Raw genomic sequence first — 57,671 nt, 5'->3', positions numbered from 1 at the left:
GGTATCTTGGTTGTCCTCACGGTAAACGCGAGCTACTTTTCCTTTTCTCTCCACCGCGAGCTTTGCTTCTCCACTATTTTTCAAGGTCAGCATCAATACATCGCCGACTTGTTCTTTGTTGTATGTTACAATCATGTTCTTCTCCTATTTTAATCCTGCTAAGAATGCTGTAATCTGGGCTTTAGTTTTCCGATCCCGATTGACAAACCGTCCGATTTCCTTATCCTTTTCAAGTACCACCAAACTAGGGATCCCATAAACATCCCAGACTTTCGCCAGATCCATATAGGCATCTCGGTCAATTAAGATAAAGGTAAATTCGGGATTTTCAGCCTCAATCTCCGGCAAAAAAGGCTTGAGATAACGACAATCCCCACACCAGTCGGCTGAAAAGACAAAGACTTTCTTGCCCTCTTGCTCTACATAAGAAGCAATTTCTTCTAGAGAATTTGGTGTAATCATAGTTTTTCCTCTTCGTACTGCAAAAGACCATCCTCATAGACAAAGCGGTAATGGCGCTCATCTTCAAAAATGACGCCTCCTACTAAACGCTCTTCACTAGACTCGTAGAGTTCCACATACAAGGTCGCAATCGTCCCCATAGCTTCCATTTGTTCCCGTACTTCTGCTACTAACTCTTCTTGAGTACGGAGACGCTTTTGATCTTTGGCAATTTTATAAACACCGGCCGCAAGAGCTCCTGCACTTGCTACAGCCAGACTAGACAAAATAATTTTTTTAGCTTTCATAGTGCCTATTGTAACACAAAATAAGCAGAGGGACAATGGTCTAGGCTGGATCTCCTCCTTCAGTTTTTCGAGACCGATTTCTATAATAACGCTACCATCCTTGTAGAAAAAGTGATAAAATAGCATCAGAAAGAAGGTAACCTATGACTGATTTATTTTCTAAAATCAAAGAAGTAACTGAAATCCCTGCCATCTCAGGTCATGAAGGTCCTGTACGGGATTATTTGCGCCAACAATTGACCCCTCATGTGGACGAAATCGTGACAGATGGTCTCGGTGGGATCTTTGGGGTCAAACACTCAACAGCTGCTGACGCTCCTCGTATCTTAGTAGCTGCCCACATGGACGAAGTTGGTTTTATGATTAGCGAAATCAAAGCTGACGGAACTTTCCGTGTTGTTCCAATCGGAGGTTGGAATCCGATGGTCGTCAGCGGCCAACGCTTCAAACTCTTTACACGTGATGGACGTGAATACCCTGCTATTTCCGGATCTGTTCCTCCACATTTGACACGTGGTACAGGTGGGCCAACCGTACCTGCCATTAGCGACATCGTCTTTGATGCAGGCTTTAGTTCTAAAGCAGAAGCTGAGAGCTATGGCATCCGTCCTGGAGATACCTTGGTCCCAGATAGCTCTGCAATTCTCACTGCTAATGGTAAAAACGTCATTTCTAAAGCATGGGATAACCGCTACGGCGTCTTGATGGTCAGCGAATTAGCCAAGAGTCTTTCTGGACAAGCCTTAAACAACGAACTCTATGTAGGGGCTAACGTTCAAGAAGAAGTAGGACTTCGTGGTGCCCACACCTCAACTACTAAATTTGATCCTGAAATCTTCCTTGCTGTAGACTGTTCACCAGCAGCGGATGTTTTTGGGGACCAGGGCGCGATTGGTGAAGGAACACTGCTTCGCTTCTACGATCCAGGTCACATCATGCTACCAAATATGAAAGACTTCTTACTCACAACTGCTGAGGAAGCGGGCATTAAATTCCAATACTATTGTGCCAAAGGTGGTACCGATGCAGGTGCAGCACACTTGAAGAACGGTGGAGTCCCATCAACAACCATTGGTGTCTGTGCACGTTACATCCACTCTCATCAAACCCTCTATGCCATGGATGATTTCTTGCAAGCGCAAGCCTTCTTGCAAGCATTGGTTAAGAAATTGGATCGCTCTACAGTTGATTTAATCAAACACTATTAAACAAAGCCTATCTGAAGCCCCGTAAGGGGCTTTTTTAGGAGGGAAACAAGGTTCTCTTGGAAACTTTCCACCGTGAGTAACCATTGAGCTCTTTGGCATCCACACTTCCCTATGGAAAGTATCTTAGAATATTTTATCTTCCATCGCTTTTCTGATATAATATGAAAGAATGAAATGGTAGGGAACTGAACACTCATCCTTGATTCTGTGTAGCAGGCCCTTTCCTTATATACAGGAGTTTTACATGAAAAAACAAGCTTTTAGTTCTGAAAAGTATTTGAACTTGCAACGTGACCACATTATTGAGCGGATCAATCAATTCGATGGCAAGCTCTACCTTGAATTTGGTGGTAAGATGTTAGAAGACTTCCACGCTGCTCGTGTCCTCCCTGGATACGAACCAGACAATAAGATCAAGCTGCTCCAAGAATTGCGCGACCAGGTGGAAATTGTCATTGCCATCAACGCCAACAACATTGAGCACTCAAAAGCCCGTGGAGACCTAGGAATTTCTTATGACCAAGAAGTGCTACGCTTGATCGACAAATTCAATGAATTAGGGATCTTTGTAGGATCTGTCGTGATCACCCAATATGCTGGACAAGCTGCAGCAGACGCCTTTCGCAAACAACTGTACAAGAGCGGGATCGCCTCTTATCTCCACTATCCGATCAAGGGCTATCCGACCGATATGGACCATATCATCTCTCCTGAGGGGATGGGGAAAAATGACTACATCAAGACTAGCCGCAATTTGGTCGTTGTGACAGCTCCTGGACCTGGTTCTGGTAAGCTCGCAACTTGTATGTCCAATATGTACCATGACCAATTAAATGGAATCAAATCTGGTTATGCTAAGTTTGAAACCTTCCCAGTTTGGAATCTTCCTTTGCACCATCCAGTCAACTTGGCTTATGAAGCAGCGACTGCCGATCTAGACGATGTCAATATGATCGATCCCTTCCACCTCCAAACCTACGGGGAAACAACGGTCAACTACAACCGCGATATTGAAATCTTTCCTGTCTTGAAGCGCATGTTGGAACGCATCCTAGGAACCTCACCTTATGCTTCTCCAACAGATATGGGCGTCAACATGGTTGGCTTTGCCATTGTGGACAATGACGCTGCGATTGAAGCTTCCCAACAAGAAATTATCCGTCGCTACTACCAAACCATCTTAGATGTCAAAGCAGAGCGTGTCGGTGAAGGGGCTGTGAAGAAAATTGAGCTCTTGATGAATGATTTGGGGATTACGCCAAATGATCGGAAAGTGACCGTCCTTGCCCGCCAAAAAGAAGAAGAAACAGGGGAGCCAGCCTTGGCCCTTGAATTGCCAAACGGCGAGATGGTAACCGGAAAAACGTCTGATCTCTTTGGCCCAACCGCAGCCCTCTTAATCAATGCGATTAAGAAATTAGCGCATATTGACAAAGAAACCAAATTGATTGAGCCAGAATACGTGCAACCCATCCAAGGCCTGAAGATCAATCATTTGGGTAGCCGCAACCCTCGTCTTCACTCGAACGAGATCCTCATTGCCCTTGCCATTACGGCTATGACTAATGAAGACGCTAAGCTTGCTATGCAAGAATTAGGCAAGTTGAAAGGCAGCGAAGCCCATTCAACCGTGATGCTGACAGACGAAGACAAGAACGTCCTTCGCAAGCTCGGTATCAACGTCACCATGGATCCTGTCTACCAATACGATCGCTTATATCGTAAATAAACTCAGACAAACAAAAACAATCCCTGCTCTAGGAATTGTTCAGATTGAAGACAAAGTCTTCTTAAAAAACTTTCCTTAGGTGAGTACGGACGTCAGCGAACTTCTATGAAGTTCCATGACTAATTATTGAGCCTAAGGTCTCAATAATTCCGAGTGCCTGAAACTGAGTCGTTTCAGGCACTTTTCTCACGGCGGAAAGTTTCAGAATATGATTGAATAACTATAACGAGTATAATTTTTAAAGAATTGATTAAATTTTATTAAAGATTCGTTTCTCTACGCTCTCAACAATCCCTCGAACAGGGATTGTTTTTTATTATGATGCAAAGAAGAGAGACTATTTGACAGCCTCCCATAATTGGCGAATGGGCTTTCTTTGAACAGGGTCCACAAAATGAGGAGCAATTTCATTCAAAGACTCTAGGACAAAGGCACGTTCTGCCACATAAGGATGCGGCAAGATCAAGCTAGGACTGTAACAAATGGTGTCCTCCATATAGAGCAGATCTAGATCGATCACACGTGGCCCCCACTTGATATCACGGACACGCCCCATTTCCTGCTCAATGGCAAGTAAGGTTTCTAGTAAATCCTCTGGGGTCATCCAGGTTTCAACCTCTGCCACTTGATTCAAAAAGGTGTCTTGCTCCACTCCTCCCCAAGGTTCTGTTTCAATCCTTGTGGATGTTTGAAGAAGATGAATGCCTCGACCCTTGATTTTTTCTAGCGCCGTCTCTAGTTGCAGTTGTTTATCTCCCATATTGGTACCAAGGCCAATAAAGGCTCGTTTTTTCTCTCGTTCGATTGTCACCGAACAAGTCTCGAGTGGCAAGGGAACAGGAGCCCAAGGTTTTTTCAACTCCAGACGAACTTTTTCTACAAAGGCATAGCTTTCGAAAATCTTTTGCACCAATTGAAAGGCAACCGTTTCAATCAGATCGATCTTTTCTGCCTGCATCCACTCGGTCAACTGTTCCGCCAAGATCCCATAATGGATCGAAGCTTCCAAATCACCTGTGCGGGCAGCACGGGTCATCTCATAATCCACCCATAGGTCTAGGACAAAGCGTTGTCCCAATTCTTTTTCTGCTGGAAAAACACCATGATAGGCGTATACCTCTAAGTCCTTGATCCGTAATTGATCCACTCTCTTCACCTCTTATAGCCAGCCATTAGTGGCCCATGAGTTTATAGGCTTCATTTTTCAAGTCTTTATCTGTCGCAAGCAGTCCACGTGCAGCAGTTGTCACTGTTGCAGTCCCAGGTTTACGGACACCACGCATGTTCATACACATATGCTCTGCTTCTACCCAGACAAGGGCACCTTGCGCTCCAAGATATTCCATCAAGGCATCTGCAATTTCTACCGTCAATCGTTCCTGAATCTGTGGTTTTTTAGCATAAACTTCGACCGTACGAGCCAGTTTTGAAAGCCCAGCCACACGGCCATTTGGAATGTAGGCAATGTGCACTTTTCCATAAAACGGTAAAAAGTGATGCTCACACATGGAATGGAAGAAAATATCCTTCTCAACCACCATATTGTTATCAATGATTTCAAATGATTTAGACAGGTGCTCTTCTGCCGTCTGTCCTAGTCCTGAAAAGATTTCTTGGTACATCTTTGCAATGCGGGACGGGGTTTCTTGAAGCCCTTCACGGTTCTCATCTTCACCGACTGCCTCGATGATCATTTTTACTGCTTCTTCAATTTTCTTTGTATCCATATCATCTCCTAGTTGGATTTTTCTGTTTTTAATAAATAAGGTCGTACCTGACTAAGGAAATAGAGCGATCCTGTTACAATGAGGAGCTCATCATCTCCAGTTTGCCAGTTTTGTAGAAATTCTCGCCAGTTGACTTCCTCAAGCTGATGGTTTTTTGCAGCAGCTATCATTTCATCTTGAGAATAGGCTCTTGGGTCCTCAAAGGTCGTGAGGATCAAGCGACTATTTCCCAGTTCTTGCCACTGCTTCAGCATCTCTTCCAAGGCTTTGGTCCGGATGCAGGTAAAAAGAATGGTCTTTTTTTGACTCGGGAACAGTTCTCGAAGACTTGCGATCAAAGGCGCAACGGCATGGGGGTTATGGGCCCCATCTAGCAAGATCATGGGATTTTGCGAGACCACTTCCATCCGACCAGGCCAGACAACCTGACGCAAAGCCTTATCTACCAACTCTTTTGACAAGAGTTCACGCCCTTCTCTTTCAAAAAGTACATCACAGATACTGATAGCAAGAGCTGCATTTCTAGCCTGGTGATGACCTAAGAGCGCTACTTGATAGGGAGCCTTTTCTCTTTTGGAACTGTGATAAGAAAAGGATTGGCCCGATAGGCAAGAGGCTTCTAGCTCAACTTGGTAATCTCTGTCATAGGCTGTTATCGGTGCCTGCTCTTGAATCGCAATGCCTTCAATGACTTGGCTAGCTTCTACTTCTAATTTCCCTAGAACCAGAGGAATTCCTGGCTTAATGATACCTGCCTTTTCACGGGCAATGGAAGCCAGATCTGGCCCAAGAAGGGCGACATGATCCAAGCCAATCGATGTGATCGCAGTCAGAACGGGCTGGCAGACGTTGGTACTGTCTAGTCGTCCCCCCATACCGACTTCCATAATCACATAATCCAGCTCCTCATGAGCAAAATAATCATAGGCGATCGCCGTCATCACTTCAAATTCCGTCAAACCTTGAAAGATGTCTCTTGATTCTTCAGCTTCCAAGAGCTGTTGGTAGCTATCCAGGTAGGTTTGCAGATCTTGATCGGAAATGGCTTCGCCATTAATGGTGATTTGGTCATTGTAATGGATCAGATAAGGAGAGGTAAAGACTCCAACGCGTAAACCTGCCTGTCTCAAGAGTTGGGACAAGGTAGCAATGGTAGAGCCTTTGCCATTGGTCCCCGCAATATGAATGACCCGACAGTCTAGGTGAGGATTTCCTCTCAACGCCAAGAGAGCTTCCATGCGCTCCAAGCCAAAATGTGGATCCTGCGAACGATAGGCTTCTAGCCAACGAAGATCCAACTGATGTTCTTTCTTCTTCATTTACTTGTATTGTTTCAAATTAGTATCTGCTGCCTCTTGGGCTTGGAAAATGGCTTGGCCCAGACTGGCTGCCATCTTGTGTAGGGGAATATCATGCACCCGCACCACTTCGACTCCTTGACTAGCTGCAATACTCGTCAAATGGCTCGAAGCCAGGTCCCGATTCCAAAAACCAGTCTCCGTTGCAGGATCTGTCTCAAATCCGGCTTCTTCAATAATATTGACCACAAAACGTTTGCGGGAGACCCCTAGAAAGATCGGATACCCCTTTTGGTGGATGGTTTCAAGCTCTTGTAACAAGAGCAAATTCTCGCGCTTGGTCAAACCAAAGCCGATCCCAGGATCCAGCATGATCCGTTCCGTCTGGACACCGGCTTCTTTTGCGACTGCAAGCGAGCGGTCAAAGAAGGTCCACATCACGTCTTGAATCGGTTCTTGAGCCATTGTTTGAAGCTCTGCTTCTGTAAAAGCTGGTTCGAAACCAAAAGTTGGAAAAATAGTGGAACTTGGATGATGCGGTCTTGCCATCACTGGATTAAACATGAGAACTGCGCTGGCTTCATGCTCTGCAACCACAGTAGCCATCTTAGAATCCCCAAGAAAACCAGTAATATCATTGACAATATCGGCTCCAGCTTCCAGCGCTGCCGCCGCCACCTGGGACTTCCAGGTATCCACTGAGATCAAGATATCACTTTCTTTCCGGATAGCTTTAATCACTGGAACCACGCGGTCAATCTCTTCTTGGATCTCCACATAATGACTTCCTGGTCTGGTTGATTCTCCCCCGATATCGAGGATCTGAGCCCCTTCTTGGATCAGTTTTCTCGCCTGTTGCAAGGCTGCATCCACACTCGTATACTTACCCCCATCAGAAAATGAATCCGGAGTGACATTTAAGATCCCACAAAGAAGTGTCCCTTGGCCATTCAGCCATTTTTTATCAATCATTTTCGTTCTCCATCAATTCCTTTCCAACAGCATGATTGCGAACAAAAGAGGCTAGAACAAATGTTCTAAACCTCTGAGTTCATTCTCCATACGGATTTCTCATTTTTTCTGACCTTCTATACGATGGTTCTGTAGCAAAACTCATTGGTATCTACCATTTTATCATAATTTATCACGGAAGAAAACTCTCGATACCGGTAATAGACAAAGGAGGAACACAGCTGGATAATAATAAGCCAGGGCATTCAAGGTCATATGAAGACAGATGCTATACTCGATCCGCTTGTAGCGATAAGCCACCCAAGTTAAGATCAAGGACATGCCTCCGTAAGCTACCCATTCCCCCAAGGTACTCGGTCCATGCAAGTAAGTGAAAAAGAGAGCTCCAGCTAGGTAACCGATCGGTTCTGCTCCTCGAAAGATCAAACGAGGGATGATGGCCCGACAGAGCAGCTCTTCTAGAATCGGAGCGACAAGGATCACGACCATTCCCATAGCAAGAAAAGGAGCATGAGATTGCAGTTCATTTAGAGCTGCTTGATTTGCCGTCGTACCACCTGCCTCTTGTTTCAACAAGGGATAGGCGAGCAGGTTATTAGCCATCAACAAGAGAAGAAAAAGAAAATTTCTCCCCAGAGCCGGCCAGGTAATAACCCGAACATCTAAGTTCTCCAGAGGGCTCATCTTGATGATTCTATAAAAAGCAAAGAGCACCACCACTGTAGCTAAGGCTGTAAAAACAGTAACCGACTCCGCATTCACTCCTTCTTGAAGGGAATAAACCATGGTGATGAGGGGAAATTGGGAGAGAAAGAATAAGGGCACAAAAAGCAGGAGCCAGAGAGCATTCTTACATAATGGGTGCTCTCGAACAAAAGACTGTATTTTTTTCAATGGACAACCTCTTTCTCGTATAAAATAAGAAGGTCGGGGCTTTCGCCTCCAGCCTTCTTACTTTATTTCATTTACTGATTTTTAAAACGTTCAACGTCACGCGCAATCACCAACTCTTCATCAGTTGGAATGACTAATACCTTGACACGCGAATCATCTGTAGAAATATCTCCAACAACTCCAAAGACGTTCTTTTCAGGGTCGACCTTGCAGCCAAACCAGCTGATGCCATTGATAATAGAAGAGCGAACGTTTACTGCATTTTCACCGATTCCTGCTGTAAAGATGATGGCATCTGCACCATTCAAGACAGCCAAGTATTGACCGATGTATTTTTGCAAGCGATCGATAAAGATATCGTAAGCCAATTTAGCTTTTTCATCCCCATTGTGCATCGCTGTATGAATATCACGCATATCACTAGAAGATTCTGAAACTCCAAGAAGTCCTGACTCACGGTTTAGAATGCGACTGATATCCTCAGGCGTTTTAAAATCTTCTGTATGTTCCATCAAGTAAGCAATGATCGCTGGATCAAGATCTCCTGTACGAGTTCCCATCATCACTCCACCAAGAGGGGTAAAGCCCATTGATGTATCGACAGAAATTCCCTTGTCAACTGCAGTGATCGACACACCGTTTCCGACGTGACAGGTGATCAATTTCAATTCTTCCAATGGTTTTCCAAGAAGTTTAGCAGCTTCTCCGGCTACATACTGATGGCTGGTTCCATGAGCACCGTATTTGCGGACCTTGTTCTCAGTATAATATTTGGTTGGAAGAGGATAGCGATAAGCTTTTTCCGGCATAGTTGTATGGAAAGAGGTGTCAAACACTACAACACTGGTAATATCTGGACAAATTTCTCTAAATGCTCGAATCCCATCTGCATTTGCAGGATTATGAAGAGGCGCCAACAAAGACAGCTCTTCCACTTTTTGTAGAACTTCATCATCCACTAAGGCAGAGTCTTTGAAATATTCTCCACCTGCAACAACACGATGACCAACTCCTGTAATCTCATCGTAGGATTTGATAATATCAAAACGGATCAAATCATCCAACAAAATTTTTACAGCTTGTGTATGGTTATGGATATCTAATACTTGTTTTTCAGAGCGTCCATCAAATTTAACAGTTGAAATAGAATCTTTCAAACCGATCCGTTCAATTAATCCTTTTGCAAGAACGACTTCTTCTGGCATTTGGTACAATTGCCATTTTAAACTAGAGCTTCCTGCATTAATTGAAATTGTTTTCGACATATATTCACCTCATTAAGCGTTTTCACATCCTCTATTATATCAGATATTTACTCAAATTTCACTATCCTTTAACCAGTTTTGGAAACTTTCTGTAAAATGAACCACCTGGTCTTGATCCTGGAGATCAGTAAACGGATAGACAAAGGGCTGAACAGACTCTTCTTCTTGTTTTCGTAGGACGAAAATCGTCTTAGCATAGGCTGGATTTGAAAAAAGAGACTCTGGCAAGGTCAGCATGGCAAGGAGTTGAGCCTTGTCTGTTAGCCAAGCTTTCAACAGATCACTCTGAGGGCTCGTCAAGAGGTTATTTGGAGCTAAAAAGATGGCTACTCCTTGAGGTTTCAGGTATTTCAAAGCCTGTTCCATCATGAGGTGATGGGCATAGGTATGGCCTTCGGAGCTCGCTACCTGATAGCGTTGTGCAATCGCATCATCTGGATAGTAACCAATAGGAAGATCACTAACGATCAAGTCACTTTCTTTCAACACTTGCGGACGCACCGCGTCGCCTTGTGCAAAGACAACGCTAGACTCCATCACATCTGCGATACTAGCAGATAGGTCAATCAAGAGATCATCCACTTCCAATCCTAAATAATCGTTCTTGAGACGGCTATTGTTGACAATGGTCTCAGCGAGATTTCCGGTCCCACTTCCCACTTCTAAGACATCCAGTTGGTCGCTTTTGGCCAACTGATCGATCAAAAATGTAATGATAAAACCAATCGCATCTGGGGTGAACTGGTGATTTGCTTGCAAAGGCTCTGTTTGAGCAGCTTTCATAAAAAGGAACTGGTAGGCTCTGCGCCATTCTTCCTTACTTAAACCTAGTTCTTTTAATTTTTGGCTATTATTTTTAACAATGTCTAGATCTGTCTTGCCCTCTAAATACATGGCATTTTGCTCAATCAAGGCGTCATAAAAGTTGGTCGACAATTCATTTTGAATACTTTGAGTGTTTTCCAATAGATAGGTATAGGCTTGTTCAATTTTTTCGAAATTCATGATTTCCTCCGCACCCTATCATACCAAAAATTAGTCTTTTTCGCTATTTTCTAATGGCTCCTTCGTCTCTTTTGGCGTCTCTTCAGAAGGCTTTTCGCTCCCTATCTGCTCTTTATCTTTCTGTGTCTTCTTCTTTTCTTTTTTGCTCTTTCTACTTTCTTTTTCTTCCCTTACAGGAAGAACAAACTCATAGCTTTCTCCACCCATCTTAGCCTGGGCATGAAGAAAACCAGGATCCTGCTGTAGCTGAACAACTCCAGACTTTAAGTGAATCTCTGATGCCTTCTCATCACCCTTTCCTTTTTCAAGAGCCAATTGTACCAAAGCATAGGCCCGAAGACGCTCTTGACTCGTCTTTAAGATCCGTTTTTCCGCGACCTGACGGTGGAGATAAAACTGAAGCAAAAGACTGAAAATCGCTGCCATCAAAAGGGCGTAGAGCAAGACACCAGCCTTAACTTTTTTCATTTTGCATCGCTGGTACCACATGGTAGACATACTCCCTTTCTAGACCTTCTTCAAAATTCAAACGCAAATGAATCAACTCTCCCTCCTGCCAAACCTGACTATAGTGAACACCTGAAATCATAGGCTGATAGCCCCTGCCCTTAGCATCTGTTTTTCGAATATCATCTCCTTTAGACTGGCCAATCGCAATTGGTTTTTGATCCTGAATCAAGTAGATATGGTTGTTCTCCACTTTTTCAAAATGACTCCGGTCCAATTCCACCTGCATTTGTTGCTGAAATAAGATCCATTCTTCCTGCTTTTGATGCGCTTGGTAGTCCAATTCAGCATGCAGGAGTTTAGTCAAGCCTTGAAAAACTAACACACCCCCACTGAGCACTAAGAGAGCAACTAAGGCTTCGAGCAAGGTAAAGGCCTTAACCCTTCCTTTATTCCACATGCAGTACCACCTTTCCTTGATGATAGACCGTGAGTTGATCGGCATCTTTTTCAACTTGAACCTGAATGCCATTAGCCTCCAGATGATTTTGCCCTGTCTGAAGCGCCATTTGAGCGACAGATAAGACCTCTACCTCATTGAAGTCCGCTAGTCGCTCCTTGCGCGAATGCCGGATCTCCCCTAATAATAGGGTCGTAATCATGGCAAATAAACTCAAAGCTACTAGGGATTCTATGAGAATACTAGCGGGAACGGATGCTCTTTTTAATTTTTCCATTTCCAAGCGAAAGCTGATAGGTCACCACTCCTCTCTGTGTCTGAAAGTGAACATTAGCCAGGGATGAATTGCCACCTGCTCGGTCTAAACGAATGGTTTTAGGATCTTGCAAAATGACAGAATCAGGAATTTCCACCGTCTGGTAGGGCGTTTGAATCTTCCTTGCAGTCACTTCAACATCCAATTCTGTTTGCCTTGCCAGTGCTAGCTTCTGGCTTTCTTGATAGAGGTGTTCAAACTCTGCAAAAAATACTTTTTCCTCTACCTGCTGAAAACTCGTCTTGATCGATCCTGATAAGCCCAGATAGATAAAGCTGACGATCATCAAGGTCAGAAGGGTCTCCACCAAGGTGAAGGCCTTAATCTGCAACCGCACGAGTTTCTCCACTATTTTTCGCATAATAGGCACGGTAGGATTCTGCTTGTTTGTTGGTAATATTTCCATCAGCAATCAGCTTTGCTAGAGTTGCTTGGTCATTGGTATGATTGAGCTCATACAATTCAGCCTGGCTTTCGACCACCTTGACAACGGCTGCATTACCTGTCTCTTTCACAGAGTCTTTTTGCTTGGTCAAATTCGGCACAAAGAGCAATAAGAGTACACTGATAATCAATAAGACCACCAACATTTCAATAAGTGTAAAAGCTTTTACCTTATATGTTTTTAATTTTTTCATAAATGAACCTCCATATTTTGATAAATCGGCAGCAACATGGCTGCGTATAGTAAGACAATCACAAGAGCCACAAAGACAAAGACCAAGGGTTGTATCACATTCATGGCCTTATGGACCCGACGAAAGAAGTCTTCCCATGTTTTTTCAGCGTAGATCTCTAGCTCACTTCCAAGCTTTGATTTGACCTCACCATATTCAATCATAAGTGGCAATTCTTTTTTGAAAAAAGAATATCCCCCAACCGTCTCTGAAAAGGATTGACCGCGGTCTAAAGAAAGAGCTAAGTCTCTTCCAATCTCTTGGAAAAGCTGGGATTTTTGCTCCTGCATCATGGTAAAAATCTGAGACAGCTCCAATCCTTGCCCAATCAGATTGCCCCATTCTCTGGCATAATAGGCTGTCAAATAAGCTTGAATCATGCCTTTTCCGAAAGGAAGATGGGACAAGCTTCTAAAAACTTTGATCTTGCTAGATTTTCGATAATAGAGAAAGCTGAATAAGAAGAGGGCCACAAGTCCCGCTCCTAAGGCCAAAAAGAGTTGGGGAAAGGAACTGATCAATTGCGTACCAATATTTTGTGCATCCATTTGAGGGAGCAAATAATTGCGCAGGCCTAGCATAATCAAAACTAAAAACCCAAGTAAGATAAGAGGATAAGTGCTAACTTCGATCAACTTTTTCTTGACCTTGCGCATGTTTTCTAGGTAAGCACTGATTTTCTCCAAGCTCAATATAAGATTTCCATGGAGCTCAGCGAGAGACAGCTGCGTTGTGACCGCATCTGAAAAACCGATCCCCGCCATCATCTCTGAAAAACTCCGCCCTCGAGAGAGATCTGCTCGCATCTGGGAGACCAAATGACTCTCCACTAGGTGGGAACGATCTAAAAAATCAACAATCTCAGACAGATGAAAACCACTCGAATAAAGATTCAAAAACAATTCAATGATTTGCTTTTGTTTAGTTGTAGATAATTTTTTCGGCTTGTGCCTGAGCCAGCTGGATATATCCCGATTGAGCCAAGAGATCCATTTGTTGGTTCCAGCGGCTGGCTGAGTGCTCTTGGTAGTTTTCCGTCGCAAAATCGACAACACCTCCTCCTGCAATTAATCGTTGGTAGCAAATACCTTGTAAAACAATCTTGAGCTCCTCCTCACTCACTCCAAGCTCTAAAAGCCTCTCATAAACACCTCGAACACTCTTGGCATGAATCGTAGAGAAGACTGTGACCCCTGTCAAACTAGCTCGTACGACTGCACGGGCCGTTTCCTTATCTCGGATCTCCCCAATGATGAGAAGGTCCGGCCGATGACGTAAGGAGAGTTTGATTAGGTTGTCATAGGTCATGCCAATTTGGTCATTCAGCTGGAGCTGAAGCATATTCTCTTGCTTGATCTCGACAGGATCTTCAATAGACATGACTTGCTGATCTGCAAAGCGCTCTTGCGCCAGAGCATGCATGAGAGTGGTCTTTCCCGAACCAACGGGACCCGCAAAGAGATAAAGCCCACGACCAGCCAATTTCTTCTTCAATTCAGGCAATTGATCAAACCAAAATCGTAATTCTCGTTCCTCATCATGCAAAAGCCGAATAACCAAGCTTTCATAACCACGATAATCCCCCACCGTCGACAAGCGAATCGAGACCACTCCATTCTCCAAAGGGTAATCACACGATCCTAGCTGGCTGCGCCTTTTTTCCCCCACATTCATCCCTGCCACGAACTTAAAGTGGCTGATAATAGCCATCATGTCCTCAAACGGGAAGGATTGTACAAAGCGCCTCTCGTCTCCCACCCTCATAAAAACCTGGTACTCCTCCTTACGAGGAATGAAGTAAAGATCCTGAGCTTCTTCACTTTTCCCCATGCGGATCAGTTTTTTTGCAATTTCTTGAACCATAGTTCCTCCTCTCACTTATACTATTCGAAAAAGAAGACAAAAAAAGAAGACTTTCTAGATCGCTCTAAAAAATCTTCCGAATTTCTCTTATGACAGGGTTGTCCCCTTTTTTGAATCGAGTGTATATTGACAAGAACGGTGCTTGCGACTGCCTTTTTCCTTTTCGTAGCCTGGGCGGAGCTTACTTTTAGGGATCTTATGCTCGTCTTCTAGAAGGACAATCGAATGGAAAAACTGCACATCTTCACTGCAGTCCTCACACCACTCTTGCTCCTTGGTATCCCAAAAGATCGTCATGAGGTCACTCCGACTCTTATAACTTGGAAAGTGTTCGTTTAACTCCAACCACTTCTGCTTGTAGTATTTCAAAGCCTTGTAATAGTCCTCAAATTTTCGACTACTCACAATATCTTCTTCCCAACCATCTAAAAACCACCAGGGCTCACAATCCCCATACATTTCAATTACTCGATACATAAACTCTTCCATCCTTTGTATCCTCTATTATATAGAAAACCCTTTGAGAATAAAAGTTTTCTGCTCAGAGCATGATTTTTCAGGTAGTCTTCAGGCGATTTTCACCATTATTTTTCAAAAATAGACTGCCTAATTGCTATTAGGTCCTTTTTTCAAAAAAGCCGGAACATGTAGTTCCGACTTTTTTTCTTATTCTTCTACGACTTCAGCTGTTTGAACTTCATCGACTGTTCCATCTGTTACTGGCACTTCTTCGATGATTTCAACTTCGTTAATCGCTTGTGGTTCCAAGTTACGGTAACGAGCCATTCCTGTACCTGCAGGAATAATCTTACCAATGATAACATTTTCCTTAAGTCCAAGGAGATGGTCTTTCTTACCACGGATCGCTGCGTCAGTAAGAACACGAGTGGTTTCTTGGAAGGAAGCAGCTGACAAGAAACTGTTGGTTTCAAGAGAGGCTTTGGTGATTCCCATAAGGACTGGACGAGCAGTCGCAGGAACTCCACCAGAGATAAGGACATCCTTATTAGCATCTGTAAAGTCTGTAATGTCCATAAGAGTACCCATGAGAAGGTCTGTATCTCCTGGATCCATGACACGTACTTTACGGATCATTTGACGAACCATTACCTCGATGTGTTTGTCGCCGATTTCTACCCCTTGGCTACGGTATACTTTTTGTACTTCCGCAAGAAGGTAAGTTTCAACCGACAAGACATCACGAACGGCAAGGAGACGTTTTGGTTGGATAGACCCTTCTGTCAGAGCCGCACCACGAGAGACTTGATCTCCTACTTCGACTTTCATGCGGGCAGTGTAAGGGACAACGTATTCACCCTCACCAGTTGCTCCGCTGACAAAGACTTTCTTGGTACGTGTAGAAGCATCTTCTTCGATCGCTGTGACTTCCCCTTTGACCTCAGTGATGACCGCTTCCCCTTTAGGATTGCGGGCTTCAAAGATTTCTTGGACACGAGGAAGACCCTGAGTGATATCAGTATTTGAGGCAACCCCACCCGTGTGGAAGGTACGCATGGTCAACTGTGTACCAGGTTCCCCGATAGATTGGGCAGCGATGGTTCCGACTGCTTCACCCACTTCAACCGCATCACCAGTCGCCAAGTTGATACCATAACAGTGACGGCAGACCCCATGGCGGGTGTTACATGTAAAGACAGAGCGGATAGTGACTTCTTCCACACCAGCATTGACAATTTCACGTGCTAGGTCTTCTGAAATCAAGGTATCTGGACCAACGATGACTTCACCAGTTTCAGGGTGTTTAACAGATTTCTTGGTATAACGACCTGTCAAGCGTTCTTCGAGTGGCTCGATCATTTCCTTACCATCAGTAATGGCACGGATCACAAGTCCACGGTCTGTTCCACAGTCATCTTCACGGATAATGACGTCTTGGGCAACGTCAACCAAACGACGAGTCAAGTAACCTGAGTCGGCTGTCTTAAGGGCCGTATCGGTCATCCCTTTACGGGCACCGTGAGTTGAGAAGAACATTTCGAGCACTGACAAACCTTCGCGGAAGTTTGAAAGGATTGGCAATTCCATGATCCGTCCGTTTGGAGCGGCCATCAAACCACGCATACCGGCAAGTTGCGAGAAGTTTGAGATGTTACCACGGGCTCCAGAGTCCATCATCATAACGATTGGGTTCTTCGGATCTTGGTTATCCACCAAGCGTTTTTCCAATTTCTCACGGGCTGCACGCCATTCAGCTGTAACGGCATTGTAGCGTTCGTCATCCGTGATCAAACCACGACGGAATTGTTTTGTGATTTGTTCTACACGTTTGTGAGATTCTTCAATGATTTCTGCCTTATCTTCAACGACCGGAATATCGGCAATCCCCACTGTCAAACCAGCAAGGGTTGAATGATGGTAACCTAAGTCTTTCAAGCGGTCCAAGAAAGCAGACGTTTCAGTTGTACGGAAACGTTTGAAGATTTCAGCGATGATATTTCCAAGATTTTTCTTCTTGAATGGAACGTTTAATTCCAATTTCTCAATCGCTGATTTGGCATCTTGACCAGGCTCCAAGAAGTACTTAGCTGGAACACCTTCTGTCAAGTTGACATTATTAGGCTCTTGAAGGTATGGAAGCTCTGCAGGCATGATATCGTTAAAGAGAATCTTACCAACAGTTGTCAAGAGAATCTTGTGTTGTTGTGCTTCTGTCCAAGGTTTGTTCAAGCTATCCGTCGCAATTCCGACACGTGTATGCAAGTGAACATAGCCATTGCGAAGAGCCATCACGGCTTCATCACGGTCTTTAAAGACCATTCCTTCACCTTCACGACCAGCTTCTTCCATCGTGAGGTAGTAGTTCCCCAATACCATATCCTGAGATGGGGTAACGACTGGTTTACCATCTTTAGGGTTCAAGATATGCTCAGCAGCCAACATCAAGATACGAGCTTCTGCTTGAGCTTCTTCTGAAAGCGGTACGTGGATGGCCATTTGGTCACCGTCAAAGTCGGCATTGTAGGCTTCACAGACAAGTGGGTGAAGACGAAGAGCTTTCCCGTCAATCAAGACAGGTTCAAAGGCTTGGATCCCCAAACGGTGAAGGGTCGGTGCGCGGTTCAAGAGAACTGGATGTTCTTTGATCACTTCTTCTAGGATATCCCAGATACGTTCATCTCCACGTTCGACCAAGCGTTTTGCAGCTTTGACGTTTTGCACGATGTCACGCGCAACGATTTCACGCATCACGAAAGGTTTAAAGAGCTCGATGGCCATTTCACGTGGCACACCACATTGGTACATTTTCAGAGTTGGACCAACGGCGATAACGGAACGTCCTGAGAAGTCCACCCGTTTACCGAGCAAGTTTTGACGGAAGCGTCCTTGTTTCCCTTTGAGCATGTGGCTCAATGATTTGAGTGGACGGCTACCTGGTCCTGTGATTGGACGACCACGACGACCGTTGTCGATCAAAGCGTCAACCGCTTCTTGGAGCATCCGTTTTTCGTTTTGCACGATGATACCAGGGGCATTCAACTCAAGCAAACGCGCCAAACGGTTGTTCCGGTTGATCACACGACGGTAAAGGTCATTCAAGTCAGAGGCAGCAAAACGGCCACCATCCAATTGGACCATTGGACGAAGATCTGGTGGAATAACGGGAAGGATGTTGAGGACCATCCATTCTGGCTTGTTGCCAGATTTGTAGAAGGCGTCCAAGACATCCAAACGACGAACAGCCTTCACACGTTTTTGACCAGTTGCAGTCTTCAATTCTTCTTTCAAGACAGCAATTTCAGCTTCCAGATCCACTTGTTTTAAGAGGTCTTGGATCGCTTCTGCACCCATCTTAGCTACAAAGGAACCTGGTCCGTATTCACGCAAGCGTTCACGGTATTCACGTTCTGTCATGATGGATTTGTGCTCAAGTGGAGTATCTTTTGGATCGATCACCACATAAGCTGCGAAGTAGATGACTTCTTCAAGGGCACGAGGGCTCATATCCAAGGTCAATCCCATACGAGAAGGGATTCCTTTGAAGTACCAGATGTGTGATACAGGTGCTTTCAACTCGATGTGCCCCATGCGTTCACGACGAACTTTCGCACGTGTTACTTCAACCCCACAGCGGTCACAAACAATCCCTTTGTAACGGATACGTTTGTATTTCCCACACGCACATTCCCAGTCTTTTGTAGGTCCAAAGATGACTTCATCAAAGAGACCTTCACGTTCTGGTTTCAATGTACGGTAGTTGATTGTTTCAGGTTTCTTGACCTCTCCATAAGACCATGAACGGACCTTGCTTGGAGAAGCTAGGGTGATTTGCATACTTTTAAAACGATTTACATCAACCACTATTTCTTACCTTTCCTTGTTTTCATACTTGTTTCATTTGGATACAGCCCTAGGTGGGGGGAAGAAAGGAAATTTTCTTGCCACCTCCTTGTGTCTGTATCTTGTTATCGAATCATCCTGCTAGAAGCATTGGTTGCTCACAGGACAATCATTTTTACTGATTATTTTTCTGATTCTTCGGCATCAAAGGCTGCTTTTGCTTCCTTTGCTGCTTTTTCACGTGCTTTTTCAAGGTCATCCACATGAATCACATCATCGTCTTCCCCTTCATCGAGGTCACGAAGTTCCACTTCTTGATCATCTTCGTCCAAGACACGCATGTCAAGACCAAGTGATTGCAATTCTTTGACAAGAACGCGGAAGGATTCTGGTACACCTGGTTTTGGAATTGGTTTACCTTTGGTGATCGCTTCATAAGCTTTCAAACGTCCGTTGACATCATCTGACTTATAAGTCAAGATTTCTTGAAGGACATTTGATGCACCATAAGCCTCAAGGGCCCACACTTCCATTTCCCCGAAACGTTGTCCACCAAACTGAGCTTTCCCTCCGAGTGGTTGTTGGGTAACCATTGAGTATGGTCCGACTGAACGGGCATGGAGTTTATCATCAACCATGTGGTGAAGCTTGATCATGTACATGACACCGACAGAGACACGGTTGTCAAACGGCTCACCTGTACGTCCATCGTAAAGAATCGTCTTAGCATCGCTATCCATACCAGCTTCTTTCACAGTATCCCAGAGGTCTTCTGAGCTTGCTCCGTCAAAGACTGGTGTTGCGATATGGATACCCAAGTTACGAGCTGCCATACCAAGGTGAAGTTCCATAACCTGACCGATATTCATACGTGATGGCACCCCAAGAGGGTTCAACATGATATCAACCGGTGTACCGTCTGGAAGGTAAGGCATATCTTCAACTGGAACAATACGAGACACAACCCCTTTGTTTCCGTGACGACCGGCCATCTTATCTCCGACGCGGATCTTACGTTTTTGTGCGATGTAAACACGAACCAACATGTTGACACCAGATTGTAATTCATCACCGTTTGCACGTGTAAAGATCTTAACATCGCGAACGACTCCATCTCCACCGTGAGGTACACGAAGAGAAGTATCACGCACTTCACGAGATTTATCTCCAAAGATCGCGTGAAGGAGACGTTCTTCAGCAGAAAGGTCTTTTTCACCTTTCGGTGTTACCTTACCGACAAGGATATCACCTTCTTTAACCTCAGCACCAATACGGATAATACCTGTTTCATCCAAGTCACGAAGAGCATCTTCACCGACGTTTGGAATTTCACGGGTAATTTCTTCAGGGCCTAACTTGGTATCGCGTGTTTCTGATTCGAATTCTTCCAAGTGAACAGATGTGTAAACATCTTCTTTCACCAAGCGTTCGCTCATGATAACGGCATCCTCGAAGTTATACCCTTCCCAAGTCATGTAAGCGACGATTGGGTTTTGACCAAGGGCCATTTCCCCTTTTTCCATCGATGGACCGTCAGCAATAAAGTCGCCTTTTTCAACAACATCGCCAACTTTTACAAGAGTACGTTGGTTGTAGGCTGTACCGGAGTTTGAACGACGGAATTTTTGGATGTGATATACATCAAGAGATCCATCTTCCCGACGAACTTCTACCTTGTCCGCATCTGCATAGGTAACTTTACCATCATGTTGAGCAATGACTGCAGCTCCTGAGTCATGGGCTGCTTGGTATTCCATACCAGTACCCACATAAGGGGCTTTTGGATCAATCAATGGAACAGCTTGACGTTGCATGTTGGCACCCATGAGGGCACGGTTGGAGTCATCGTTTTCCAAGAAAGGAATACATGCTGTCGCAACGGCAACTACTTGTTTTGGAGACACGTCCATGTAGTCGACTTGATCAGATGGGAACTCTTGGTTGTTACCACGGTGACGTCCCATAACGATTGGCTCAGCAAAGCCACCCTTTTCGTTCAACTTAGAGTTGGCCTGAGCGACGATGTACTCATCTTCTTCATCGGCTGTCAACCAAACGATTTCGTTGGTCACTACACCTTTTTCACGGTCTACCTTACGGTATGGTGTTTGGATGAAACCATATTTGTTCAAGTGCCCGTAAGATGACAAGTTGTTGATCAAACCGATGTTTGGTCCTTCAGGTGTTTCGATTGGACACATACGACCATAGTGGGTATAGTGCACGTCACGCACTTCATATCCGGCACGGTCACGTGTCAAACCACCAGGCCCTAAGGCAGACAAACGACGTTTGTGAGACAACTCAGAAAGTGGGTTGTGTTGGTCCATGAACTGTGACAATTGTGAAGAACCAAAGAATTCTTTAATTGCTGCAGTTACGGGACGAATGTTAATAATTTGTTGTGGTGTCAAGACATCGTTATCTTGTACAGACATCCGTTCGCGAACGTTTCGTTCCATCCGTGAAAGTCCAAGACGCACTTGGTTGGCAAGCAATTCACCAACGGCACGAATCCGACGGTTTCCAAGGTGGTCGATATCATCTACACGTCCAAGTCCTTCTGCAAGGTTCAAGAAATAGCTCATCTCTGCCAAGATATCTGCTGGAGTTACGATGCGTACTTTGTCAGATGGATTAGCATTTCCGATGATGGTAACAACACGGTCTGGATCTGTTGGAGCGACAACTTTGAATTTTTGCAATTCAACCGGTTCTGTCAAAACAGCAGCATCATTTGGAATGTAAGTGATTTTGTTCAAACCATTATCCAATTGTTCTGAGATGCTGTCGATGACATCGCGCGTCATGACAGTACCAGCTTCTACAAGGATTTCTCCTGTTTCAGCATCCACCAATGGTTCTGCAATTGTTTGGTTCAACAAGCGGTTCTTGATATTGAGTTTCTTGTTGATCTTGTAGCGACCAACAGGAGCCAAGTCATAACGACGTGGATCAAAGAAACGGGCTACCAACAAGCTACGTGAGCTTTCCGCTGTCTTTGGTTCCCCTGGACGAAGACGCTCATAGATTTCTTTGAGGGCTTCATCTGTCCGTGAATCCATTGGATTTTTGTGGATATCTTTTTCGATAGTATTGCGAACCAATTCGCTATCCCCAAAGATATCGATGATTTCATCATCTCCTGAGAATCCAAGAGCACGCACAAGCGTTGTAAATGGAATTTTACGTGTGCGGTCGATGCGCGTGTAGGCGATGTCTTTTGAGTCGGTTTCAAGCTCTAACCAAGCTCCACGGTTAGGGATAACAGTAGATCCATAACCAATCTTACCATTCTTGTCCACCTTATCATTGAAGTAGACACCTGGTGAGCGGACCAACTGAGATACGATGATCCGTTCTCCACCATTGATGATGAAAGTTCCCATTTCAGTCATGATTGGGAAATCACCAAAGAAAACTTCTTGGGTCTTGATTTCACCTGTTTCTTTGTTGACCAAACGGAAGGTCACAAAGATTGGTGCTGAGTAGCTGGCATCGTGAATGCGCGCTTCTTCAAGCGAATACTTGGGTTCGCGGATTTCATAACCCACAAATTCCAATTCCATTGTATCCGTGAAGTTTGAGATTGGAAGCACATCCTCAAATACTTCCTTCAAGCCATGATCCAAGAAATCTTTGAATGAGTCTGTCTGGATTTCAATCAAGTTTGGTAAATCAAGAACCTCTTTGATTCTTGAAAAACTACGACGGGTCCGATGTTTCCCGTATTGAACGTCATGTCCTGCCAAAGTTTTTAGCTCCTTTTTCCATACTAGGATAGCTTGGTGAAATGACTTTCACCGCCTATCCGGTTTTAACTACAATTGTGTGATTTGCATCACGTGAAGAGCTGTCTCTTCACCTCATTCGTCGCTTTTTGTAATTTTTAGAAAAATTAAATTTGTGTAACAAACTAGGGTTTTCCTGAAAAATAGGCACAAAAAGAGCAGCTAAATCGACTTATTCAAGTAAGATTTAACTGCTGTAAGCTCTTATTTGGACAATATTTCAAATAAAGCACACGACAAATTAGTTATCACTATTATACCGTTTTTTGCTCCAAAAATCAAGGCTTTCTCTAGGTTTTCTAAAGGATCACACTAGCGTTGATTGCTACGATTTGAGCTGTTCCGATTTGAACTATTGCTTGATGAACTATTGGTTGTCGAATTGTTCTTATTATTCGGCTGATTTCCACTGGTATTACCGAGAATGGCTGCCCAAGCACTTTGATAATCGCTATCCGATCCCCCGATGGCAAAGCGGTATTGAGTGGTTGGCGCTCCGTTTTTAGCCCAAAGACTGGTTACCGTTTGACCGCTCACATCGATATCCCGGCCATTGACATTGACGCGGCCCGGTCTTTCACCAGTCGATTTGAGCACTTCAGAACGGATCACACTCTTATCGAGAGTGAATTTATCCTGAATCCCAAAGAGACTTGGATCTGCTTGGTAGATCGCATTCGCCAACTGCGCCATGTATTGGGCATTGTTGTTGTATCCGGTCAAGGTTTGCATGGAAGCATTGTTGTCATGGCCGATCCAACCTCCTAAAGAAACATTTGGGGTGGACAACATCAACCACATATCCCCGTTTGAGTTGGTGGTACCAGTTTTTCCAATCCAGTCAGCACCTGCCAGCGTTGGGTTGACTTGGCTAATCCGTGACTTAAAGGTCGTTGTGGCACCAGATGTGATGACCCCACGCAAGAGATCCTGCATAATCGTTGCTGTTGCTGGAGAGTAGACACGAACCGGATCTGCTTCGTGCTTGTAGACTACATCCCCATCTCGGTCGATGATTTGCTCCACCATGTAGCGTTTGAGGTAGTTCCCATTGTTAGCAATGGTTTGGAAACCGTTGGTATGTTGGGCAACAGTGACCTCAATTCCTCCCCCCATTGGTAGACTCTCAATGCCATATTCAGGGATATCATAGCCCATTTTCTTCATGTAGGATGGGACATCCACACCCTTTTCACGAAGGGTTCGGTAAGTCCAGTAAGCCGGAATATTCCATGAGGTATTGAGGGCCTCACGGAGATCCATCATCGCTGTTCCTCGGCTATCCACGTGCATGATTGGCTCACCACTTGAGAAATTAGTCGGATAGTTAGAAAGGATGCTATTGCTTCCCATCAAGCCTTGGTCGATGGCAATCCCATAAGCCAACAGTGGTTTGATAGTAGACCCTGGGGAACGCTCTGTATCAAAAGCATGGTTATTTTGGTTGCCGTCAAAATTCCGCCCACCGATAAATCCTAAAACTGCACCGGTTCGGTTGTCCATCAGGACATTCCCAACTTCTACAAGACCCGTCCCATCATCCAAGACGCTTCCAAAGTTCGCTACCGCGGCCTGCATGGCATTGTGAACCGGTTTGTTAATCGTGGTTTGAATGGTGTAGCCACCTTCGCGCAACTCGCTCTCAGCTAATTCTTGGTAAGCCTTGACGGTTTCATTATTTTTCAAGTCTTGCTTGGTGACATTGTCTCGCTTGATCAAATAATCATACATGGCCTCTTTTGCTTCTTCCATGGCTTGGAAGTAGAGGTAGTCATGCGGTGTTTTCTCGATGCCATCTGGAGCGATGAAGTCCTTGGTCAAGTCATACTGAGCATAGGTTTCGTAGTCTTTTTTCGATAAGGCTCCCGTCCGGTACATATTGAACAAGACATCTTTGGCACGCGCCAAACCTAACTCGAGATTCTCCTTGCTCTTTAGGCTACCGTCTGCAGCATAAGGGGAGTAGACAATCGGACTCTGTGGCAAGCCAGCGATAAAGGCTGCTTGTGGAACAGACAAGTCTTTGGCAGAGACGCCAAAGATCCCTTGAGCTGCGGCTTCCACACCTGCAATATTTTGTCCCCGATTGTTTCGTCCAAAAGGCGAAACATTTAGGTAGGTGGTGAGGATTTCATTTTTATCCATTCCCCGCTCTAAAGCTAGGGCATCGACAATCTCTGTCGCCTTACGAGTAAAGGTGGGAGCATCTCCTACGACTTGCTGTTTGATCAACTGCTGGGTTAAGGTCGATCCCCCACTAGAGGAACCGACACCGACTACAGATCCAAGCGTCGCCCGAAGAACAGCTTTGGGCACAACCCCCTTGTGGCTTTCAAAGTTCTCATCCTCAGTAGCGATCACAGCCTTTTTGACATTGTCGGAAATGGCATCTCCAGCTACCGGCGTGCGGATCAAATCACTGTCCACTTCTGCAATCAGGCTCTTATCGGAATAGGTCAGTTTTGAAACACTGCTGACATTGCGAACCTGCTGGACCAGTTCTTCTGTCTTTGGAACCTTGACATTGCTAAAGAGGCTTGCTGCATAACCAATCCCGATCCCTGCGCCAAATAAAAAGAGGCACACAAATAAGGCGATCATCACATCCCACAAGAGTTTGAGCGTCCTCAAAAAGGTCGCAAAAATATCGCCGACAGACCAGCTACTTTCTTCATTTTTTTCCTTATTCGGAGTTTCTGTATACATATTTGCAAAGAATTTTTGGACTTTCTTCCAAAACTCTTGCAGCTTCTCTTTTAATTGATTCACTGATTCTTTCTCCTTGTTCCCTATATTATAGCAGATTAGCCCCTTTGTTTTCAATCACAAGAGCGTAGAAATCCTCGCTCAATCTTCTTGGGTAAGGACAAGAAAATGACGGAAAGCATTGCCATTTCCGTGGTTTATGGTAGAATAGAGAAATGAATAAACTTATAAAGGAGAAAAGACACATGCACATTTTTGATGAGCTAAAAGAGCGTGGTTTGGTATTTCAAACGACGGATGAAGAAGCCTTGCGCAAAGCACTGGAAGAAGGTCAGGTTTCTTATTATACTGGTTATGATCCAACTGCTGACAGCCTTCACCTTGGTCACTTGGTTGCCATCTTAACGAGCCGTCGCCTTCAACTGGCAGGCCACAAACCTTATGCGCTCGTTGGCGGTGCGACTGGTCTCATTGGAGATCCGTCCTTCAAAGATGCTGAGCGTAGTCTCCAAACAAAAGAAACTGTTCAAGAATGGGTTCGCTCCATTCAAGGGCAATTGTCTCGTTTCCTCGATTTTGAAAATGGTGACAACAAGGCCGAAATGGTCAACAACTACGATTGGTTCGGAAGTATTAGCTTTATTGACTTCCTTCGCGATGTCGGAAAATACTTTACGGTCAATGCTATGATGAGTAAAGAATCTGTTAAAAAACGGATTGAGACAGGGATTTCTTACACGGAGTTTGCCTACCAAATCATGCAAGGCTATGACTTCTACGTCCTCAACCAAGAACACAATGTCACCCTTCAAATCGGTGGATCTGACCAATGGGGAAACATGACAGCTGGTACTGAGTTGATGCGTCGTAAGGCAGATAAAACTGGTCATGTTATGACTGTTCCTTTGATCACAGATGCAACTGGTAAGAAATTCGGTAAATCAGAAGGCAATGCCGTCTGGCTCAATGAAGACAAAACATCTCCATACGAAATGTACCAATTCTGGATGAATGTGATGGACGCCGACGCTGTGCGCTTCTTGAAGATCTTCACTTTCTTGTCACTCGATGAAATCGAAGAGATTCGCAAACAGTTTGAGGCTGCTCCTCATGAACGCTTGGCTCAAAAGATCTTGGCGCGTGAAGTGGTCACCCTCGTTCACGGTGAAGAAGCTTACAAGGAAGCCCTCAACATCACGGAACAACTCTTTGCAGGAAATATCAAAAACCTTTCTGTCAAAGAACTCAAACAAGGACTTCGTGGTGTGCCAAACTACCAGGTCCAAGCAGAAGACAACCTCAACATTGTAGAACTCTTGGTCACAGCTGGTGTAGTGAATTCTAAACGCCAAGCCCGCGAAGATGTTCAAAATGGAGCGATCTACGTCAATGGCGAACGCATCCAAGACCTTGACTATATCTTGAGCGATAGCGATAAATTAGAAAATGAATTGACCGTTATCCGTCGCGGTAAGAAAAAATACTTTGTTTTGACTTATTAAGAAAGTAAAACCACGAAGTTTCGTATGAACTTCGTGGTTTTCTTATACACTTTTTTCTGAGACTATTTCCCTTTTCTGCGATGCAACAAAGCTTGGTTGATTCGTTGAGTTTTTTTATGGAGTTGCCAAATCTGGTACAGCCAGATCAGGCCGTAAATGGCTAGAAAGATCAACCAAGGAATCGGGCTCCGTAAGGCTGTCCCCCAGCCAAAAAACAAGTAGGTTAATGCTAAGATGGCAGCTGTCACAACTAAATGCAAAGCCACACGCAAACTATAGGTCAAAAACTCTTCTTCCTCAAGAATGAATGTCAAGACCCCCATTGTCCCACTCATCAAAAATATCGCTAGGATGTTGCGGACATTTACAGCGGGATAGACGATGTTGGTATAGACATGGGATAATAACACCAAACACAAATAAAAGAAGGATCCTGTCCTCATACCAGATACAAAATAAGCTATAACTCGTTTCATCACTTTCTCCTATACCCCTAAATAATCCATCAAGGATTTGACATATTTCCGACTGACACTTGATTTTACTCCACGTGTCAGTTTAGCCATCATATTGCCTGAAAAACTATCCGATAGCGATTCTAAATGGTCGATATTCATCACCGCGTGGCGTGATATCTGTAAAAAATTACGACGATTAATCCGATGTTGAAAATTTATCAAAGTATCTCTGATGGTGAACGTTTTGTCTGTCGTATAAATGGTGAGCTGATTCTTATCAATCTCGGCTAGAATAATGTCATCAATTTTCACCATGATCAAATGATCATCTGTTTTGATAGGGATCACTACTTGATTCACTGTCGAAAATTGTTCGAGATACTCCATCACCTCTCGTGCTTGATCAGATAATTGCTTGGCTTGAATGACCACACAGAGGTCGTTTTCTGGGATATCTTGTTTTTCCTCAAAACGAATCTTCATTCCTACTCCAATTCTCACTTACTTTCTTTTACTCGATCTTTTTGCCAAGGAAATCCAAATCCCCAAAGCTAGAAGAATACCTCCTAACACTATAAGGTATGTTTGTTCCTTTGTCAATAAAGTTTGCCATTTGAGCTGAACACCCATTTTTTCTTGAAACTCTTGAAGAAGATTATCTTGACCTTTAAAGGTCTCACTTAATGCTTCTTTCATGAGGACTTGTCGATAAAGTGCAGCAATATAAGTTGCTGGAGTGCACTTCATTAGTGATTGTGCAAAAGTGGGTAAGACACCTAAAGGTACATAAGTCCCTACCAAAAAACCAGAAGCTGTACCCACTATGGTCGAAAACTTCCCAAGACTGTCTACGGATTGGAAAAAATAAACAAAAATGGCATTCACTAAACTAGAAAGTAGGCTACTAAGTAGCATAATGAGGAGCACTTCAGGTAATAGAGATAAGGTTGGAACTTCTCTAAAATAGCCACACATCAGCACATACATAAGGATCTGCATGGAAAAAGAAATGATGATTGCACTCGTTAGATACGAAAATGCTAACCGCCACTTTCCTTGATCCGATAAATAAAGATCCTGATCTACCTGATGTTCACGGTCCTTTACTAACTGAGTCAGGGCAGCCAGACTTGTCGTAATCCCTGTCACAGCCAGCGTCCCACTCATTAACCAATTATTTAACACAGGACCACTATTGGGGAGCTGAGCCCAAGCATCTGTTAGATTTTTTTGAAGAAAAATAATATAAAGGACAAAGGAAATCAAGGCTCCCAACAGGGAGAAGAAAACTCCTGAACGATTCCTGAAGTACAATAAAAAATTTCGCTTTAGTAAGGCTAGCATTAGCGAACCTCCCTTCCTGTAAGTGCAATAAAGGCATCATCCATGGTCCCTGGGCGAAACTCAAAATGGGCTATTTTATCTCTAACTTGCGCCAGGTAATCAATGGCTTCCCTTTCACTATCGGGTTGAAGAACATACTCCAATTGACTTTGTTGCTCTACTGACATTCCCGAAGATTTGAGACTTTCTATCTGCTGTCTCTCCTTGAAACGAATCTTTAAGATATTAGTAGCATACTGGCTCTTAATATCTAGTGCCGATCCTTGAGCAATCACTTTCCCATGATCTACAATATAAATTTGATCAGCTTCATCTGCTTCGTCAAGATAATGCGTGGTCAATACAACGGTCATTCCCTCTTCTCTCTGCAATTGATAGAGCAAATCCCAAATAGACTTCCGGGTTTGAATGTCTAAACCTGTCGTTGGCTCATCTAAGAACAGAAGATCTGGACCGTGCAGTAGAGCACGCGCAATGTCAACCCGACGCTTTTGGCCGCCTGAAAGCGTCCCATATTTCTGCTTTTGGAAAGCTGATAGGCCTAGTCGATCAATAAGATCAGACACACGATTTGGTTTTAGGCCTTTGTACTGTCTGGCACGAATGGTCAGATTTTCCCTAACCGTCAGCATCTCATCTAAAACACTGGTTTGGAAGACCACACCAATTTTAGTACCGGGTTCATAGATTATTTCGCCTTGCGTTGGTTGTTTCAAACCGATCAACATAGAAATCGTCGTTGATTTCCCCGCCCCATTTGGTCCTAGAATCGCATTAAACGTTCCCTTTTCGAACTGTAGGTGAATATGATCAACCGCTAGATGATTTCCATACCGTTTACTGATGTTTTTAGCTTGTAATATCATGTTCTCTCTCCTTTTTGACAGTATCAGTCTAGCAAAAAAGCCGTTTAAAAAACGGCTTTTTGGGATAAGCGGTCAAAATGAGAACCTAAGTGGCAAGATGAAAGTGACAAAAAGAAGAAAATTTAATGCAACCATTCTTTTCCCCATTGATTCAAGTCCTTTAAAATCGGCATCAGTGATTTCCCTTTTTCTGTTAGCTCATATTCTGTATGGAGAGACAGAGACTCATAATCATATTTCTCAACCAATTGGAGCCTCATTAAAGCATCAGTTGCTATCTAGAGGCTCTTTTGTTACACTACTAATATGAATACACCGATCAAACCAAAATTACAACGATTTCAAACAGCCACTGCCTTTGCCTGTCCTATCTGTCAACTGGACCTAGAACTTGTGGGGACCAGTTTTAAATGTCCCAAGGGCCATTCTTTTGATTTGGCGAAATTTGGCTATGTCAACCTGGCTCCCCAGATCAAACAATCAAAGGACTATGACAAGGAAAATTTCCAGAATCGCCAGCTGATCTTAGAAGCAGGGTTTTATGAGCCGATTCTAACAGCGATCGGACAAAAGATTCCGACCAGTGATGCCAGAATTCTAGATATCGGTTGCGGAGAAGGTTATTACTCCCGAAAACTACAAGAAGCCTATCCCAAGGCTACTTTCTATGCATTTGATCTTTCCAAGGAATCCGTACAACTAGCTGCCAAGAGTGACGCTAGCTGGAAGGTAAATTGGTTTGTAGGAGATTTGGCTCATTTACCCATTCAATCTAAGAGTATGGAGGTCATTTTGGACATCTTCTCCCCGGCTAATTACGCTGAATTTGAACGTGTCTTAAAGACAGAAGGGGTGATCATTAAGGTTGTCCCAACCTCTTCTCATCTGAAAGAAATTCGCCAGTTGGCCCAAGATCAATTGACCAAGCAATCCTACTCCAATCAGGAAATTTTGGAGCACTTTGAAGACCACTGCCGGATCCTCTCATCCGAAACGGTCAGCCTTACCAAGAGTTTAACTCCTGAAGAACGTCAGGCGCTCCTCACCATGACCCCCCTTCTATTTCACGTTGACCAAGAAATAATCGACTGGACCCAACTCACAGAAATCACCATTGAAGCTGAGCTACTGGTTGGGAAAATCAAGATACAAAGAACGTAAAATGAAAAGTAAAAAGGCTGAGACAAATCGTCTCAGCCTTTTACTCATCTTCTGCATGCTCTGTCATGACTTGTAAGCGATAGGTTTTAGGCGATTTTCCACAGAGTTTACGGAAAACCTTATAGAAATAGCCTACATTACTGTAACCGACCTTGTAGCAGATATCTTCAATACTATCATTGGTCGATAAGAGGAGCTGCTGGGCAGCCTTGATCCGCTGTTTGTTGAGGAGTTCTGCGAAAGTCGCATTGGTTTCTCGTTTAATCAATTGGCCTAAATAGACTGGATTGATAAAGAGACCCTGACTGATGTCCTTGAGTGACAGCTCTTTTTGGTAATCACGGCTAATCACTTGGAGGACACTCGCTACATTTTCATTCATCCGATAGTGGGATAAGAAACGGGACAACTCTTCCTGGATAAAGCCAATCATCTCGCTAAAAGTGGCAGTTTCTTGGACTTTCTTGACTACATCAGCTAAATTATCACCTTGCAGGTATTCAAACAAATGAAAGACATCCATCAAAAATTGGATAAAGAGCTGCTTGGTCAGTGAGACCTTAGGGGTCTTCTCAAGGATCATTTTTTCTAACCAGTCCAGTTCTTCTAAGATCTGCTGGATATTTCCTTGCATGATCACCCGATAGGCCGGCTCGTAGTAATGGAAGACTTCTTCATCTTGATTGAGAGGGGTCGCCCCATAAAAGAGGCTCCGCTCCACTAGATCCTTAAATTGATGAAAGTGCTCCTTATACGGAGGTTCAAAGGCCTTCTCAATCATGGCTTCTTCTTCCTGACTCGATATAAAGAGTTGAAGATTTTGCCCAAGAACTTGATAAGACGAGCTGATAAAGCCTTTTTTCTCCTTAGCGACTCCAATCCACAATGAGTTCCGACCTGCGATATAGCGACAAAACTCTTCCTCAGAGATATCATCGTGAATCAAACGGTCGGCCAACTCTTGGCTTGGTTGCTGGATTTTATGCTGAATTTTTTCTAGGATATTGCCCATCTCCACCTTATTGACAGGTTTGAGCAGGTAGTCTGCCACGCGCAAATTGAGAGCTGTCTTGACGTATTCAAAATCCTGATAGCCTGACATAATGATAAAGGCAGCATCTGGGATCAAATCCTTCATCTCAGCAATCATCTGAAGTCCAGTTTTCCCAGGCATATTGACATCCGTGATCACCACATCTACCGGATACTCTCGCACATAATCAAGGGCCTGGTCTGCATCTTCTGCAGTTGCGACCACTTCCATATTCCAGTGGTCAAAGGGGATTAATTTTTTTAACCCTTCTGTAATCATATACTCATCGTCTACTAATAAGACTTTGTACATTCTGTCTCCTTTATTCATCTTGAATGGTTATCGTATAAGTCACTCCATGGTTAAGTTGGGAGAAGACTTGGATATGGTAGCGATCTCCAAAATAGAGCAGCAGGCGTTCATGGACATTGACAATTCCGATGGACTGCCGCCCACTCTTTTCTTCGATTTCTGAGCGTGGATTGCGATTGGCTAGCATCTCTTGAATGCTTTCTAGCTGTTCTTCTTTCATCCCGCGCCCATTATCAGTGATCAAGATGATGACCTGCCCTTCTCCTTGCAAGACCTTGACACTGATCACATTGTCCTTGCGTTTATGGTCCACTCCATGCGCAAAATAGTTCTCGACCAAAGGCTGGATGGTGAATTTTGGAATCTTCATTTTTTCCAAACCTGGATCGATCTTAAAGCCATAGGCAATTGATTTTGGATAACGTACCATGCAGAGGTAGCTGTATTTGCGACAAAATTCGAGCTCATTTTCAACTGTCGTCACTCGCTCATCTGAGATATTATTGCGCAAGAGACTACTAAACTCATAGATAATATCACCCAACTCTTCTTGCTCTTGCATGACGGCATACATCCGGATAAATTCCAGTGTATTGTACATGAAATGGGGATTGATCTGGGCTTGTAGTGCCCGCATATTGGCATCCTTTTGGCTGAGCTGTAGCTGATAGATATCCCGAATATTCTTATCCATATTGTCTAACATGGTATTGATCATATTACCAATAACCAGCAGTTCTTGGTCCTTGGTCGAGGTATCAATCCGTCGTTCACTATCGCCTTGACTGATCAGATTCATGGTATCGACCAGATCAAGGACTTGGCGACGGTAATTTTTGAAAATTTGCCGCATTAATAAGTAAAGGATCAAGAAAATCAAGAAAGCAATGGAGAGAAAAGTGGTCAGGTTGGCTAGACCCTTCTTGACCAAATAACTTTCAGAAACAGCTACATCCACCTTGTAGCCATAGATCGTGCTACGAGTTTGCCATTTAACATCCTTTGATTGTCCTTTATCTCCTTCATGGTACATCTCTTTCCCAAAGGGAGTGAAGACTCGCACAGCGACCGGAAGATCGCCTCTGGCATTGTCAATTGCTGCCGTCAAAATTTCCTGGTCCAAGGTCATATAAGCAATTCCAACTCCAGCACCCGTTGTCGGGTCTGTCAAAGGAACTGGAATAGCTGTTGCAGGAGCCTTGTAATGGTCCGCTGAGACTTTCTTGCCCCCCTTCGATTGCCGAGTAGAGACAAATACCGTCTTATAATCAGACAAGTTCACATCAATGCCCTCGATGTGTTTATTGCTCAAATAGAGGCTATCAATATTCTTATGTAGGGACAATTGGATATAAGAAGGAAACTGGGCATTCAATCTCCAAGTCTCATACTCCGATGGTGACAAGGTAAAATAGCGATAAACTCCTTCTAATTTTGCAGGGTTTTCAACGAGGCTACGGCCTTCTTGTGTGACCCGCTGATAAGAGGTCTCGAGATCCGTCACGACTTCAGTCAAGACCCGTTGGGCGATCCGATCGGCTTCAGCTTGCTGGTTTTTCCAAGAGATCCCCGCTACGACGAGACCCATAATGGTCAAAATGACCACCATGACATAGGCGTAGAACTTTAATAGCGTACTTAACCAGATTTTTTTCATCGTTAGGATACCAATTTTTCGTGGATATTTTGATAAACAGGGTCAAAGATATCATTGACAAAGAAATGCCAGACGCCGATCAAGACAAAAAAGAGAAGGGCTGGCATATAGTAGCTAATGACGCCAAGTAGTGCTGTTCCAAGGATGAGCTTCAGAACCGGACGAATGTCCAGCAACATTCCGATCAAACTGAGCTTGATACTATTAGCATAAGAAAGATCGAAATGCACTTGCAATTTCAAATAAACGGCGTAAGCTAGAGGCGAAACCAAGAGGAAAACCAGATTAAACAAAAGAACCAAAATTTGGAAGAAATTTAAGTGAGGAATCTGGATCATGAGGTACATGCCATAGAGGAGAATCCCTTCAATGGCAAAGAAGGTGTAAAAGGCTTGATTGGCCGGGCGTAGATTTTCTTTGAAGAGTTCCCAAGCGCGTGACCAATGATAGTCTTTGTAGGTCATGCCATTTTCCGCATAGAGGCTCATGATAGTGGCACTGGCTGGTCCTACTCCTAGAAGGATGCCCCCACAGATCGTCAAGACCCAAAAAATCCCTGTTACCAGCATAGCAACATAGACTCTCGTAAAAATGAACTCGATGATTTTCCCCATCATTCAGCCTCTTTTCCAATTAGTAATTCTATTATACCATAAAAATAAAACGCTTTCCTTTATTTGCAACGGTAATTTGAAATGTTAATGTTCATTTACAGGACTCATTTTCATAAAGACATAAAAAGGCTCTGGAGATCACTCCAAAGCCTTTTCGCACTACCTGTTCTTATTTTTTAGAAGCAAGGTATTCATCGTATTGTTTTTGCATTTCATCAAGCACTTTTTGGTAAGCACCTTCTGATTTCAATTTTTCAAGCATCTTAGGAACTTCTACTTCAGGATCCACAGTACCAGTATTGATCGCACCTGCGAATTGGTTCAAAGTATTTGTAAGAGCTGTGATTTCTGATTTCACTTTATCTGTGTTAAAGATGAAACCAAGTGCTGGAGATTCTTTTGCAGTTTCCAAGTCTTTCTTAGATTGTGCAATTTGTTCATCTGTTACGTTTTCGTTGATGTAAAGAATCCAGTTGTTACCAGTGTTCCATCCAGACATGTGAGTGTTTCCGTTGTAGCCATCCAAGACTTTCACACGGTTTTCTTTACCTTCAACTTTTTCCCAGTTCTTGCCTTCTGGTCCATAAACAAGTCCGTTCAAGAGTTCTGGATTAGTGTTCAAAAGGTTCAACACTTCCATTGCTTTTTCTTTGTTCTTAGAGTTATTTGAGATAACAAAGTTAGCTACTTGAGTGGTGTTGTTCTTCTTGTAAAGTTCAGTAAATGGTTTGATGTCGATCTTACGGTTTGCTACACGAGTAAGCAAGCTGTTACCGTAGTCAGCTGGTCCTACTGTTTCTTCACGAACCAACCAAGTATCTTGAGAAAGGTCATAACCAGTATCGCTTGTTGCTACGTCTTTTGGAATGTATCCTGCTTCGTAGTATTTGTGAAGAGTCTTCAAGTTTTCTACATAACGAGGGATTGTGTAACGGTCAACGATCTTCGTAGTGTCACCTTTCAAGTCAACAACGAATGGAAGTCCATCAACAGCCACATAGTCGAAGTCATCTGAAGGTCCACCGTAGCTCTTGTTCATGGCAAATGGAACAACGTTTGGATCTTTTTCTTTGATGGCTTTCAAGACTGGTTCAAGAGAAGCATAGTCTTTCACGTTTGAGATATCGATACCATATTTTTCAACAAGTGGTCCGTTGAAAGCAAAGTTTTGAGAAGATGCCACGTTGGCTGCTACTGGAACAGCATAGATCTTGCCGTTTACAGTGTTCCCTTTGATGTATGCTGGGTCAAGTGCTTTGTAAAGATCTTTCCCTTCTTTCTTGTACAATTCTGTCAAGTCAGCATAGGCACCTTTTTGAGCGTTGATGACATAGTTATTAGCAAAGGCAATATCATAGTTTTCACCAGATGAGATGATAACGTTCATTTTTTGTGCGTAGTCACCCCAACCAAGATATTGGATATCCAATTTTGCGCCAACTTTCTTTTCAATGATCTTGTTGGCATTTTCTAACAAGGTATCCAAGTTATCTGGTTTGTCACCAATTTGGTACATCTTGATGATTGGTTTACCATCTTCAGTTGTTGCTGATTTCTTGTTGTTCCCTGTAAGGCTTCCACAAGCAGCAAGAGTAGCTCCAAGAGCAATGACACTAGCAGATGCTAACGCGTATTTTTTCCAATTTTTCATAAGAAAAATCTCCTTTATGTTATTTTCTTTTTAGACTAAGTTATGAGTTGAAAATCCTGTTGATTTTCAATGAACGATGTTATTCTTTCACACCACCGATGGTCAAGCCTTTTACAAAGTAGCGTTGGAAGAATGGATAGAGAATGGCAATTGGCACTGTTGCCACAACCACCATGGCCATACGTCCTGTTTCCCGTGGGATGGATTGTACAGCTCCTGCCAATTGGCCGGATACCCCGACATTTTTAGCGATGTAATCCATATTGTTTTGGATTTGCATCAAGAGGTATTGCAATGGGTAAAGGTTGTCACTCTTAATATAGAGAAGGGCGTTGAACCAGTCGTTCCAGAATCCTAAAGCAGTGAAGAGACTAATAGTTGCAATCCCTGGTAGAGAGAGTGGCAAGCAAATTTGGAAGAAGATCCGTGTTTCACTTGCTCCATCGATCCGAGCGGATTCAAGAATGGCTTCTGGAATGGTCCGTTTAAAGAAAGTCCGCATCAAGATGATGTTGAATGGGCTAAGCAACATTGGGATGATCAAAGCCCCGATGGTATCACCCAATTGCAAGAGTTGAGTGGTGACAATATAGCCCGGTACCAACCCTGCACTAAAGAGCATACTAAGGAGTGAAAATACGGTAAAGAACTTGCGGTATTTAAAGGTACTCCGTGAGATAGCATAAGCATAGGTTGTTGTGATAAAGACATTACATGCTGTTCCCACAATGGTCACAAACAAGGTAATGAAGAGGGCTTGCAAGATTTTTTCTTTGAACTGTACCAAGAAAAGGTAACCATCAAATCCAAATTTTGCTGGCCAGAATTGGAATCCATGGACTGCCAAACTTTGTTCGTCTGTCAAAGAGATCATGACAACGAAGATGAAGGGAAGTACACAGGTCAAGCCGACCAAGGTCAACAACAAGGTAAAGAAGAAGTTGCTCTTCTTACTGAAAGAATGGATCCCGACATTATCAATTTTTTCTTTTTGAATGGTTGATTTTTTCATACGATCCTCCTTTCTAGAAGAGAGCGGCATTCTTATCAATGCGACGGGCAATGATATTTGAGATCAAAACAAGAACCAAACCGACTACCGATTGGTAAAGACCGGCTGCTGCTGTCATCCCGATATCCCCTGACTTGGTCAAACCGTTGTAGACATAAACATCAATAACGTTGGTTACGCTATAGAGCGCTCCAGCATTATGCGGGATTTGGTAGAAAAGACCGAAGTCTGCGCGGAAGATATTTCCGACTGCAAGAATGGTCAAGACCGTAATCAAGGAAGACAACTGAGGAATGGTGATGTTGCGAATGCGTTGCCACTTAGACGCACCATCCACGGTCGCTGCTTCATAGTAAGTTGGGTCAATTCCCATGATGGTTGCATAGTACATGACACTGCTATAACCAAAGCCTTTCCAGATTCCTAAGAAGAGGAGAAGCGCTGGCCAGATCCACAATTCCGAGTAGAAATTGATGGCTTTCATACCAAACGAAGCTAAGATGTGGTTGACCAATCCTTTGTCCACGTTCAGGAAGGCATCGGTGAAGAAGCTGATGATAACCCATGATAGGAAGTATGGGAAGAGCATGGAGGTTTGAAGCACCTTGACCACTCTTTTTGATCTCAACTCACTAAAGATGATGGCGATCCCAACGGAAACAATCAATCCTAAGAAGATAAATCCTAAGTTGTACAAGACCGTATTTCTTGTAATAATGTAGGCATCTTTGGAACTAAAAAGGAACTTGAAGTTGTCAAAACCAACCCACTTACTCTTCATGACACTGTCGATGAAGCCTTCTCCTGTAATATGATAGTCCTTAAATGCTACGATATTCCCAAAAACCGGAATATAGAAGAATAAGATTAACCACGCTGCACCCGGTAAGACCATTAAAAGAAAAATGAAATTTTCTCTCAGAGTCCTTACAAACTTTTTCATTTAACTCCCCCCTTTGAGCCTTGAGCGTGTTTTTGCTTTGGTAGCGTTTACAATACTTATTATAAGATAGCCATTTTCTATTTTCAAACTCCTAATTATAGAAAAAATTCTACAAATTTATGACATAGCTTTAAAAAAGGAGTAAAAAAGGGCGATGGTAAACACAGCTCCTCTTCTACTCCTATCCACCGTAGATAAGACATCTGTCATCCAACTTGGCATTTTTTACGTTGTATAAATAGTTGAGGCAGTCGCAATGGTATGCCATTGATTAGCTGTTGTGGCTGCGAAGTCCTTGTCTACGTAGAAATCGTTGAATGGCAAGATGTCTACTTCTAGTTCGTCGATGCGGTCAATTTGACCAGCAAGATAAGCCTCCATACGGCTTTCAGCGCGCTTGATCCGTTGCAAGAGTCCTCCCATACGGATATCTACGGTATCCAAGCCAAAGACCTTGTTTTCTTTCAACCATTGGTGACTAAAGAGCTTGTGGAAGGTTTCAATCTGGCTTCTGAGTTTTGGTAATTCTTCCTGAGCGATTTGTTGCAAACTCTCTTTATCACCTGCTTGATAGGCTTGACGGATGCGTCGCCCCACATCTACTTTACTACTTAAAATGGCATTCAACTGTGCCTGAGTTTCGAAAAGATAAGCATAGGCGCCTGCTTTTTCTTTAATGTCAGAAAGGGCCTCAGCAGCCTTAGCAAAGTGGGGCTTGTCCTGTTCAGGGGTCATGTGCTTATCAAGAATTGGGCAAAGGACATCCTGATAAAAGACATAGCGGTTGGGATTGATACCACTGAGATTGTCTGGTAGATCTGGCAAGAGGTTGGCCAAATCCAGCTGCATAAAGTCCTCAACCGATAGACCTGTATTGGTCTTGAAGTGAGCAGATAAACGCTCTAAATCATTTCGATAGCTGAGTTCTGCCCAGATTTGTAGACTTGGCAGAATAGAGAATTGAGCTGTTTCACCACCATTATCTCCCCAACCAGTCACAATGACTTCCTTGATCTGATTAGCACGGCAGGCTTTGTTAGCTTCGACAGCGATGAGATGACTGAAATGGTTGTGTGGTGTGAAACCAATCCACTTCCAAGCACCGCCTGCAAAGGCAATATCCTGGCTAATCTTGTGGTGATTACCGAAGTTACGGTTGTATTTTTCTTCGCTATCCTGATAATAATCCCAGTAAACCAAGGTCACACGGTCTTTGAGACGGTCAAGATAAACACGAGTTTCTTCTGGAATTTCGACATCACGGTCGTACTGGCCATCTGCTGACATGAGTTTGAAGAACATATCGCTCCACATCTGGCAGTGGAAACCATACTTGTCTGCAATATCCAGCACGCGCTCCAAATGTTGGCACATGAGGAGGCTACGGTCCACAACACCGTTTAAGATGAGATAGCGTCCCAATCCAACCAAGTGAGCTTCGTCCATCCCGATATTGACCTTGCGTGTCTGCAGTTTAGACAGAGTGGCAAACATGCCGTCGATTAGGTCGTAAACTTTTTCTTCGTCGATAAGGAGAATGTCCTCTACATCACGGAGTTGCTGGACTTCTTTAACACCCCATTTGACAAAGGCTGATAAGTGAGCCAAGGTCTGGATACATGGTACAAAGGTCATATCAAACTGCTGGGCATAGGCTTCGATTTCCTGTAATTCTTCAGCTGAATAAGCCCCGCGGAAATAACCAAAATAAGGTTGCCCTTCAATCTGATAGGTATCTTCCATGTAGAGCTCAAAGGTTGAATAACCCATCAGAGCCAAGACTTCAATCATCTGCTTGGCAGATGCAACATTTAGAACCGCATTACGGGAACAATCCGCCATGTAGGCTAAATCTTCGTAAGCAGCCTGTTCTTCAATCTCTACTTTGTCACCTTCTACTAAAGCTGTTGCTAGCACAGACAAGGCGCGATAGAGTTGGTGAGGTTTGCGATAAGTCAATTGATAGCTTCCACCCTCACCCTTGATAGAGATAGAGGCTTGATCAGATTGGGTAACTGCCACTTCTACATCTGGTAGAGAAATGTGATTTTTTAATGCTTCGATAGATTGGGCTTGTTTGGGACTAAGTCCGATAAAACTTACCATTGGTTTTCCTCCTGTAACCAGTTGACAAGGGCACCGTAGAGATTGGCATCTGCCTGATAGGTGCAAGCTTGGATCACTGGCGCAATTGTATACTCTTCATATCTTTTCACAAAGGCGTCTACCGCTTTTTGCACCCCTTTGATAAAATCTGGGTTCTGACTGATAGAGCCACCTAGGCTAATGACATCTGGGTCGATTAGATACTGGATATTGAGTAATCCTTGAGCTAGATTACGATTCATACGCTCAATGGCTTCTTGGCAAAGGGCATTGCCTGCTGCAGCCTCTTGATAAACCTTACGGCCATCCCAGTCTGACTGACCTGATTTTTCAATGACATAGCGAACCATGTTTCCTGTAGAAGCTAGTTGTGACCAGTTATTGAGTTTTTCTGCTGGTTCGATAGTTGTCATGTAACCAAACTCTCCACCCAAGCCATGGCGACCACGGTGAAGCTTACCATTGATAATCATAGCCCCGCCAATCCCTGTGCCAATGACAACACAGGCTGCATTTTCAATTTCAGGATGAGCTAGCAGTTCACTCAGTCCAACACAGTTGGCATCATTTTCTAGATGAACCGGTAGTCGGTGATGGGCAAGAGCCTCATACCATGAAAAACCATGGATATAAGGAATGGCACTAATCCCCTCAATCACTCCTGTTTCTTGATTGACCGCTCCTGGCACACTCATGGCAATTCCACGGTAGTCACGTTCTGACAATCGCTGGTCCAGCCAAGCCAACAAATCTTCTAGAGTTTCTGGAGTTGGGGTGCTGGCCTTGTCTAAAATCTTTCCATCAGGAGTGAGACTAGCAAACTTAATGCCAGTCCCTCCGATATCAATGGTCGCAATGGTCATTGCTTTCACCTGCAAAAGGAGCGAATCAGCAGTTGGTTCTTACTTTTTCGCTCCTCCTTTCTGTTTATGTTATCTTTTTGAAATTAAATTTCTTCTTTTTTGATCAATTCTGTACGAATTTCCTGTGGTGCCAATAATCCTGTATGGATAGGATACGGTTGCTCCAGAAGATCGACAACCGTTTGTTGCCCTTCTGACACGCGCACATTTTCTTGGCTCATATTGTAATAGCGAAGAATGTAACCTTCGTCATTTTCTGCTACCTTAAAGGCTGTTGGGCATACTTGTGGCAAGTTCAGTGCCGGATGTTTAAAGAGGCTACCCGTTGCTGCAACGCTACCCTCTTGTTTTGCAACTTGGAGGCTAGTCATCGGTGTCTGTAAAGCCTTAGCTCGGCGATAAGCTGAGAAGCGGCCCTGAGCTTGATGGCATTCCACTGCATATTCCACCTCAAAGTCCCGCAAGCATTGTGCTTCTGGTGTTGGGAAATAGCCCCAGTCACCAAGTTCTCCAGAAGCCCGAAGAATGGTCACGGCAATAGTATCATCCCCTAAAATTTCATATTCATGTAAACCTTTATTGGCTACTGTTACCCCCTTGACATCATCATACAAGCTGACGAAAGCTTGTTGGTGTTGGGGATTTTCAGGATTTTCCCAAGAAGCGGCTGGTTTATTTGGCCGTGTGACCACCTCATAGATGCTTTCAGAATCGTTGCTTGGACGAGTGTTATGAGTTTTCACCAAGAGACGGATGCGGTGATCCTTGGCTGTATTGGTGAAGCGCGTCTTGAAGCGAATTTGCGGATCATCTACAAAGATGGTCATCTCCGTTTCAAGAGGGATGGTTGTCAGCTCTTCTGAGCGGCTTGCCTTACGGTTCATAAACTCGATAATGCCTCTTTGCTCCACATCCAATTGTTCATCTGCGCTAACTGGAATGGTCAAGTCATGCTTGAGCAAGACCTTAGCATAGCGAGCATTGTTTTCTAGAACTTCATAACCTTTCAGTTGAGCAAAGATTGGCTCCGTTCCTTTTGGTTGGAAGTAGATATATTCATTTCCGATATCACCACGATCTTCGAAGCGAAGGAAATTCTCATAAGCCTCATTGGTCGTTTTATCATAGAGGGTCAAACCATCATCAATACTTAGGGTTACAAATGGTGTATCGATCACCCCATTTTGGAACAGACCATCATGATGAGATGCTTTCCCTTCTAAGAGCTGGAAGGTCGTCCAAGAAAGAGGTGATAGGTGAACTGGAACCGTCACGCGCACTTGACGCGCGATATAAGGTTGACGGAATTTATCCTTAGGCAAGGTATAGCCAAAGCTTGCCCCCAAGTCTTCAATCTCCGCTTCTACAAGATGACCATCTAAATCCTCTACGTGGTAGTCCGGCAAGCTCAAAGCCGCCATCTTCTTGAAACCTTCTGTCGGGTGCAATTCCTTAAATGGACAAACCGCTACGTCGACAATCGTGCTGACGGTATCCACCTTATCATGCAAGCCTGTATTGATGACCGTAAAGAGGAGCTCACTCTGGGCTTTTTGAGTCGCTAGTTTACCCTTCCATTCGTTCAGAAGGTTGGTCTTGACAAAGTTTCCGACTTGATTGACCTTGGCAAAACGAACTTCCATTTCGCGGTGAACATCGTCAATACTACATCCACAAATACTATCGTGAGGTGCATTTTGTAAGAGCGTCTTCCAGGCATAGGTCAACTGATCCTTGTGGTGATGACCACCAGTAATGATGGTCAAAGGTTCCACCACTTGCTCGAGCAAGTTGCTGTTTTCTTGGAAGGCTTGCTTTAGATAAATCCGAGAAGAAGACGTATTCGCCAGTGTGTACCAACCATCGGTTTCCTGACTGGTCAATTCTCCTGTAACGGTTGATAATTGTTCAGGAAGCGCACTCTCCACTGCTTGCACATATTCATCAAAGGAGCTATGAACAAAGGTCACGTCAGGGAAAAGTTCGTTAGCTACGCGAATGGCTTCACTCAAGTTTCGTTGAACCGGTTGGTGGTCACAGCCGTTCATCATCAACCATTGGTTGGTCGAGGCATAGTCACGAACATCTGCCAATTTTTGCTTCCAGAAAGTCAAAGCCTCGTCTTTATCCACTGGAATTTCATTCCCGTTACTGTACCAGTTAGCAAAAAGAATACCCAGTACACGGCTACCATCCGCCCCCTGCCAGTACATTTCAGAAAATTGAGAGGTGAACTGCTCATCTTCAAGGACCTGGTTGTCAAATCCGATTGGCTTCACCCCGCGCCCAAAGGTTGCTACGTGAATCCCTGATTTTTGAAGGATTTGAGGAGCTTGTCCCATATTTCCAAAGGTATCAGGGAAGTAACCAATCTGAGTGGATTTGCCCCATTTAGCGCATTCAACCTGTCCAATCAAGGTATTGCGAACATTTGCTTCACTGGAAATCAAGTAATCATCCTGCAAGATATAGAAGGGTCCAATCTTGAGTTTGCCTTCGTCGATATAACGCTGCACCTTGTCGCGGTTTTCAGGGCAAATTTCTAAATAGTCATCAAGGACAATGGTTTGGCCATCCAAGTGGAAGCTTTTGAATTCAGGATCATTTTCGAAAAGATCAAACAGATTGTCAAACAGTTCCACCAACTGCATCCGGTGACTTTCAAAAGGTAGATACCACTCACGATCCCAGTGGCTGTGAGAGATGATATGTACAACAACATTTTCCATGAGTAAAACCTCATTCTAACTTAAATTTAAAGATATATTTGTGATTCTAACAAGAATCAGTGAAGCTAAAGCGTGCTCCTTATACTCAATGAAAATCAAAGAGCAAACTAGGAAGCTAGCCGCAGGCTGTACTTGAGTACGGCAAGGCGAAGCTGACGTGGTTTGAATTTGATTTTCGAAGAGTATTAGCGAATATCCAAGTAATCCAAGACTAACTCGCAGAACATCATGTTGGCCCAAGAGAACCATTCGCGCGAGTATTTAGTCGGATCATCTACGTGGAAGCTTTCGTGCATGACACCCGTGCCACCATCGCAAGCAACCAACTGATCGAGCAAGAATTTCTTCTCTGTCTTGTCCGTTGTTGTCAATCCTTGGATCGACAGGGCAATCGGCCAGATATAGCGGTAGAAAGTATGAGAGCTTCCTAGCCCACTAGCGTATTCTCCTTGGTAGAAGTATGGATTTTCAGGACTCAGAATGGTGCGACGAGTGGCTTGATAGACTTCATCGTTGACATCACAGTAACCCAGATAGGGAGCGGCCAACAAGCTTGGCACATTCGGATCGTCCATGATGCTAGCATTTCCTAGACCATCCACCTCAAAGGCATAGATTTTCTCGCCCTTGCTGTTAGTGGTGTAGGCGTAGTTTTCAATCCCTTCTTGAATCTCCGCTCGCAGGCGTTTGGCATCTGCAATGATGCTCTCGCTATCGGCTAGATGCAACTCTGCAAAGATTTCTTGCACATAACCCAAGACAACCACTGCAAACATATTGGATGGAATCAGATAGCTATACTGACAGCAGTCATCACTTGGACGAAAGGCTGACCAGGTCATCCCTGTCACGGCAAATTCTGGACCAAAGCCGTCATTCACTAACGTGTCTTCCTTACGATCCGTATCCCGAACAAAGCGATAAGGTGAATGGTTGTGGTCTTGTTCCACTGTCCAGAGATGAAGGATCTCCTTGGTCGCCGTAACAAAAGTTTCATCAAACTGGCTAGTCTCACCAGTTTCTTTCCACAGGAGATAAGCTAATTGCAAGGGATAGCAAAGCGAATCCACTTCATACTTGCGTTCCCAAATCCAGCCATTGAGATCCGTATGGTCTGTTTCGTGGTGACCCTTCCAGTTTTCCTTAATATTAAAAGAGTTAGCATAGGGATCCTTGAGAATCAAAGTCATCTGACGTTTAACCAAACCAGCAATGGTCTGGCGCAAATGAGGGTCTCTTTTAGCCACATGAAGATAAGGTCTTAATTGAGCAGTAGAGTCACGCAACCACATAGCTGGGATATCCCCTGTTAGCACAAAGGTTGAACCGTCTTCTAAAATTTCAACTGTATTGTCTAAGGTATCTGTATAGCAACGTTCAAAGACATCCACCCATTCAGGATGATCTTTAGCACACTCCGCCACCTCATCTAGCCACTCTCTAACAATTTCTTTTGAATAGGTCATTTATTTTCCTCACACATATCGATTCTTTCCTATTCAGTATAAAAGATTTCAAAAGGGAAATACATACGCAAACTATAGCCCTTTTTCTACAAAATTTTCCATTTGATAAAAACGCTATCATATTTGACAACGCTTTGATACAATGAAGAAAATACCACTGCGTGTTCAAAGAAAAACACAGACTATTTAAGGTTGATGAAGAAAAAGGTGACCAGATGCACACAACTTGCCAGACCATCGATACCCGCTGGGGAAGTGATAATCATCCCCACTATTCGCACGGAAACACCCTCCCTTATACCGGAGTCCCTTTTGGAATGAATTACTTTCTTCCCCAGACGACACACGAACAAGGGGCTTGGTTTTTCAACCCCAATCTCCCTATTTTTCAGGGATTTCGCCTTACCCACCAGCCTAGTCCTTGGATTGGAGACTACGCTTGGTGCCTCATCACGCCCATCATAGGAGAAGTTACAAGTTCCGACCTCTTCCGTCGCCAGAGTAGTTATTCGATCAAAGAAGCTCTTTTTCAGCCCCACTACCTCCGTATTTTTTCGGAACGTTATCAGATTCAAAGCGAGCTGGTTCCAAGCCGCTACGGGGCTGTCCTGCGCTTTCAAGCACCAGAAAAATTGACTCTCTGCTTTCATGCAGCAAATGAACTAGAGGACTTGACCCTTACAGACCACACCTGTCACTTCCACATTCTGGATCAGGCCCATACCGCAGATACTTCCTACTCTTTCTATCTCCAGTGGCAATTTAGTCAGCCAATCGAGACTGTCACTCACATTGATCAGGATCTTTTTCTCACCTTTTCTAGCAATGAAGTGACCGTCCAATTAGGAAGCTCTTATCTGTCCCAAGACATGGCTCACAGCCATCTTCCCCACCTTCCCTTAGAAAAAGCTAAAAAAGAAGCAGCTGATCAATGGAATCAGCTACTAAAACGAATTGAAGTGAAAGATAACGGAGGATGTGATCAAGCCTTTTTCGACCACTGCCTGTACCGACTCCTCCTTTTTCCTCAAACCTTTTATGAAACAGATACCGAGGGAAATGACTGGCACCTGGATGTCACCCATAATGAAATCAAACCAGGAAAAGCTTATACGAATGTCGGTTTTTGGGACCTCTTCCGAACATCTTTTCCGCTCTTTAGCCTTGTCTACCCCGATTACTACCGTCATTTCCTCGAAGGATTTTTAAACACTTACCAGGATACTGGTTTTCTACCAAAATGGTTGGCCCCAGATGAACGAGGGATGATGCCAGGCACTCTCATTGATGGAGTCTTCGCAGATGCTGTCACAAAAGGGATCGCACCAGACCTACATGAAAACATGCTCACAGCCATGCTCCAGACAGCCCAAAATACAGATCCTCATCAACATTTTGGTCGCCATGGCAATGAAAGCTACAAGGTCCTTGGCTACCTACCCGATGATTTTCACGAAAGTGTGAGCCATAGCCTCGATTATGCCTATAGTGATTTTTGCATAGCTACCGTTGCCAAGCAATTGGGTCAGACAGAAACAGCCACTCGGTATGCTGCTTCCAGCCTCTCCTACCGAACATTGTATGATGCCCAAACAGGCTTTATGAGAGCACGATCCACCAATGGAAACTTTAAAGAACCCTTCTCTCCTACCAGCTGGGGAGGAGATTATGCAGAATGTTCTGCCACCCAGGCTACTTTTGGAGCCTTACACGACCTCTCCGGCCTGATAGAGCTGATGGGCGGTAAAAAAGCCTTCACCCAACGACTGCTGGATCTGGCCAATCAAAAACCTCAATTTGATGTAAGAGGATATGGCTATGAAATCCATGAAATGAGTGAAATGGCCCAAGCTCCATTTGGGCAGATCGCCATCTCCAATCAACCCAGCTTTCACATTCCCTACCTCTTCCGCCACAGTCTTCATCCCGAATACACTAATCTCCTGATCCACCAGATCCGTTCCCAAGCTTTCCATCAAGATTTCCAAGCCTATCCAGGTGATGAGGACAATGGTAGTCTATCTGCTTGGTACATCTGGTCAGCCCTTGGGCTCTATCCAACCTGCCCAGGAAAACCAATCTATGATCTGGGCCTTCCTCTCTTTAAAGAAGTTCTTCTCCATCTTCCAAACCATGAGCTCAAAATTTGTGCCAACTCCCATACTACAGGTGCCTATTTCATCCAAAAAGCCCGATTAGATGGCAAAGCGCAGCAAGAGATTTTCCATCAAGATCTCCTTGAAGCCCAGCTACTTCAGTTCGATCTTTCTTGGCTCCCCCCACATCCATAAAAAAAGTCGTCTGCTTCCAGACGACTTTTTTCTGTTATTCATCTCCTACATGATAGTAGATCGATCCTTGTTCCCCAAAACTAGCGATTCCAACACCAGACCACAAGCGGTTCTTAGAGGCATCGGATGTATCCTTAAAAACGACTTGTCCTTGATCATCGACCTGATCACCAATGGTTACTCCCGCAGGAATATACTCCAACAAGAAGCCACCATCACGACCACCATAGATACCTTCTGAGGCTGTCCCATAATCCGTCAAAGAAGCACCATAGCCCTCCAACTCTTGTGAAACCAACCCTTTGTCGTTAAAGACCAGCTTGTTTCCTTTATCATCTTGCCAGACACCAGCAATACTGCTGTAATCCCCATTAGCAATAGCCTCAAGATCCATTTTCTTCACTTCTTTTTTCTCTTCTTTTTTTTCTTTCTCCTTCACTTCTGAACTAGAAGCTGTCGTCTTTTTCACCTCAGAAGAAGCACTTGTTTGACTAGAAGAAGCGGTTGATTTCTTGCTCGCACCTTGCTGCGAACAAGCCACCAATAAGACCACACTGAAAAGACTCACAAGAATAGCACCAACTTTTTTCATTTAAAATTCCCCATACATTTTTTTAGTTTAAAGCCCTCTCATTGTAACGTATTTTCAAACATTTGACAAGCTCTACTTCCTATTTCTGATCAAAAAAAGACCGGGATAATACATCCCAATCTCTCTTTGGATACTACTCTCAGTGAGCCAGCATTTCCTGTGCAACTTCTAAACCAGATAAGTTGGAAGGATAATAAGTTGGCCAATTTTCCAACTCATCATAAAGCGCCTCTTGACTCTTTCCTCCATGGAAAATGTGGAAGTGAGCTGCCTTTATCGGAGTGATTTCATGGTCACTAAATTGAACATATTTGAAGTCTCCCGCATCGCTCTCCTTGGCTTCAAAGAGATACCGAACACCACGATTCCCCTTTTTATAAGTCAAAATGTGCTTACCTACGTATTTATAGGTATATTTCTTAGAAGATCCTTTTTGATAAAACTCCATTGAATCCTTATCAATCTTAATCCGATCAATATCTGTTTGGTAACCCTTGGTATAATATTCCTTATACTCAGCAGCAGTCATGGTTGGATTTAATTTTACCTTATAATCAAAGACCTGATCCAAAGTTCCATCTTGCAAGTATGGATAAACCGATTTCCAATCACCCGCGTAATTTGCTAAGCTACGATCCTTCACTTGACTATCCTCGAAATAGCCCTTTTGAACCGTCTTAGAATCTTCCTCATGTTCCGGTTGAATATCCTTACCAGCTTGTGACGTTGTTTTCTCTAGCGCCTTCAGATTCTCCTTCATGACAGAAACGTAATCTTCGCCATCTTTCATTTCTTGATCCGTCAGGCTTTCCAAAGGATTTAAGACAGCCAACTCAACACCAGCTTCAGAAGACAAGGTTTTCGCCAAAGACTTAGAAGCATTTTCCTCAAAGTAAATCACCTTGATCTCATTTTTCTTGATATACTCTGTCAATTCACGCAATCGTGCAGCAGAAGGTTCGCTATCAGGTGAAATCCCTGAAATAGCCACTTGGTTTAAGCCATAATCCAAGGCCAAGTAACGGAAAGCCGCGTGTTGGGTCACAAAATTCTTTTGCTTAGCATCTTTCAAGCCATCCTGATAAGCTTGATCCAAAGCCTGTAACTTCTTCAAATAAGCTTGCGCATTTTTCTCAAACGTCTTTTTCTTATCTGGATAAGCTGCGACCAACTGATCGCGAATCGACTCTACCATCTTCATGGCACGATGTGGAGACAGCCAAAGGTGAGGATCATATTCATGATGGTGTTCTTCGCCCCCTTCGTGGTCATGATCCTCTTCCAATCCAGGAAGCAAGACCATGCCCTTAGTGGCATCGATCACTTTGGTTTTCTTATCCTTCATTGATTTCAAAAGATTTGGAACCCACGTTTCCATGTTTTCATTCTCATAGACGAAAACATCCGAATCTTGAATCATAGCCCGCCCCTTAGCAGACAATTCATATTCATGGGGCTCTGATCCCGCTCCAATGAGCAGGTCTACCGTTCCTTCATCTCCGACAATATTTTTTGTAAAATCATAAACAGGATAAAAAGTGGTCATCACTTTTAATTTTCCATTTTGACTCTGACTTTTGCCACAAGCAGTCAAGATAAGGGCAAAAGCCACCAACAACATTAAACCTATTTTTTTAAATTTCATATTTACCTCCTCAAACGTGATCCAAGATTCACAAGCAAGAACAAGGCCACAAATAAAAGCGTGATGCTGGCACTTGCTGGTGTATCTGCAATATAAGACAAAATCAACCCACTAAACATCCCGATAAAGCCAATGATGACCGCAAGCAACATGACCCCACGGAAGTTCTTCCCTAATTTCAGGGCAATACTAGCCGGTAAGACCATGATGGTTGAAACCAATAAAGATCCTGCTGCAGGAATCATCAAGGCGATAGCAACCCCCGTAACCACATTAAATAAGATGGACATGGTCCGCACCGGAAGCCCATCCACAAAGGCCGTATCTTCATCAAAGGTCAAAATATACATAGGCCGCAAGAATAAGGCCGTCAGCACTAATACAACGAAAGCAATCACAAACAAAGCAATCACCTGTTCATCCGTAATGGTTAGGGTAGAACCAAACAAATACTGATCCAAACTCATCGAGCTCTTCCCACCACCACGCATCAGTACCAAAGCTAGGGCAAGACCAGTGGACATTAAAATTGCCGTCCCGATCTCCATAAAGTCCTTAAATAAGGTCCGCAAATACTCAAGAAAAACCGCAGCAATAATGACAATGATCATGGTCGAGAGCGTTGGAGAGATCCCAAGGAAAAGCCCAAAAGCGACACCAGCAAGAGAAACGTGACTTAGCGTATCACTCATCAGACTCTGCCGTCTTAAAATCAAGAAAATCCCTAATACAGGAGAAAAAAGACTCATGGCAACCATAGCCAACAAGGCCCGTTGCATAAAATCATACTGGAATAAATCAAGCATGGTCACCCTCCCCTTCAGTATCATGGACATTAAAACATCTCCAAGGAGAGCTTTGGTCACGAACCAAATGAATATTCCGATCCGCAAATTGGCTAACCTCTTCAGGATCATGCGTAATCATCAAAACAGATTTTTGATGGTGATGCGCACTGTGATGCATCAACTCATAAAAATCACTCTTTGTCGTCGCATCCATCCCTGTCGTAGGTTCATCTAAAACAAAGATATCCGGATCTGAAGCAAACATCCGAGCAATGACAGCCCGCTGTTTCTGACCACCAGACAAAGAACCAATCGCTCGATCCTTGAACTCCAGCATCCCAACAGATTCTAAACTCTTCAGAATATGTTTTTCATCGTGCTCATTCAACTTTCGAAACCATCCTTTACGAGGGTACCGACCTGACTTCACAAATTCATAGACCGTACTTGGAAACCCTGCATTAAAACTAGCAATTTGTTGCGGCAAATAAGCAATCCTTAACTTCTTTCCCTTAACATTCGTCTTTGAAATCTCAACAGTCCCAACCTTGGGCTGTAAGATGCCAAGGCTAGCCTTAATCAAGGTTGACTTAGCAGCCCCATTCTCACCAGTCAGCGTAACAAACTCTCCACTATCTAAGTAGTAATTGATCCCTTCCAAAACCGGTTCTCGATCATAATAGAACGATAAATTTGAAACCGTAATATACCTCAAACTATAACTCCTCTTCCAATAAATCTAAAAAGCGCGAAATAACCCCTTGCTCATTCTTAGTAAACTTCGACAAAACATCCTCATAAGTGTGAAGAGTATGCTGATGGTGGTGCTGATGCTCTAATGCAATCGGCTTACCAATCTCAGTTAAGCGGTAATAGAGAACCCGTGCATCATTTTCATCGCGATAAGTCTCCAGCATCCCCTGACTTAATAAGGGTTTCACAGCCTTCGTGATAGCCGCCTGACTAACATTCAATTTCTTTGCTAAGACAGAATTGGTTAGAGCTTCATCAGCAACCAGCATCAAAATATGTTCCTGAGTGTTGGTTAATGAAACACCACTTGTACAAGAACCAACTAAAATTTCATGTTGATTCTCAGATAATAATAAAATAGAATTTAAAAATCGATCGATTTTATTTGCAACTTCAGACAAAATTAACTCCTTCAAATTCACAAAAAGCTTTACCGGTTAATTATATCACAAAAAAGAAAAAAATAAAACAAAAAAAGGAGTAGAACTCCTTTATAATCTATACCGGCGGCCGGGGTCGAACCGGCACGTCCTTGCGGACACTGGATTTTGAGTTCTATGAATACACTTTTTAAATCTTATATCCTTGATTTAATAGGGTTTTGGGACTTTTGAATCTTGCAAAATAGACTCATTTTTCAAATTTTAGTAACTTTTTGGTAACACTCCATAACTTATCGTCCTAAGATCATCATCAGAGAATCTCGCTATCTTAATTATATTCTTCACTATTTTTAAAATAATTGCTATAATATAAGTCAATCATCAAAATGACTATTGATTGAAATTAATTTAAATAGAGAGGTGGCACTAGATATGATGGACTTTAATGTAGTATGTGATTTTAATGCACTTGTTTTTGCTGAAGAACATATAATTATTCATGCAGAAAGAGATAAAATTATGGCAGTATTATCTGAAATCAATAATTGGCATAACTGGCGTAATGGAATTTCAGAAATAAAATTATTAGCATCTCACATTCAAGAGGGGGCAAAATTTGAATGGAAATCAGGAGGTCTAAAATATAAATCCGAAATCCATACAGCTTCAGCTGCATGTTTTGGATGGACAGGTAATACAATAGGAGCTCATGCAATTCATAATTGGTATATAAAAAAATTATCAAATGGATCTTCTGAGGTTGTAGTTCAAGAGAGTTTAAGTGGCTGGTCTATCTTATTATTAAGGAAAATGATGAGACGTGAATTGCCTATCTTACTAAAAAAAGATCTTCAAGAGTTAAAATTTGCATGTGAAAATAAATTATAGAAGTAATTAGTTTTTTAAAAATGAATTTTAAATTTATTGACTGTATTAGCTAGAGTGATTGATTAGAGAGAGTCGATTTTGAGTCGGTTCTCTCTTTTTGTTAATGATAAATTGCAAGAATAAGTACAACATTTACTCAAACTCATCCACTAGAGCTTCACAAGCAGTTCTGTAAGCCAAATATTTTCGTTGTCGGTGATTGATATCATATAAGGGCTTGTTCAAAGCCTCATCAGAAGTTCTCTACCAGTGGATATCAGTCAAACTCTTTCCCCTTTCAACTATAAACAACCTTCATAAAATAAAATCACTCAACAAGAATATACTAATCTTTACCTATTGAAACTTAATCAAATAAACCATCAATCTGCATTAAAATAGTCAGAAACCTCTTTAAAAAGGGTATGCAATATTTCTTGCTCTTCTTCATCTAAATTATATTCAGAGACTAGCTCATCCAAATACTTAGGTAGAGTCGAATGGTTTTTAATTCCATTCATAACAATCGCAAATTTCAGATCGTCTAGTTCAGTTTTATTAAACCCTTTTAGCTTCTTCAAATCAATTCTAGTGATTGGATGTGGGACAACATCTAGAGTACTGTAAATCGTTTTTCCTAATAAGTAATCTGTCGTGGTATCAAATAATTTTGCTAATTTGACAACGGCTTCTAAATTAGGCTCTAAAGTTCCATTTTCCCAACGAGAATAAGTACCTTGTTGTACATCAATCATCTCAGAAACTTGTACTTGAGTTAACTTCTTACTCTTTCTCAGTTGCTTAAGACGATCTCCAAAAGAATTATTATTAAACATTGTTTCCTCTTCAATATTCGATTCTGTATATTTTAGCTTGACAAAATATTCTAAACGGTATAAAATAGAATTATTCCATAAGGAATATTTATTTTAAGATTAAATATTCCATTGAGAATATTATATCATAAAAGGAGGTAAAAGCGTATGTAACTAATAGTTCGATTTAAAAAATTTTAATAAAGGAGGTAAGATTCGACAAAATAAAAAAATCTTGAAACAAATGTGCCGTTCGTTCCAAGATCAAAACATATTATGTAACAATTATACCACAGAAAACTCTTCAGTTGCACAAGAGAATTTCGGAGGTTTCACAAAAAGATGACCAATAAAGAGTTAGTCAATCAAATTTCTGGCCTAAACTCTACCTCTACTCTTAAAAATTGGATTCAACTGATTAAAGAGATAAGTGGCAAGGAATTTAAAAAAATTAAAATTCCTATCAGTAGAAATCCAAGAACTCGTCAATTAAATTATACAGTTGCCTATGACTTTACAAACGAAGACCTTAGACAATTTCAAAAGTTAGCTAACCTAAAACTTGAAATAGGTCTAAAAGAGGCTATACAAGCCGTATTTGGGAGTCTAGCAGACAATGAGCACGAATCCCTAAACCAAGTAATAGATGAGCTCTACGATGAACTGAGCGCCTTAAAACAGGAATTCAAGCGAGAAATACGGTTGATAAAAAATGAGAATGCCAGTCTAAAAAAGAAAATCCAAGATATTGAAGAGTCGATGCAAACCGGCTTACTAGGGTTTGTTCAGAAGAGGTCAAAAAATAGGTTCGGCTAATAGCGAGTTTTCGGCTGAGCCATGAGGCAGAAAGCCGAAAATGAGCGTAAATGCGGACGGACCATTTTTGACCGTTAGGGTGTGTAGTAACACCACCCTCTGCAAGTTAGGTGTATCATCGAAAGAATTCAGTATTATCAAGGGTTTTAGAGATTTTATGGGTGGCAAAATTAGGCAAAAAGTTGAATCAAAATCTATGGCAAAAAATGAACATTTACGTTCTGTATTTGACTGGATTCAAATTCAGTTTGATAAGACTGAATTTTCGCCAAGAGAAATAATCGAAGACATTCTATTTCTTGATTATGACCTATTTATAGAGAATAAAGGGAGCCTTAAATACTATAACTATGATAGCCAGCTTCATCATGGAAATATCCGTATCTACTATGGAGCGAAAGAGTCGTCCTACATGCTTGTCATGTCAGGACAGGCACTCGAGTTCTTTAGAGATATGGTATTAGATCCAAATAGTCTGTCCGAAAGACAGTTTCTGAACAACCTCTACTACAATTACAATCAATTTTCAGTAAGACGAATTGATATTGCAATAGATGATTTTAATGAAACACCCTATTTCACTCCTAATCAGCTTCTAAAGATTTGTCAGAAGAAACGCTTTATATATGGAAAAAGCACCTACTACAATACCTACGGAGATGAAACAATCGGCCAGACCTTATATTTGAGAAAACCCAATGATGATGAAAGACTTAGAATTTACGATAAACGTTTAGAACGAGCTGAGAAGCTCGGTATCAGCAAGCGGTATATAGAAAATTGGATAAGAACTGAGTTAGAACTTAGGAAAGAAAAAGCTCACTACTTCATTCAAGAATGGTTGCATTCAGAAATAGATCTTCTCAACTTTACCAAGGGATATCTCAAAGAAAAAGTGAGATTCTATAGTGATAGCTATTTCTCAAAACCTTTGAGATCTTGGGAAAAGTTTTTAGGTCACTCAAAACCTGTCTCTATCATTATTTCAAAACCAAAAACAGAACTAGAACAAAAATTAGAATGGTTTACCTATAAAGGTTCTGGAGCTATTCTAAGAGCGTATAAATTTCTATACGACAATAACTTACTGCATGAGTATGAGAAATCAAACTATCTCGCACTCAACAATATGGAATATCCACCAGATTTAGCAAGTGGATTAATAGAAAGGGCAATTCTCTTTAAAAGAGAGGATTTAATCCCTACAATCAAAGAAAATATCAAAAGGAGAAATTAACTATGGCAAAAATGCTTTCACAAAATGACTGGAATTTTAATAACATTGGAACAAAATTTGAATTGGATGAAGTTATTCCAAAATTTGAAACGGAAGTCCGAGCAGATGTAAACGGAGAAATTATCAAAAACCGAGATGGTAGCGAAAGACGTTTTAATACCGATAAAATCATCGGTTGGAAATACAATGTAACAATCAAGGATGGACAATTCAAAAAGAAATCAACCCAAGTCTCAGTAGATAATCCAGAAGCTTTAGTCGATAATGACTATATCCAAGCAATGGATCAAGTACCAGTCACATTTGACAATTTACAAGCCACTATGATTAGTTCAACGATGTATTACAAGGCGGATGCTATCCATTTAGTAGATGTAAAACAAAAATAAGTATTAGACAAGGGGAGTTAATCCTCCCCTTACTTAATCTAATCAGAAAAGGAGATCACATGATTAAAACTGTAACAAAAGATGACCTTATCGAACTTGGATTTGCTCCAGGAACTGCAAGAAAGATTATCCATACCGGCTAGTTAATCGTGGTTTTAACATCTACGATAACAAACGGATAGGTACAATTCCAGCTAGTGTCGCTGAAGAACTACTAGGAATTGAACTCCAGAAAGAAGCATAATGAATGACTATTCGTAAAACTAAAAGTGGTAAATGGACCGTTGATGTTTCTAATGGTTTCCACCCCGTCACACAAAAAAGAATACGTATCATTCGAAAAGGATTAAAATCTAAAAAGGAAGCCCTAGAACTAGAACAACATATTCGAGTTGTAGAATTAAAAGAGAAACAATTTGACTTTATAGTGACAACGGATATGTTATTCGACTTACTTGAAGAAGATGATTTGAAAAATGGCAGAAAAGTAAGCTACACAAGTACACAAAGAAACAATTATGAGCGTCATATTAAGCCTTATTTTAAAGATACAAATTTAAATAAATTAACGTATGACCATATATTCGAATTTCGTGAATACCTAAAAACAAAACCTAAAAAACAAAATGAAAATGAAACATTAAGTTATAATACAATTAATAAAATTCTAATTCTACTTAAAAAAATTTTTGATACTGGTATAAGAAAATCCCTCATTGATAAAAATCCTGTTGAGAATCTGAGAAAATTACCAATTAGCAAGCCTAATATCAAATTTTGGAGTATAGAAGAATTCACAAGATTTAGAGAACTTATTCGAGATGATGAAATAAGCTATGACCTGTTTTTCGTAATTGCTTTCTTTACTGGAATGAGAATGGGAGAAATCCTCGCATTGAACTGGAATGATATAAACCTTTTAACAAATACGATTTACGTTACCAAAACGGTATACTTTGTCAATAATACAAGCTACATTAATACAACAAAAACACGATCAGGAACTAGAAATATAACAATCAATCAGAAACTAGCAGAAATGCTTAAAGATTGGAAAGTAAAACAAAAAGAAAAACTTGAGGAATTTACGAAAAATACTGATGAACTACAAATAATACAGAGTACACCAATAACTGTTACTAAAAATATGATTGATAAGAAATTTAAGCAAATACTAGAAAGGGATAAAGATTTAAAGAAGATAAGAATTCATGATTTGAGGCACTCACATGCATCATTACTTATAAACCAAGGGGAAGATTATCTCGTTGTTAAAGAAAGATTAGGACACGCATCAATTACAACAACAATAGATACATATTCTCATTTATACCCAAGCAAACAGAAATCATTAGCTAATAAACTTGACGATTTATTTTAAAATGGAAAAAATTGGTAACTCAACTAACAAAAGAGAAAAAAAGACAAGGTCCGAAAACCTTGTCTTTTCTACTATACCGGCGGCCGGGGTCGAACCGGCACGTCCTTGCGGACACTGGATTTTGAGTCCAGCGCGTCTGCCAATTCCGCCACGCCGGCATAAATTTAACTGGGGTAGCTGGATTCGAACCAACGCATGAGGGAGTCAAAGTCCCTTGCCTTACCGCTTGGCTATACCCCAATAATGTAAAAATAAATAGGCGAGTGATGGGGATCGAACCCACGCATGCCAGAGCCACAATCTGGTGTGTTAACCACTTCACCACACCCGCCATAATTATTAACACGGGCAGTAGGAATTGAACCCACACTGAAGGTTTTGGAGACCTTAGTTCTACCTTTAAACTATGCCCGTAAAGGATGGAAGGGGAGGGATTCGAACCCCCGAACCCGAAGGAGCGGATTTACAGTCCGCCGCGTTTAGCCTCTTCGCTACCCTTCCTAATTATAAATGTAATGGCGCGAGACGGAATCGAACCGCCGACACATGGAGCTTCAATCCATTGCTCTACCAACTGAGCTACCGAGCCAA

At 42.7% G+C, this 57,671-nt stretch carries 51 protein-coding genes, 6 tRNA genes and 3 pseudogenes (1 of these 60 running past the window's edge); 11 read left to right on the top strand and 49 right to left on the bottom strand.

Features of this window, described 5'->3' with window-relative positions; genetic code table 11:
* The 3 genes in view from ytpR to AB5Y61_RS02275 are tightly spaced (at most 9 nt apart) and all read right to left on the bottom strand, a layout consistent with a single transcriptional unit that may run on beyond the window.
* Positions 1-135 carry the 5' end (the start) of a YtpR family tRNA-binding protein gene (gene ytpR, locus AB5Y61_RS02285; protein ID WP_368402982.1) on the bottom strand. Its footprint begins 492 nt before the window's first position, so only the first 135 of its 627 coding nucleotides appear in the window; its start codon is at positions 133-135; the stop codon falls past the left edge of the window.
* A 9-nt stretch (positions 136-144) separates the two neighbouring features.
* Positions 145-462 (bottom strand): thioredoxin family protein, encoded by a 318-nt coding sequence (locus AB5Y61_RS02280; protein WP_013904499.1) that lies wholly within the window; start codon positions 460-462, stop codon positions 145-147.
* Positions 459-749 (bottom strand): DUF4651 domain-containing protein, encoded by a 291-nt coding sequence (locus tag AB5Y61_RS02275; protein ID WP_150905154.1) that lies wholly within the window; start codon positions 747-749, stop codon positions 459-461. The genes AB5Y61_RS02280 and AB5Y61_RS02275 overlap by 4 nt, the downstream gene beginning before the upstream one ends.
* A 143-nt stretch (positions 750-892) precedes the next feature.
* On the opposite strand from AB5Y61_RS02275, the gene pepA reads away from it, so the two are divergent.
* Positions 893-1,957, top strand: coding sequence for a glutamyl aminopeptidase (gene pepA, locus AB5Y61_RS02270; RefSeq protein WP_156672036.1), 1,065 nt, complete (start codon positions 893-895; stop codon positions 1,955-1,957).
* 244 nt (positions 1,958-2,201) lie between these two features.
* Positions 2,202-3,686, top strand: coding sequence for a DUF1846 domain-containing protein (locus tag AB5Y61_RS02265; RefSeq protein ID WP_368402979.1), 1,485 nt, complete (start codon positions 2,202-2,204; stop codon positions 3,684-3,686).
* A 337-nt stretch (positions 3,687-4,023) separates the two neighbouring features.
* On the opposite strand, the gene folK is transcribed toward AB5Y61_RS02265, so the two are convergent.
* The 18 genes from folK to pbp1b form a co-directional block, all read right to left on the bottom strand.
* The gene (gene folK / locus AB5Y61_RS02260) at positions 4,024-4,833 is read right to left on the bottom strand and encodes a 2-amino-4-hydroxy-6-hydroxymethyldihydropteridine diphosphokinase (protein ID WP_368402978.1); all 810 of its coding nucleotides are present in this window, start codon (positions 4,831-4,833) and stop codon (positions 4,024-4,026) included.
* A gap of 25 nt (positions 4,834-4,858) precedes the next feature.
* Entirely contained in the window at positions 4,859-5,413 is a 555-nt protein-coding gene (gene folE / locus AB5Y61_RS02255) for a GTP cyclohydrolase I FolE (RefSeq protein WP_031572633.1), read from the bottom strand.
* An 8-nt stretch (positions 5,414-5,421) separates the two neighbouring features.
* A complete protein-coding gene (locus AB5Y61_RS02250) occupies positions 5,422-6,732 on the bottom strand; it encodes a folylpolyglutamate synthase/dihydrofolate synthase family protein (protein WP_368402977.1) in 1,311 nt (436 codons plus the stop codon).
* Positions 6,733-7,683, bottom strand: a complete 951-nt coding sequence (gene folP / locus AB5Y61_RS02245) for a dihydropteroate synthase (RefSeq protein ID WP_368402975.1) — start codon at positions 7,681-7,683, stop codon at positions 6,733-6,735.
* Positions 7,684-7,845: 162 nt separating this feature from the next.
* Positions 7,846-8,577, bottom strand: a complete 732-nt coding sequence (locus tag AB5Y61_RS02240; RefSeq protein WP_368402974.1) for a CPBP family intramembrane glutamic endopeptidase — start codon at positions 8,575-8,577, stop codon at positions 7,846-7,848.
* 71 nt (positions 8,578-8,648) lie between these two features.
* Positions 8,649-9,842 carry an acetate kinase gene (locus tag AB5Y61_RS02235; RefSeq protein ID WP_368402972.1) on the bottom strand — a complete coding sequence of 398 codons (1,194 nt, stop codon included), beginning with the start codon at positions 9,840-9,842 and terminating at the stop codon, positions 8,649-8,651.
* Positions 9,843-9,893: 51 nt separating this feature from the next.
* Positions 9,894-10,847, bottom strand: coding sequence for a class I SAM-dependent methyltransferase (locus AB5Y61_RS02230; RefSeq protein ID WP_368402971.1), 954 nt, complete (start codon positions 10,845-10,847; stop codon positions 9,894-9,896).
* 30 nt (positions 10,848-10,877) lie between these two features.
* Positions 10,878-11,336: a competence type IV pilus minor pilin ComGG gene (gene comGG / locus AB5Y61_RS02225; protein WP_439145108.1), complete on the bottom strand. Its 459-nt coding sequence runs from the start codon at positions 11,334-11,336 to the stop codon at positions 10,878-10,880.
* Positions 11,302-11,754, bottom strand: a complete 453-nt coding sequence (gene comGF, locus AB5Y61_RS02220; RefSeq protein ID WP_368402968.1) for a competence type IV pilus minor pilin ComGF — start codon at positions 11,752-11,754, stop codon at positions 11,302-11,304. The genes comGG and comGF overlap by 35 nt, the downstream gene beginning before the upstream one ends.
* Positions 11,744-11,956, bottom strand: a complete 213-nt coding sequence (gene comGE / locus AB5Y61_RS02215; RefSeq protein ID WP_439145105.1) for a competence type IV pilus minor pilin ComGE — start codon at positions 11,954-11,956, stop codon at positions 11,744-11,746. The genes comGF and comGE overlap by 11 nt, the downstream gene beginning before the upstream one ends.
* Positions 11,957-11,996: 40 nt before the next feature.
* Positions 11,997-12,401, bottom strand: coding sequence for a competence type IV pilus minor pilin ComGD (gene comGD / locus AB5Y61_RS02210; protein ID WP_439145107.1), 405 nt, complete (start codon positions 12,399-12,401; stop codon positions 11,997-11,999).
* Positions 12,391-12,708 (bottom strand): competence type IV pilus major pilin ComGC, encoded by a 318-nt coding sequence (gene comGC / locus AB5Y61_RS02205; protein ID WP_101770912.1) that lies wholly within the window; start codon positions 12,706-12,708, stop codon positions 12,391-12,393. The genes comGD and comGC overlap by 11 nt, the downstream gene beginning before the upstream one ends.
* The gene (gene comGB / locus AB5Y61_RS02200; protein WP_368403058.1) at positions 12,705-13,736 is read right to left on the bottom strand and encodes a competence type IV pilus assembly protein ComGB; all 1,032 of its coding nucleotides are present in this window, start codon (positions 13,734-13,736) and stop codon (positions 12,705-12,707) included. The genes comGC and comGB overlap by 4 nt, the downstream gene beginning before the upstream one ends.
* On the bottom strand, positions 13,669-14,610 hold the full coding sequence (comGA, locus tag AB5Y61_RS02195) for a competence type IV pilus ATPase ComGA (RefSeq protein WP_368402964.1): 942 nt from the start codon (positions 14,608-14,610) through the stop codon (positions 13,669-13,671). Before comGA ends, comGB begins: the two co-directional genes overlap by 68 nt.
* Positions 14,611-14,697: 87 nt before the next feature.
* Complete coding sequence (locus AB5Y61_RS02190) at positions 14,698-15,087, bottom strand: DUF1033 family protein (protein WP_368402962.1); 390 nt, start codon at positions 15,085-15,087, stop codon at positions 14,698-14,700.
* Between the two features lie 189 nt (positions 15,088-15,276).
* Entirely contained in the window at positions 15,277-18,930 is a 3,654-nt protein-coding gene (gene rpoC, locus AB5Y61_RS02185; RefSeq protein ID WP_368402960.1) for a DNA-directed RNA polymerase subunit beta', read from the bottom strand.
* 161 nt (positions 18,931-19,091) lie between these two features.
* Positions 19,092-22,661 (bottom strand): DNA-directed RNA polymerase subunit beta, encoded by a 3,570-nt coding sequence (gene rpoB / locus AB5Y61_RS02180; RefSeq protein WP_349977338.1) that lies wholly within the window; start codon positions 22,659-22,661, stop codon positions 19,092-19,094.
* Between the two features lie 351 nt (positions 22,662-23,012).
* Positions 23,013-25,469: a penicillin-binding protein PBP1B gene (gene pbp1b / locus AB5Y61_RS02175; protein ID WP_368402957.1), complete on the bottom strand. Its 2,457-nt coding sequence runs from the start codon at positions 25,467-25,469 to the stop codon at positions 23,013-23,015.
* A 182-nt stretch (positions 25,470-25,651) separates the two neighbouring features.
* Between pbp1b and tyrS the strand changes: the two genes are divergently transcribed.
* The gene (gene tyrS / locus AB5Y61_RS02170; RefSeq protein ID WP_368402955.1) at positions 25,652-26,908 is read left to right on the top strand and encodes a tyrosine--tRNA ligase; all 1,257 of its coding nucleotides are present in this window, start codon (positions 25,652-25,654) and stop codon (positions 26,906-26,908) included.
* 62 nt (positions 26,909-26,970) lie between these two features.
* Here the strand turns inward: tyrS and AB5Y61_RS02165 are convergent, their stop codons facing one another.
* The 5 genes and pseudogenes from AB5Y61_RS02165 to AB5Y61_RS02145 all read right to left on the bottom strand — a co-directional run.
* Positions 26,971-27,384 (bottom strand): DUF3021 domain-containing protein, encoded by a 414-nt coding sequence (locus tag AB5Y61_RS02165; protein WP_049513833.1) that lies wholly within the window; start codon positions 27,382-27,384, stop codon positions 26,971-26,973.
* Between the two features lie 9 nt (positions 27,385-27,393).
* Positions 27,394-27,849 (bottom strand): LytTR family DNA-binding domain-containing protein, encoded by a 456-nt coding sequence (locus tag AB5Y61_RS02160; RefSeq protein ID WP_195327216.1) that lies wholly within the window; start codon positions 27,847-27,849, stop codon positions 27,394-27,396.
* Between the two features lie 18 nt (positions 27,850-27,867).
* Positions 27,868-28,710: an ABC transporter permease gene (locus AB5Y61_RS02155; protein ID WP_368402953.1), complete on the bottom strand. Its 843-nt coding sequence runs from the start codon at positions 28,708-28,710 to the stop codon at positions 27,868-27,870.
* Positions 28,710-29,576, bottom strand: coding sequence for an ABC transporter ATP-binding protein (locus tag AB5Y61_RS02150; RefSeq protein WP_368402951.1), 867 nt, complete (start codon positions 29,574-29,576; stop codon positions 28,710-28,712). The genes AB5Y61_RS02155 and AB5Y61_RS02150 overlap by 1 nt, the downstream gene beginning before the upstream one ends.
* Positions 29,577-29,698: 122 nt before the next feature.
* Positions 29,699-29,845 (bottom strand): annotated as a pseudogene (locus tag AB5Y61_RS02145) (winged helix-turn-helix transcriptional regulator); the annotation flags it as partial.
* A gap of 37 nt (positions 29,846-29,882) precedes the next feature.
* Here AB5Y61_RS02145 and AB5Y61_RS02140 point away from each other — a divergent pair.
* Positions 29,883-30,737, top strand: a complete 855-nt coding sequence (locus AB5Y61_RS02140) for a putative RNA methyltransferase (protein ID WP_302692616.1) — start codon at positions 29,883-29,885, stop codon at positions 30,735-30,737.
* A gap of 40 nt (positions 30,738-30,777) precedes the next feature.
* On the opposite strand, the gene AB5Y61_RS02135 is transcribed toward AB5Y61_RS02140, so the two are convergent.
* The 10 genes from AB5Y61_RS02135 to AB5Y61_RS02090 form a co-directional block, all read right to left on the bottom strand.
* The gene (locus AB5Y61_RS02135) at positions 30,778-32,082 is read right to left on the bottom strand and encodes a response regulator transcription factor (protein WP_368402948.1); all 1,305 of its coding nucleotides are present in this window, start codon (positions 32,080-32,082) and stop codon (positions 30,778-30,780) included.
* A 10-nt stretch (positions 32,083-32,092) separates the two neighbouring features.
* Entirely contained in the window at positions 32,093-33,739 is a 1,647-nt protein-coding gene (locus AB5Y61_RS02130) for a sensor histidine kinase (RefSeq protein WP_368402947.1), read from the bottom strand.
* Between the two features lie 2 nt (positions 33,740-33,741).
* Complete coding sequence (locus AB5Y61_RS02125) at positions 33,742-34,353, bottom strand: YesL family protein (protein WP_368403057.1); 612 nt, start codon at positions 34,351-34,353, stop codon at positions 33,742-33,744.
* Positions 34,354-34,522: 169 nt separating this feature from the next.
* Positions 34,523-36,004, bottom strand: a complete 1,482-nt coding sequence (locus AB5Y61_RS02120; protein WP_223325274.1) for an ABC transporter substrate-binding protein — start codon at positions 36,002-36,004, stop codon at positions 34,523-34,525.
* Between the two features lie 79 nt (positions 36,005-36,083).
* On the bottom strand, positions 36,084-37,016 hold the full coding sequence (locus AB5Y61_RS02115) for a carbohydrate ABC transporter permease (protein ID WP_223325275.1): 933 nt from the start codon (positions 37,014-37,016) through the stop codon (positions 36,084-36,086).
* Between the two features lie 13 nt (positions 37,017-37,029).
* Positions 37,030-37,959, bottom strand: a complete 930-nt coding sequence (locus AB5Y61_RS02110) for an ABC transporter permease (protein WP_070674606.1) — start codon at positions 37,957-37,959, stop codon at positions 37,030-37,032.
* Positions 37,960-38,184: 225 nt separating this feature from the next.
* On the bottom strand, positions 38,185-40,065 hold the full coding sequence (locus AB5Y61_RS02105; protein WP_368402944.1) for a beta-N-acetylhexosaminidase: 1,881 nt from the start codon (positions 40,063-40,065) through the stop codon (positions 38,185-38,187).
* Positions 40,059-40,928: an ROK family protein gene (locus AB5Y61_RS02100; RefSeq protein ID WP_368402942.1), complete on the bottom strand. Its 870-nt coding sequence runs from the start codon at positions 40,926-40,928 to the stop codon at positions 40,059-40,061. The genes AB5Y61_RS02105 and AB5Y61_RS02100 overlap by 7 nt, the downstream gene beginning before the upstream one ends.
* A gap of 83 nt (positions 40,929-41,011) precedes the next feature.
* Positions 41,012-43,657, bottom strand: coding sequence for an alpha-mannosidase (locus AB5Y61_RS02095; RefSeq protein WP_368402941.1), 2,646 nt, complete (start codon positions 43,655-43,657; stop codon positions 41,012-41,014).
* A gap of 185 nt (positions 43,658-43,842) precedes the next feature.
* Positions 43,843-45,123 (bottom strand): glycoside hydrolase family 125 protein, encoded by a 1,281-nt coding sequence (locus AB5Y61_RS02090; protein WP_368402939.1) that lies wholly within the window; start codon positions 45,121-45,123, stop codon positions 43,843-43,845.
* A 215-nt stretch (positions 45,124-45,338) separates the two neighbouring features.
* Between AB5Y61_RS02090 and AB5Y61_RS02085 the strand changes: the two genes are divergently transcribed.
* Positions 45,339-47,414, top strand: coding sequence for a GH92 family glycosyl hydrolase (locus tag AB5Y61_RS02085; protein WP_368402938.1), 2,076 nt, complete (start codon positions 45,339-45,341; stop codon positions 47,412-47,414).
* Between the two features lie 34 nt (positions 47,415-47,448).
* Here AB5Y61_RS02085 and AB5Y61_RS02080 read toward each other — a convergent pair whose 3' ends face one another.
* The 5 genes from AB5Y61_RS02080 to AB5Y61_RS02060 all read right to left on the bottom strand — a co-directional run bounded on the left by AB5Y61_RS02080 (position 47,449) and on the right by AB5Y61_RS02060 (position 51,593).
* Positions 47,449-48,006, bottom strand: a complete 558-nt coding sequence (locus tag AB5Y61_RS02080) for a DUF6287 domain-containing protein (RefSeq protein ID WP_368402936.1) — start codon at positions 48,004-48,006, stop codon at positions 47,449-47,451.
* A 139-nt stretch (positions 48,007-48,145) separates the two neighbouring features.
* Positions 48,146-49,651 (bottom strand): zinc ABC transporter substrate-binding protein AdcA, encoded by a 1,506-nt coding sequence (locus tag AB5Y61_RS02075; RefSeq protein ID WP_368402935.1) that lies wholly within the window; start codon positions 49,649-49,651, stop codon positions 48,146-48,148.
* Positions 49,652-49,653: 2 nt separating this feature from the next.
* Entirely contained in the window at positions 49,654-50,457 is an 804-nt protein-coding gene (locus AB5Y61_RS02070; protein ID WP_247913986.1) for a metal ABC transporter permease, read from the bottom strand.
* The gene (locus tag AB5Y61_RS02065; protein ID WP_118397159.1) at positions 50,450-51,154 is read right to left on the bottom strand and encodes a metal ABC transporter ATP-binding protein; all 705 of its coding nucleotides are present in this window, start codon (positions 51,152-51,154) and stop codon (positions 50,450-50,452) included. Before AB5Y61_RS02065 ends, AB5Y61_RS02070 begins: the two co-directional genes overlap by 8 nt.
* Position 51,155: 1 nt before the next feature.
* Complete coding sequence (locus AB5Y61_RS02060) at positions 51,156-51,593, bottom strand: zinc-dependent MarR family transcriptional regulator (protein ID WP_003004547.1); 438 nt, start codon at positions 51,591-51,593, stop codon at positions 51,156-51,158.
* A 414-nt stretch (positions 51,594-52,007) separates the two neighbouring features.
* Here AB5Y61_RS02060 and AB5Y61_RS02055 point away from each other — a divergent pair, with 414 nt between their 5' ends.
* The gene (locus AB5Y61_RS02055) at positions 52,008-52,463 is read left to right on the top strand and encodes a hypothetical protein (protein WP_000968642.1); all 456 of its coding nucleotides are present in this window, start codon (positions 52,008-52,010) and stop codon (positions 52,461-52,463) included.
* A 132-nt stretch (positions 52,464-52,595) separates the two neighbouring features.
* Here AB5Y61_RS02055 and AB5Y61_RS02050 read toward each other — a convergent pair.
* Both AB5Y61_RS02050 and AB5Y61_RS02045 read right to left on the bottom strand, forming a co-directional pair.
* A pseudogene (locus tag AB5Y61_RS02050) lies at positions 52,596-52,700 on the bottom strand (IS30 family transposase); the annotation flags it as partial.
* A gap of 125 nt (positions 52,701-52,825) precedes the next feature.
* Entirely contained in the window at positions 52,826-53,278 is a 453-nt protein-coding gene (locus tag AB5Y61_RS02045) for a helix-turn-helix domain-containing protein (RefSeq protein WP_048717498.1), read from the bottom strand.
* A gap of 321 nt (positions 53,279-53,599) precedes the next feature.
* On the opposite strand from AB5Y61_RS02045, the gene AB5Y61_RS02040 reads away from it, so the two are divergent.
* From AB5Y61_RS02040 to AB5Y61_RS02020, 5 genes and pseudogenes are all read left to right on the top strand, one after another.
* The gene (locus tag AB5Y61_RS02040; RefSeq protein ID WP_049486501.1) at positions 53,600-54,073 is read left to right on the top strand and encodes a hypothetical protein; all 474 of its coding nucleotides are present in this window, start codon (positions 53,600-53,602) and stop codon (positions 54,071-54,073) included.
* 40 nt (positions 54,074-54,113) lie between these two features.
* Positions 54,114-55,310 (top strand): replication initiation factor domain-containing protein, encoded by a 1,197-nt coding sequence (locus AB5Y61_RS02035; protein WP_049486502.1) that lies wholly within the window; start codon positions 54,114-54,116, stop codon positions 55,308-55,310.
* 2 nt (positions 55,311-55,312) lie between these two features.
* Complete coding sequence (locus tag AB5Y61_RS02030; RefSeq protein WP_049486503.1) at positions 55,313-55,699, top strand: hypothetical protein; 387 nt, start codon at positions 55,313-55,315, stop codon at positions 55,697-55,699.
* Between the two features lie 59 nt (positions 55,700-55,758).
* Positions 55,759-55,943 (top strand): annotated as a pseudogene (locus AB5Y61_RS02025) (DUF3173 family protein).
* Positions 55,944-55,946: 3 nt separating this feature from the next.
* A complete protein-coding gene (locus AB5Y61_RS02020) occupies positions 55,947-57,080 on the top strand; it encodes a tyrosine-type recombinase/integrase (protein ID WP_368402931.1) in 1,134 nt (377 codons plus the stop codon).
* A 74-nt stretch (positions 57,081-57,154) separates the two neighbouring features.
* On the opposite strand, the gene AB5Y61_RS02015 is transcribed toward AB5Y61_RS02020, so the two are convergent.
* From AB5Y61_RS02015 to AB5Y61_RS01990, 6 genes are all read right to left on the bottom strand, one after another.
* Positions 57,155-57,238: transfer RNA gene (locus tag AB5Y61_RS02015), tRNA-Leu, on the bottom strand.
* A gap of 10 nt (positions 57,239-57,248) precedes the next feature.
* Positions 57,249-57,320: transfer RNA gene (locus tag AB5Y61_RS02010), tRNA-Gln, on the bottom strand.
* An 18-nt stretch (positions 57,321-57,338) separates the two neighbouring features.
* A tRNA-His gene (locus AB5Y61_RS02005) sits at positions 57,339-57,411 on the bottom strand.
* Positions 57,412-57,423: 12 nt separating this feature from the next.
* Positions 57,424-57,494: transfer RNA gene (locus tag AB5Y61_RS02000), tRNA-Trp, on the bottom strand.
* Positions 57,495-57,500: 6 nt separating this feature from the next.
* Positions 57,501-57,581 (bottom strand) — tRNA-Tyr (locus tag AB5Y61_RS01995).
* Positions 57,582-57,596: 15 nt separating this feature from the next.
* A tRNA-Phe gene (locus AB5Y61_RS01990) sits at positions 57,597-57,669 on the bottom strand.
* Positions 57,670-57,671: the final 2 nt, after the last annotated feature.

Origin of the sequence: Streptococcus parasanguinis (genome assembly GCF_040908565.1) — a bacterium.
GTDB classification, from domain to species: domain Bacteria; phylum Bacillota; class Bacilli; order Lactobacillales; family Streptococcaceae; genus Streptococcus; species Streptococcus parasanguinis_AC.
Note: the sequence above shows the minus strand (reverse complement) of the source record. Positions and strands in the feature narration are given on the sequence as shown.

Excerpts from the sequence above, each read along its gene's own strand:
- AB5Y61_RS02040 (WP_049486501.1), top strand. The coding sequence starts at position 53,600 with ATGACCAATAAAGAGTTAGTCAATCAAATTTCTGGCCTAAACTCTACC.
- AB5Y61_RS02135 (WP_368402948.1), bottom strand. The coding sequence starts at position 32,082 with ATGTACAAAGTCTTATTAGTAGACGATGAGTATATGATTACAGAAGGG.
- AB5Y61_RS02095 (WP_368402941.1), bottom strand. The coding sequence starts at position 43,657 with ATGGAAAATGTTGTTGTACATATCATCTCTCACAGCCACTGGGATCGT.
- AB5Y61_RS02235 (WP_368402972.1), bottom strand. The coding sequence starts at position 9,842 with ATGTCGAAAACAATTTCAATTAATGCAGGAAGCTCTAGTTTAAAATGG.
- comGG (WP_439145108.1), bottom strand. The coding sequence starts at position 11,336 with ATGTGGTACCAGCGATGCAAAATGAAAAAAGTTAAGGCTGGTGTCTTG.
- AB5Y61_RS02155 (WP_368402953.1), bottom strand. The coding sequence starts at position 28,710 with ATGCTAGCCTTACTAAAGCGAAATTTTTTATTGTACTTCAGGAATCGT.
- AB5Y61_RS02115 (WP_223325275.1), bottom strand. The coding sequence starts at position 37,016 with ATGAAAAAATCAACCATTCAAAAAGAAAAAATTGATAATGTCGGGATC.
- AB5Y61_RS02080 (WP_368402936.1), bottom strand. The coding sequence starts at position 48,006 with ATGAAAAAAGTTGGTGCTATTCTTGTGAGTCTTTTCAGTGTGGTCTTA.
- comGA (WP_368402964.1), bottom strand. The coding sequence starts at position 14,610 with ATGGTTCAAGAAATTGCAAAAAAACTGATCCGCATGGGGAAAAGTGAA.
- AB5Y61_RS02230 (WP_368402971.1), bottom strand. The coding sequence starts at position 10,847 with ATGAATTTCGAAAAAATTGAACAAGCCTATACCTATCTATTGGAAAAC.
- AB5Y61_RS02075 (WP_368402935.1), bottom strand. The coding sequence starts at position 49,651 with ATGAAATTTAAAAAAATAGGTTTAATGTTGTTGGTGGCTTTTGCCCTT.
- AB5Y61_RS02035 (WP_049486502.1), top strand. The coding sequence starts at position 54,114 with ATGAGCGTAAATGCGGACGGACCATTTTTGACCGTTAGGGTGTGTAGT.
- AB5Y61_RS02265 (WP_368402979.1), top strand. The coding sequence starts at position 2,202 with ATGAAAAAACAAGCTTTTAGTTCTGAAAAGTATTTGAACTTGCAACGT.
- AB5Y61_RS02110 (WP_070674606.1), bottom strand. The coding sequence starts at position 37,959 with ATGAAAAAGTTTGTAAGGACTCTGAGAGAAAATTTCATTTTTCTTTTA.
- AB5Y61_RS02070 (WP_247913986.1), bottom strand. The coding sequence starts at position 50,457 with ATGCTTGATTTATTCCAGTATGATTTTATGCAACGGGCCTTGTTGGCT.
- AB5Y61_RS02055 (WP_000968642.1), top strand. The coding sequence starts at position 52,008 with ATGATGGACTTTAATGTAGTATGTGATTTTAATGCACTTGTTTTTGCT.
- AB5Y61_RS02090 (WP_368402939.1), bottom strand. The coding sequence starts at position 45,123 with ATGACCTATTCAAAAGAAATTGTTAGAGAGTGGCTAGATGAGGTGGCG.
- folE (WP_031572633.1), bottom strand. The coding sequence starts at position 5,413 with ATGGATACAAAGAAAATTGAAGAAGCAGTAAAAATGATCATCGAGGCA.
- AB5Y61_RS02280 (WP_013904499.1), bottom strand. The coding sequence starts at position 462 with ATGATTACACCAAATTCTCTAGAAGAAATTGCTTCTTATGTAGAGCAA.
- AB5Y61_RS02105 (WP_368402944.1), bottom strand. The coding sequence starts at position 40,065 with ATGGTAAGTTTTATCGGACTTAGTCCCAAACAAGCCCAATCTATCGAA.
- tyrS (WP_368402955.1), top strand. The coding sequence starts at position 25,652 with ATGCACATTTTTGATGAGCTAAAAGAGCGTGGTTTGGTATTTCAAACG.
- AB5Y61_RS02030 (WP_049486503.1), top strand. The coding sequence starts at position 55,313 with ATGGCAAAAATGCTTTCACAAAATGACTGGAATTTTAATAACATTGGA.
- AB5Y61_RS02120 (WP_223325274.1), bottom strand. The coding sequence starts at position 36,004 with ATGAAAAATTGGAAAAAATACGCGTTAGCATCTGCTAGTGTCATTGCT.
- comGE (WP_439145105.1), bottom strand. The coding sequence starts at position 11,956 with ATGATTACGACCCTATTATTAGGGGAGATCCGGCATTCGCGCAAGGAG.
- pepA (WP_156672036.1), top strand. The coding sequence starts at position 893 with ATGACTGATTTATTTTCTAAAATCAAAGAAGTAACTGAAATCCCTGCC.
- AB5Y61_RS02045 (WP_048717498.1), bottom strand. The coding sequence starts at position 53,278 with ATGTTTAATAATAATTCTTTTGGAGATCGTCTTAAGCAACTGAGAAAG.
- AB5Y61_RS02275 (WP_150905154.1), bottom strand. The coding sequence starts at position 749 with ATGAAAGCTAAAAAAATTATTTTGTCTAGTCTGGCTGTAGCAAGTGCA.
- AB5Y61_RS02140 (WP_302692616.1), top strand. The coding sequence starts at position 29,883 with ATGAATACACCGATCAAACCAAAATTACAACGATTTCAAACAGCCACT.
- AB5Y61_RS02125 (WP_368403057.1), bottom strand. The coding sequence starts at position 34,353 with ATGGGGAAAATCATCGAGTTCATTTTTACGAGAGTCTATGTTGCTATG.
- AB5Y61_RS02160 (WP_195327216.1), bottom strand. The coding sequence starts at position 27,849 with ATGAAGATTCGTTTTGAGGAAAAACAAGATATCCCAGAAAACGACCTC.
- AB5Y61_RS02085 (WP_368402938.1), top strand. The coding sequence starts at position 45,339 with ATGCACACAACTTGCCAGACCATCGATACCCGCTGGGGAAGTGATAAT.
- AB5Y61_RS02150 (WP_368402951.1), bottom strand. The coding sequence starts at position 29,576 with ATGATATTACAAGCTAAAAACATCAGTAAACGGTATGGAAATCATCTA.
- AB5Y61_RS02165 (WP_049513833.1), bottom strand. The coding sequence starts at position 27,384 with ATGAAACGAGTTATAGCTTATTTTGTATCTGGTATGAGGACAGGATCC.
- AB5Y61_RS02100 (WP_368402942.1), bottom strand. The coding sequence starts at position 40,928 with ATGACCATTGCGACCATTGATATCGGAGGGACTGGCATTAAGTTTGCT.
- comGF (WP_368402968.1), bottom strand. The coding sequence starts at position 11,754 with ATGTGGAATAAAGGAAGGGTTAAGGCCTTTACCTTGCTCGAAGCCTTA.
- comGC (WP_101770912.1), bottom strand. The coding sequence starts at position 12,708 with ATGAAAAAATTAAAAACATATAAGGTAAAAGCTTTTACACTTATTGAA.
- AB5Y61_RS02190 (WP_368402962.1), bottom strand. The coding sequence starts at position 15,087 with ATGTATCGAGTAATTGAAATGTATGGGGATTGTGAGCCCTGGTGGTTT.
- AB5Y61_RS02020 (WP_368402931.1), top strand. The coding sequence starts at position 55,947 with ATGACTATTCGTAAAACTAAAAGTGGTAAATGGACCGTTGATGTTTCT.
- AB5Y61_RS02250 (WP_368402977.1), bottom strand. The coding sequence starts at position 6,732 with ATGAAGAAGAAAGAACATCAGTTGGATCTTCGTTGGCTAGAAGCCTAT.
- AB5Y61_RS02130 (WP_368402947.1), bottom strand. The coding sequence starts at position 33,739 with ATGAAAAAAATCTGGTTAAGTACGCTATTAAAGTTCTACGCCTATGTC.
- folP (WP_368402975.1), bottom strand. The coding sequence starts at position 7,683 with ATGATTGATAAAAAATGGCTGAATGGCCAAGGGACACTTCTTTGTGGG.